Annotated in this window: 32 protein-coding genes and 2 pseudogenes; 7 read left to right on the top strand and 27 right to left on the bottom strand. The window is 38.5% G+C overall.

Annotation, left to right across the window (positions count from 1 at the left end; genetic code table 11):
• The first annotated feature begins 478 nt into the window (after window positions 1-478).
• The 4 genes from pyrF to ACFIME_RS07400 all read left to right on the top strand — a co-directional run bounded on the left by pyrF (window position 479) and on the right by ACFIME_RS07400 (window position 5,073).
• A complete protein-coding gene (gene pyrF, locus ACFIME_RS07415; protein WP_375634394.1) occupies window positions 479-1,324 on the top strand; it encodes an orotidine-5'-phosphate decarboxylase in 846 nt (281 codons plus the stop codon).
• A 351-nt stretch (window positions 1,325-1,675) separates the two neighbouring features.
• The gene (hisS, locus tag ACFIME_RS07410; RefSeq protein ID WP_375662366.1) at window positions 1,676-3,160 is read left to right on the top strand and encodes a histidine--tRNA ligase; all 1,485 of its coding nucleotides are present in this window, start codon (window positions 1,676-1,678) and stop codon (window positions 3,158-3,160) included.
• Between the two features lie 590 nt (window positions 3,161-3,750).
• The gene (locus tag ACFIME_RS07405) at window positions 3,751-4,284 is read left to right on the top strand and encodes a replication protein (RefSeq protein WP_375662367.1); all 534 of its coding nucleotides are present in this window, start codon (window positions 3,751-3,753) and stop codon (window positions 4,282-4,284) included.
• Between the two features lie 567 nt (window positions 4,285-4,851).
• Window positions 4,852-5,073 (top strand): hypothetical protein, encoded by a 222-nt coding sequence (locus ACFIME_RS07400; RefSeq protein ID WP_375662368.1) that lies wholly within the window; start codon window positions 4,852-4,854, stop codon window positions 5,071-5,073.
• A gap of 84 nt (window positions 5,074-5,157) precedes the next feature.
• Here the strand turns inward: ACFIME_RS07400 and ACFIME_RS07395 are convergent, their stop codons facing one another.
• Window positions 5,158-5,682, bottom strand: a complete 525-nt coding sequence (locus ACFIME_RS07395; RefSeq protein ID WP_375634401.1) for a peroxiredoxin — start codon at window positions 5,680-5,682, stop codon at window positions 5,158-5,160.
• 216 nt (window positions 5,683-5,898) lie between these two features.
• On the opposite strand from ACFIME_RS07395, the gene ACFIME_RS07390 reads away from it, so the two are divergent.
• A complete protein-coding gene (locus tag ACFIME_RS07390) occupies window positions 5,899-7,527 on the top strand; it encodes an alpha-D-glucose phosphate-specific phosphoglucomutase (protein WP_375655288.1) in 1,629 nt (542 codons plus the stop codon).
• 1,072 nt (window positions 7,528-8,599) lie between these two features.
• The gene (locus ACFIME_RS07385; protein ID WP_375618296.1) at window positions 8,600-8,935 is read left to right on the top strand and encodes a zinc ribbon domain-containing protein YjdM; all 336 of its coding nucleotides are present in this window, start codon (window positions 8,600-8,602) and stop codon (window positions 8,933-8,935) included.
• Window positions 8,936-10,339: 1,404 nt separating this feature from the next.
• Here ACFIME_RS07385 and ACFIME_RS07380 read toward each other — a convergent pair.
• From ACFIME_RS07380 to ACFIME_RS07255, 25 genes and pseudogenes are all read right to left on the bottom strand, one after another.
• Window positions 10,340-10,918 carry a NifU family protein gene (locus tag ACFIME_RS07380; RefSeq protein ID WP_375662369.1) on the bottom strand — a complete coding sequence of 193 codons (579 nt, stop codon included), beginning with the start codon at window positions 10,916-10,918 and terminating at the stop codon, window positions 10,340-10,342.
• A 59-nt stretch (window positions 10,919-10,977) separates the two neighbouring features.
• On the bottom strand, window positions 10,978-11,469 hold the full coding sequence (locus tag ACFIME_RS07375) for a universal stress protein (RefSeq protein ID WP_375662370.1): 492 nt from the start codon (window positions 11,467-11,469) through the stop codon (window positions 10,978-10,980).
• A gap of 62 nt (window positions 11,470-11,531) precedes the next feature.
• Window positions 11,532-12,602: a tryptophan--tRNA ligase gene (gene trpS, locus ACFIME_RS07370; protein WP_375662371.1), complete on the bottom strand. Its 1,071-nt coding sequence runs from the start codon at window positions 12,600-12,602 to the stop codon at window positions 11,532-11,534.
• 60 nt (window positions 12,603-12,662) lie between these two features.
• Window positions 12,663-14,234: a murein biosynthesis integral membrane protein MurJ gene (murJ, locus tag ACFIME_RS07365; RefSeq protein WP_273790944.1), complete on the bottom strand. Its 1,572-nt coding sequence runs from the start codon at window positions 14,232-14,234 to the stop codon at window positions 12,663-12,665.
• A 780-nt stretch (window positions 14,235-15,014) separates the two neighbouring features.
• Window positions 15,015-18,251 (bottom strand): BID domain-containing T4SS effector, encoded by a 3,237-nt coding sequence (locus tag ACFIME_RS07360; protein ID WP_375684738.1) that lies wholly within the window; start codon window positions 18,249-18,251, stop codon window positions 15,015-15,017.
• Window positions 18,252-18,570: 319 nt separating this feature from the next.
• On the bottom strand, window positions 18,571-20,535 hold the full coding sequence (locus ACFIME_RS07355) for a BID domain-containing T4SS effector (RefSeq protein WP_375684737.1): 1,965 nt from the start codon (window positions 20,533-20,535) through the stop codon (window positions 18,571-18,573).
• Between the two features lie 304 nt (window positions 20,536-20,839).
• Window positions 20,840-22,126, bottom strand: coding sequence for a BID domain-containing T4SS effector (locus ACFIME_RS07350; protein ID WP_375684736.1), 1,287 nt, complete (start codon window positions 22,124-22,126; stop codon window positions 20,840-20,842).
• 349 nt (window positions 22,127-22,475) lie between these two features.
• Entirely contained in the window at window positions 22,476-23,318 is an 843-nt protein-coding gene (locus ACFIME_RS07345; RefSeq protein WP_375684735.1) for a BID domain-containing T4SS effector, read from the bottom strand.
• Between the two features lie 340 nt (window positions 23,319-23,658).
• Complete coding sequence (locus tag ACFIME_RS07340; protein WP_375684734.1) at window positions 23,659-24,828, bottom strand: BID domain-containing T4SS effector; 1,170 nt, start codon at window positions 24,826-24,828, stop codon at window positions 23,659-23,661.
• A 310-nt stretch (window positions 24,829-25,138) separates the two neighbouring features.
• Entirely contained in the window at window positions 25,139-26,737 is a 1,599-nt protein-coding gene (locus ACFIME_RS07335; RefSeq protein ID WP_375684733.1) for a BID domain-containing T4SS effector, read from the bottom strand.
• Window positions 26,738-28,290: 1,553 nt separating this feature from the next.
• A pseudogene (locus ACFIME_RS07325) lies at window positions 28,291-28,482 on the bottom strand (type IV secretory system conjugative DNA transfer family protein); the annotation flags it as partial.
• A gap of 248 nt (window positions 28,483-28,730) precedes the next feature.
• Window positions 28,731-30,359: a BID domain-containing T4SS effector gene (locus ACFIME_RS07320; protein WP_375684732.1), complete on the bottom strand. Its 1,629-nt coding sequence runs from the start codon at window positions 30,357-30,359 to the stop codon at window positions 28,731-28,733.
• A 516-nt stretch (window positions 30,360-30,875) separates the two neighbouring features.
• Window positions 30,876-32,795 (bottom strand): Ti-type conjugative transfer system protein TraG, encoded by a 1,920-nt coding sequence (gene traG / locus ACFIME_RS07315; RefSeq protein ID WP_375684731.1) that lies wholly within the window; start codon window positions 32,793-32,795, stop codon window positions 30,876-30,878.
• Window positions 32,796-32,950: 155 nt separating this feature from the next.
• The gene (locus ACFIME_RS07310) at window positions 32,951-34,585 is read right to left on the bottom strand and encodes a BID domain-containing T4SS effector (protein WP_375662379.1); all 1,635 of its coding nucleotides are present in this window, start codon (window positions 34,583-34,585) and stop codon (window positions 32,951-32,953) included.
• Window positions 34,586-34,595: 10 nt separating this feature from the next.
• Window positions 34,596-34,811, bottom strand: coding sequence for an antitoxin VbhA family protein (locus ACFIME_RS07305; RefSeq protein WP_375610603.1), 216 nt, complete (start codon window positions 34,809-34,811; stop codon window positions 34,596-34,598).
• Between the two features lie 64 nt (window positions 34,812-34,875).
• Entirely contained in the window at window positions 34,876-35,946 is a 1,071-nt protein-coding gene (gene virB11 / locus ACFIME_RS07300) for a P-type DNA transfer ATPase VirB11 (RefSeq protein WP_375662381.1), read from the bottom strand.
• Window positions 35,943-37,103, bottom strand: coding sequence for a type IV secretion system protein VirB10 (gene virB10 / locus ACFIME_RS07295; protein ID WP_375662382.1), 1,161 nt, complete (start codon window positions 37,101-37,103; stop codon window positions 35,943-35,945). Before virB10 ends, virB11 begins: the two co-directional genes overlap by 4 nt.
• Entirely contained in the window at window positions 37,096-37,962 is an 867-nt protein-coding gene (gene virB9, locus ACFIME_RS07290; RefSeq protein WP_375662383.1) for a P-type conjugative transfer protein VirB9, read from the bottom strand. Before virB9 ends, virB10 begins: the two co-directional genes overlap by 8 nt.
• Window positions 37,959-38,663, bottom strand: a complete 705-nt coding sequence (locus ACFIME_RS07285; RefSeq protein ID WP_375610599.1) for a virB8 family protein — start codon at window positions 38,661-38,663, stop codon at window positions 37,959-37,961. The genes virB9 and ACFIME_RS07285 overlap by 4 nt, the downstream gene beginning before the upstream one ends.
• Window positions 38,617-38,919 carry a type IV secretion system protein VirB7 gene (locus ACFIME_RS07280; protein ID WP_375684730.1) on the bottom strand — a complete coding sequence of 101 codons (303 nt, stop codon included), beginning with the start codon at window positions 38,917-38,919 and terminating at the stop codon, window positions 38,617-38,619. The genes ACFIME_RS07285 and ACFIME_RS07280 overlap by 47 nt, the downstream gene beginning before the upstream one ends.
• A gap of 210 nt (window positions 38,920-39,129) precedes the next feature.
• A complete protein-coding gene (locus tag ACFIME_RS07275; protein ID WP_375610597.1) occupies window positions 39,130-40,116 on the bottom strand; it encodes a type IV secretion system protein in 987 nt (328 codons plus the stop codon).
• On the bottom strand, window positions 40,103-40,588 hold the full coding sequence (locus ACFIME_RS07270) for a type IV secretion system protein VirB5 (protein ID WP_375612193.1): 486 nt from the start codon (window positions 40,586-40,588) through the stop codon (window positions 40,103-40,105). The genes ACFIME_RS07275 and ACFIME_RS07270 overlap by 14 nt, the downstream gene beginning before the upstream one ends.
• Entirely contained in the window at window positions 40,585-42,939 is a 2,355-nt protein-coding gene (locus tag ACFIME_RS07265; RefSeq protein ID WP_375612194.1) for a VirB4 family type IV secretion/conjugal transfer ATPase, read from the bottom strand. Before ACFIME_RS07265 ends, ACFIME_RS07270 begins: the two co-directional genes overlap by 4 nt.
• Window positions 42,940-42,961: 22 nt before the next feature.
• Window positions 42,962-43,270: a type IV secretion system protein VirB3 gene (locus tag ACFIME_RS07260; protein WP_212112790.1), complete on the bottom strand. Its 309-nt coding sequence runs from the start codon at window positions 43,268-43,270 to the stop codon at window positions 42,962-42,964.
• Window positions 43,271-43,591, bottom strand: a complete 321-nt coding sequence (locus ACFIME_RS07255; RefSeq protein ID WP_375634396.1) for a TrbC/VirB2 family protein — start codon at window positions 43,589-43,591, stop codon at window positions 43,271-43,273.
• A gap of 398 nt (window positions 43,592-43,989) precedes the next feature.
• Between ACFIME_RS07255 and ACFIME_RS07250 the strand changes: the two genes are divergently transcribed.
• Window positions 43,990-44,715, top strand: coding sequence for a hypothetical protein (locus ACFIME_RS07250; protein WP_375634758.1), 726 nt, complete (start codon window positions 43,990-43,992; stop codon window positions 44,713-44,715).
• A gap of 1,634 nt (window positions 44,716-46,349) precedes the next feature.
• On the opposite strand, the pseudogene ACFIME_RS07245 reads toward ACFIME_RS07250, so the two are convergent.
• Window positions 46,350-46,954 (bottom strand): annotated as a pseudogene (locus ACFIME_RS07245) (tyrosine-type recombinase/integrase); the annotation flags it as partial.

The raw sequence follows: 46,954 nt of genomic DNA, 5'->3' as shown, positions 1-46,954 counted from the left end.
TTTATCTCCTTGAATATGCTGGAGATACAATGCCTTTTTGCTAATTATGTTCCAAAAGGGATAAAGAGCAGCTAAAAAGGAATAGGAAAGATCTAAAGTTAAGATCGAGATCATCATGGTGGGGCATTTTCTTTTGAAACTTTTGTTTAAAGCGCGCTCATAGAGAGTTTTTGTTGATCATAAAAAAGGGGGGTGAAAACGACAAGGCATGCCTATAGGGCTTTATGAGGTCATTATAATATAGATGCTGTTTTATTTATATTCTTTCATAAATTTGAATTTTTATCTCATGACAATGTTTTGGTTGATAAACATATGATAAGCGTTACGAATGGGAATATATTTATGTTTCATAAATAAAAGCACATTTTGTATAGAGAGCTCTTTCTTTGTGTTTTCGCTATTGTATTCTTTTGACAAATGCTTTTCTTTTTGATTGTATCAAAAAGTTTAAAGAGAGATCTTGTTAGGATATAAAATGTTTCGTTCAACTTTTTTTAAAAATCGTGAAATCTATGGACCTCTTTGTATTGGCTTTGATCCGAGCCATAAAGTTTTGCAATCGTGGAAACTAAGCTTTGATTATAAAGGTCTAAAAGATTTTTGTGATATTCTCTTAACAGCAGTTGTTGGTAAAGTGGGTATTATAAAGCCGCAAGTCGCATTTTTTGAATTATATGGTGTGGAAGGTCTTCAAGCTCTCAAAGAACTGATTGAAAATGCACACGAACAAGGCATATTGGTTCTGGCGGATGCAAAAAGGGGGGATATTGGCTCTACTGCTGAAGCCTATGGTAAGGCTTGGCTTGGTCCAAGTAGTGCGTTCAAGGTGGATGCCATGACAGTTAATCCTTTTTTGGGTTTTGATGCTCTTATTCCTCTGATAAAGGTTGCAGAAGAAACAGGAGCAGGGGTTTTTGTGGTTGTTCAGTCTTCTAATCCAGAGGGGAAACAAATACGAAATGCGCTTATTGGTGATCAGACACTCTCTCTTCATCTTGCACAGTGTATTTGTGATTATAATAGTCAGTCTTCGGTTATTTATCATAATATTGGCCCCATAGGTGCGGTTATAGGAGCGACATTAGGATCTGAATCAAAAGACACAATCGAGCAGTTAAAAAATAGTCTGTTTCTCGTTCCGGGTATTGGCGCTCAAGGTGGAACAATGACACAACTAGCAAATCAATTTCCACAAAGACTTTGGCAGAATGTTATTCCCTCTGTATCACGCTCTATTACAGATGCTGGACGAAATATTGTTGATTTAAAAAATGTTATCAATCATTTTGCAGAACAAGCGCAAAGCACACTGATGTCTTGAGGATTTTTGCATCTGTAATAAATCTGAAGAATTCTGAAAGGGAGGGCTTTTGAGGGGGATGCTTCCGATTTATCCAGAATCAACAGTCGCTTTGAGGTTTCTTTCAACAAGCACAGATGTCTTTTCATTGAATGTTAAGCGGGCATTTCATGTTGAGCGGGGGGCTATGTTCCTATTGAAAATGCAAATATTTTCAGTAGATTGCCTTAAGGGTAAAGGTTTGCATCTTTTAAAAGCAAAAGCTTATGTATATTGTTACCAGTTTCCAGTTGATAAAGTTATTGCAGCGTTTGTTTCTATAAGATAGACACACGTTATCGGTGAATATATATATTGTTGTTAGAGAAAAATATGTTATCAAAACAAGAAAAAACCAAAGCCCGTTTACCCCGGGGGTTTGTTGATCGTACAAGTGCACAGTTGTATGCAACTGAAACAATGATTGCGCAAATTCGTGAAGTTTATGAACTTTATGGTTTTGAAGCACTGGAAACTCCAATTTTTGAATATACAGATGTGCTGGGTAAGTTTTTACCGGATTCAGATCGTCCAAATGCGGGCGTTTTTTCGCTACAAGATGATGATGAGCAATGGATGTCTTTGCGCTATGATCTTACCGCGCCTCTTGCTCGTTATTTTGCCGAGAATTTTGAAGTTTTGCCAAAGCCTTATCGCAGTTATCGTCTTGGCTTTGTTTTTCGCAATGAAAAACCAGGTCCAGGGCGGTTTCGGCAATTTATGCAGTTTGATGCGGATATTGTTGGAACACCAACGGTAGCAGCTGATGCCGAAATTTGTATGATGGCAGCCGATAGTTTGGAAAAACTAGGGTTTCAACATCATGAATATGCCATTCGTCTGAACAACCGAAAAATTCTCGATTGTGTTTTAGAGAAAATTGGTTTGGGGGGAAATGAGCAGGCTGAAAAGCGCTTAACTGTCTTAAGAGCAATTGATAAGCTGGATAAATTTGGTTCTGAAGGGGTGCGTTTGCTTTTGGGAAAAGGGCGTTTGGATGAAAGTGGTGACTTTACAAAAGGGGCGGAGCTTAAGGAAAAAGAGATTGAGTGTATTCTTACCTTAACTGCTGCTGGAGCTGAAACAACAGAAGAAACGCTTGAGGCTCTTAAAGAAGTGGTTGGTGATCATGTTCAAGGGCGTGAGGGAATTCGTGAGCTTGAGGAAATGCAAGCAATTTTTGCCGCAAATGGCTTTCAGAATCGTATCAAGATTGATCCATCGGTGGTGCGTGGACTGGATTATTATACAGGTCCTGTCTTTGAGGCTACGTTGCTGTTTGATGTTTTCAATGATGATGGGCAGAAAGTTGTTTTTGGCTCCGTTGGTGGTGGTGGGCGCTATGATGGATTGGTGGCACGCTTTCGTGGTGAAAACATTCCAGCAACAGGTTTTTCAATCGGGGTCTCACGCTTGATCGCTGCTTTGCAAAATCTTGGAAAGTTGCCTATGAAGGAGACAACAGGGCCGGTTGTGGTGCTGATGATGGATAAAGAGCCAGAGGCGGTTGCTGGTTATCAAAAAATGGTGATGCAGTTGCGTGGTGCGGGAATTCGTGCTGAGCTCTATTTGGGGGCATCGGGGATAAAAGCGCAGATGAAATATGCAGATCGACGCCAAGCGCCTTGTGTGGTTATCCAAGGCTCACAAGAACGTGAGAGCGGAAAAATACAGATTAAAGATTTGATTGAAGGGGCGCGTTTGTCTCATGAAATTAAGGATAATCAAACATGGCGTGAAAGTCGACCAGCACAAGTGACGGTTTATGAAGATCAATTGGTCAAAACAGTACAGGATATTTTAGCCGCCCAAAAATGATAATGGTAAAAGTCTTTATCGAAGTGATTGTTCGAAATATTTTGGAAATTTGAAATTCAATTTTTAAAATTTGTGCTTTGCTCGTTTATACGTGTTGGTGCACGCGTTCAAAAGCGGGGTTTTGAAGTGCGTGCGGCATAAAAGAGAGATTTTTTAAGAGATAAATAAGCGCTATTTGCTATAAAACGTGCCCTTCTGAGGATGCGATGATAATGCGTTAAAATGAGCAAAAAAAATTGTAACGAACAAAAACTCTGAGAAAATTAAAGGGTTTCACGTAACGCTTCTGCAAAAGTTTATAAAAATATTGACAAGTTCATATTGGCTTCATCTTTGAATTCTCATCTATGAGTATCAAATCCTTTGATGTTCTCTTCTTGGACATTACAAAATCTAGCCTTATTGCAAAAGGAGGGAGAACTAGAGCGTTTTATCCTAAAAGACTTTTTAAGCTTCAAAAAACAATGGAATGACTTAAATCGAACAATTTTTTACAGGAGCATGTTTGGATGAATTGTAAGCTGCCATAATGGTAACTTACTAATAATATGCATTTTTCATAAAGTCAATTCTTTAACGGAGAAATGAAAATGGTCCAATATGATTTTACTCTGCTCTATGAACGAAATCCCTTTATTCTTGAAAGACCTGAGAATATTGGAAAATCATTTAAACTTCCTCCTTCAAATTTCGGATTTGAAGATCTTCCGCAAATTACCTTTTCAGGCGCCTCGTCGTGTCGGCGTATGATTTTTGGGTTATCATTTACTGGTATGAAAGCATTTTTTGTGATGTTGTGGCAGGTAGGGAAAATGTTAGATGAGGGGGATGATGTGGACTTATGGTTTGATCAGATAACATTGGATCATGATATTCTTGAAGAATTTTTGACTTGCGATCTTTCAATTCAAGAACCAGAATATCTTAATTTTGAAAGTTTTAAAGAAGGTATCAAAGAATTAGAAACAAATAAAATTGTAGCGAAGGGGACAAAAAAAGATTGTTATTTCATCAATCCAGATATTTTTGGTCTTCCTGAATGTGATGAAGATTTTGAGTTCGATGAAGAGGAAGAGATAGAAGCACACTTTACGGTAGAATACCCGAATAAACAACTTCTTTAACCGTTTTTCTCTTAGAGAAAAATAAAAGCTTAGAATAAATGGCTATGAGAACAGTAATGAGTCTGTTTATGGTATGTGAATTGGAATGTTTGCGGGATTTTTTTGATTGAATCTTCTTTATAAACGGTTCTTTATGCAGAGCAGTTTTTATACCATATTTGCTTCTTTTTATGAGACATAAGTTAATTTGAACTGTGCGCCTCTTCAAACAAATGTTTGATCTGTATTTTCCCTCTTGATGCTTTTGTGAACCTTGCAGTCTTGATGTTCACAGCTTTCGCCTTTGAAAGCATTTACGAGAAGCATTTTCACTCTTTTTAATCGTTTATTCATATGCCAATCCCACATGTTGTGGGCAAGAAAATGGTTTTGATGGTTGCAATATAAGAAGGGATAAAATGAGACACTCTTATGATATTCAGCTTTCACATTCAATAATGCAAAATTATAAATTATCTCTATAAATCAAACCATTTTCAACATAAAGGTTTTCTCAATATGAGGAGCTGAGCGTTGATTTTGCATAGTTTATCTATATGTTAATCCTTGATGTTTCCGAGAGAGTTTTTGCATGAATTTGCGCATTTGGCAATTGTATCCCCCTTTTTTGATAGCGTGCAACAGCTTTTAGCTCTTTATTTTTTAGCGCTACAACGGGATTTTTCATCGGCAATTTTCCAAGCTTTTGCAAAGCCGTTAAAACATGAAAGATTTATTGAAAAATTATTGTTGGAATATTTTCTCACTGAAGGCGCACAATCAACTTATCGTGTCTGCTTTCACGAATAGAGGTTGCAAAAAGTAAACGACACAAATTTCCTGAGGAGGGAGATTTGTGTCGTAAAATTTTGTTTAAATAGACGATTGGGGGAATTAGCTTTTCAAGGCTTTTAAAACATTTTGTGGTGAAGAAACTTCGTAAGGATCTGTTGCACAATTATCTGAAAAACCTGTTTCTTCGAACCATTGTTCAACTACACCATCATTAATAACAGCTGCATAGCGCCATGATCGCATGCCGAAACCAACATTGTCTTTTGCAACCAGCATACCCATTTTGCGCGTGAATTCACCAGAGCCATCGGGAATTAATTTCACATTTTTGATATTTTGTGCTTTTCCCCAAGCATTCATGACAAAAGCATCATTGACGGAAAGACAATAAATTTCATCAATACCCGCTTGTTTAAATTCATCATAGAGTTTTTCAAAATCAGGCAGCTGAAAGGTTGAGCAAGTAGGGGTAAAAGCTCCAGGAAGAGAAAAAAGAATAACACGCTTTCCTTTAAAGTAAGCATCGCTGTTAACTTCTTGCCACCGATAAGGATTGTCTCCATCCACTGATTCATCGCGTACGCGTGTGTGGAATGTTACATTGGGAACTGTTTTTTTCATCATCATGATGCTCCTGTATTCTTTTACGAAAATTTTGTTTTAAAACAGCCTTCGTATTTAAAAACATATGGCAAAAAGCGTTTTAAATAAAAGGGCTTCTTTAAAAATTCTTACTTCTGGTGAGTGTGCAAATATTTCACACTTCCGTCAAGTAGAATTAATGGTCGACTTTGGATACTCTTCACCTTAAAGTTAAAGGAAAGAATATGAAGGATTGATATGACCGTAAAGACAGTTTTAACCACGGCTTTTGAGGGGCAAAAACCGGGAACGTCTGGTTTGCGCAAAAAAGTGTCTGTTTTTCAACAACCCCATTATGTAGAAAACTTTATACAGTCTCTTTTTAATAACATTGGGCCTCTTGAAGGAAAAATGTTGATTCTTGGGGGGGATGGGCGCACTTTTAATCGTACTCTCCTTCAGATTGTGTTGAAGATGGCGGCGGCGCATGGTGTCTCTCTTATTAAAATGGGAAGGGGCGGTATTCTTTCTACACCTGCCGTTTCGCATCTTATTCGTAAAACTCATGCCCATGGTGGACTTATTCTTTCTGCAAGCCATAATCCTGGTGGTCCAGAAGGAGATTGTGGTATTAAATACAATGTTTCCAATGGTGGGCCCGCTCCTAATTCTTTATGTGATGCTATTTTTGCAACATCGCAACGTCTTTCTTTTTATAAAATTCTTGAAGCACCAGATATTGATTTAGATAGGCAAGGTACGATCTTTATGGGAGCCATGCGGATTGATATTATTGATCCTGTCGCTGATTATGTTGCTTTGATGCAGGAGCTTTTTGATTTCGACTGTATTGCCAAGGCCGTTGATCGAGGTCTTACTTTACGGTTTGATGCCATGCATGCGGTAACAGGGCCTTATGCTCATGAAATTTTTGAAAAATGTTTAGGATTTTCTGAAGGGACGGTGGTTAATGGTATTCCTTTGCCAGATTTTGGAGGCGGTCATCCAGATCCCAATTTGGTTTATGCCAAGGCTCTTTATGATTTATTGATGTCAGAGAAAGGACCAGATCTTGGCGCAGCCTCTGATGGTGATGGAGATCGTAACCTCATTATTGGTCGTCAACAATTTGTTTCGCCTTCGGATTCGTTGGCTATTATGGCTGAACATGCACACCTCATTAAAGGATATCGGAAAGGCGTGGTGGGGATAGCACGTTCTATGCCGACGGGGCGTGCTGCTGATCTGGTTGCGGAAAAAAAAGGACTAAACTTTTTTGAAACGCCAACGGGATGGAAGTTTTTTGGAACCCTTTTGGATGCGGGAAAAGTAACCTTTTGTGGTGAAGAAAGCTTTGGAACGGGCTCTCATCACATCCGCGAAAAAGATGGTTTATGGGCTGTATTATTTTGGTTAAATCTTTTAGCGGTAACAGAAAAAACTGTCGCACAAATTGTTCAACAGCATTGGCACACCTATGGGCGTTTTTACACGTTACGGCATGATTATGAAGAAGTCGAAGCAGACAAAGCTTTGGAAATTATAGAGCATTTGCGTGCGCACTTACCACATGCAGGAACTGAAATTGCTGGATTTTTCGTCAAAAAAGCAGATGATTTTACATATCATGATCCCGTTGATCAGAGCGTTAGTACGCAGCAAGGTATCCGTATTTTTTTCGAGAATGGCGCACGGTTGGTGGTTCGTTTGTCGGGAACAGGGACGCTAGGTGCTACTTTACGGCTTTATTTTGAACAATATGAAAGTGATCCGCGCAAACACAATTTTAATCCGCAAGACGTTCTTAAACCTTTGCAACAGGTGGCATTAAAACTGTTAAATATACAACAAGCATTGGGGAGAGATCACCCTGATATTATCACCTAAGATCATTGGAATGTTTTTTTGTAAAGGTATGATGATTGATCACATGGGTGTGATTTTAGGGGCGTGATTTTATGTGCATAAGGGAGATCTTCCATTTTCAAGCTCTCTTTGTTTTTTCCTCTCTTACATATCAATCGGATTCCTAAAACTGCCGGATTCTTAAAACTAAATGCTGTAGGAAATTATAATCGAGCATAATCGGAGCATTTATGTCCAATGGGTTTGCTCAATGGCTTGATAGAAATTTTTGTTTAATAGGGGAATGTTTCTCATACAAAACAAAATACGATCATTATTGCACATTTCATATGTTTGTTTTAAAGAAGCTTCTCTCTCAAGACACTAAAAACGCATCTTATGCGTGTTGCTTTGAAAGGGATAACCAGCCATCCATTGAGCAGCACCATTTTTACGCTTATGAGAGAGTAAGACGGCACCATTATTCACTTTGCCCGCTTTCAATGTTGGCTCTTATATTTGAGAGTGTTTAGTATTTTGGATAATCGTTTTACACGGCTTTTCCTACTTGTAACATGCAAAAGGCTTTGGTTGTTTCAATGTAAAAGGGGCTGAGAGAATCTCAGCTTATTTATCGGCTCTCATTCAATATACAAAACCATTAACTATGATTATAAATCAGTCTATTCTCTAATATTATGACTGTTATCTTTACTTAAATAAAAGGTTAATTGGGGACATCATTTTCTTGTTTCTCAATGCTGCAATAGTTTTTAGCTCTCTGAGAACGTTTTATTCAGAGATGTTCCTTTTCTAATTGTTTTGTTATCCATTCGTTAATTGCATTGGTGATGTATAAGAAAATGATTTTGATTAATTTATTAGAGAGAATGCAGTGCGTAAATTTTATGATATGCGGGGGGCTTATTTGAGTTGTATAATGATAATCATTTTTATAAACCCATGTATGGTATGTGATGAGGGCATTCATAAACACAGTTGGCAGATGAGAGTTGAAACAAAGGGAAATGTTTTTCTAAAATAATGGACAATAAGCACTTCTTGCTTTATGACCAGTCATAATGAATGATTTTTCTTTTAATAAGGGGAATTTATGACCCAATATCCCAAATGTCCTCGTTGTGATTGTCTTTATACTTATGAAGATGGTGAAAATTTTGTGTGTCCTGAATGCGCACATGAATGGCCACAAAAAAACGATGATACGGTTCTTGTCAATACTGTTTATGATGCCAATGGTCAGATTTTAACAAACGGAGATACCGTTATGGTGATAAAAGATCTGAAAGTAAAAGGCGCTTCATCTGTTTTAAAAGGGGGGACGAAGGTAAAGAATATTCGCTTGGTGGATGGGGATCATAATATCGATTGCAAAATTCCTGGGATTGGTCAGATGAGTTTAAAGTCGGAGTTTGTGAAAAAAGTTTAGGCATTTATTTTCTTGCAATTGTTTTTGCATTTCGTTGGTTTCCTATTTTTACATTCTTCTCTAATTGGGCATATTTTTCTCCAATGGGCTTCTTTTCTTGTTTCATAGATCACACCAATCAGATAGAAGCAATATGTTTTCCTTTATTGCAAAGCCATGTCTCGCAGAGAAATAGCGACACTTTCTTTTCTTTTAATATGTGGTTATGGGGGACTGGATGTTGACTCACAAGCAACAATAAAAGTATGCGCTTTATGAGAAGAACAACGCCGTAAAGTAGACAAACTTATTCCTGCTGAATTGAAAAAATATTCTTTCTTTTTTATCAGATAATTTCTCAAACAACCATAATAGATCTGGCTTCGATGTATTTATTTTTTATGGGTAGTTACACCTTTTTCGTTATATTTATGGAAATGAGATTGAAAATGATAGGGGGAATTCTTGATTTTAAGAATGGAAAAAGGACGCTATGATCTTGACAAGGTCGTACTGTCATTCATTTTCCAGCTCTTAGTTCTGCAACAGTCTCTTATAAAAGTGTGCATAAGCGCTATTAAAAATAGTTTTTGTTATTATCCAGTTTGTGCTGTGTAAGCGGACGATTTTGATTGGTGCAACATAAACAGAATTGAAATAAGAAGAATGTCAGAATTCTCATTCAAGTTGCAAAATGTGATCTTTGTCAACTTGCTGCTACAACATATTGATTTATAATAATAAATTAGCGTTATTCATATTGAATTAGAACCCCGAATAACGTGGGATTCTCTCATTTCAAATCTGTTCCATGTTGAATCAATTAAAATCACTTGCTTGCACACCACACGCGGGGCTGGCGTGTGGGTAAAGTGAGGAAAGAAAGGAGTAAAAATGGCTCTTATGAATCGTCTTAAGTGCCAAGGGCTGTCGCAACATTGGGGGCTCGCAGATATAATGATGGTGCCGGCTTGCTACAAGAAGTATTTTGCATGATTTTATCGTTTGGAGAGCTGAGAAAGATGAAGCAAATGGGCACTCTATCTTGCAATGTTTTCTTTTTTGGGTTTTCTTTTTTGTAACGGGGTGTATTTTCTTGGTTAAAATTGCATGACAAGATGATGAGATAAAATAAATTTAAAGTGCACGCTCATGCGTTGTACTTCTGTGTACGTATAAATTGGTTTATTGAAACAACTTATGCTCTTAAAAGGGCAGAAAGCTTTTTAAGGCATATGTGGAGGAGCAAGGTGAGTGAAGATATCATTATTTGACAGATTTTTTTAACAATACTCTATTTTTATGGCTGCATGGCTTACTTCTAAAATTTCAGGAATAAAATGACGTAAGATTTTTGCACTCCATGTTTGAGCGCTGTTGAAGAGGGGCAATCGGTGTGGTTATTTTACCTATTGAGGTCAATATTTATTGTGGCATGGCTTCAACGCCTAAAACTTCAGGGATAAAATGGCGTAAAAGATTTTCAATACCATGTTTGAGGGTTGCCGTTGAAGAGGGACATCCAGCACAGGCGCCGCGCATATTGAGATAAACAATACCATTTTCAAATCCACGAAAAGTAATATCTCCACCATCATTGGCAACTGCGGGGCGGATACGCGTTTCAAGGAGCTCTTTAATGGTTAAGACAATATCAGCATCTTTTTTGTCATAAAATTCTTCGTTAAGGGCATGGGTTTGTGCTTGTGTTGTGGCGTTGGTGGTGATCACTGGCTCATTGGATAGAAAATGTTCCATAATTGTGCCTAAAATGACGGGCTTAAGATGTTGCCATTCCCCTTCTTTTTTGCTTACGGTGATAAAATCATAACCTAAAAAGACACCATTGATATTGGGAATATTAAACAGTTTAGCCGCTAAAGGTGAGTTTTTAGCTGCTTCTTCACGGTCACGAAATTCTAATACGCCCTCAGAAAGAACCACGCGTCCTGGCAGGAATTTAAGTGTTGCAGGGTTTGGGGTGGTTTCAGTTTGAATAAACATAGATTCTCCTTTTATAATGAAGGCTTGGGAAGATCTTACATTGTATAATATTATATTTTTTAGGCAATAGATCTAATATCTTCATCGGCAAGATTGCTAGGAATAACAATGACAGGGATTGAAAAAGCTGTCCCTTTATTCCCGATTAATTGAACAAGGGGTCCTGGTCCTTCTGTATGTCCACTGGCTGCTAAAACAATGAGTGCAATCCTTTTATCTTCGTCGATCAGTTTGGAAATCTCATCAATTTTTTTTCCTTCACGCACCACTATTTCTGTTTCAAGCGCATGGGTGGTGCGGACTTCATTGGCAATGTCTCCTAATATTTTATGAGCACTTTGCTTTGATTCTGTACGCATAACGTTGTTAACACCCAGAAAATGTTGAAATTCTACACTATCAACGACACAAAGTAATACCAATGTTCTACTGGTATTTTGGGCATGCTGTGCGGCAAACGCAACGGCACGCCGACACTCTGGTGTTTCATCGATAATAACTAAGTTTTTTTTCTTTGGTTCTTTTTTCGGATTTTGGGGTTTGGAAATCATGCACTTTCTCTATTTTGTACAAACGATTTTTTTGCTCTCTACAGTTTTTAGTTTTATTATTTTTATGTATTGTGCAAAAATCCAATAATTTCACGAATTTTTTTCATATTTTCTTCTGCGAGCATACTAGCACGTTTAGCGCCATCATGCAAAACAGAGTCGATATAACCGCTTTCTTGATGAAGGCGACGTAATTCTTCTGTTATAGGGGCAAGCTTATGGACAACAAGGTCGGCTAGAGCTGTTTTAAAATGCGAAAATTGTTGACCAGAAAATTCTAAAAGAATCTTTTCTTTGCTAACTTTGGCAAAGGCGGCATAAATACCAAGCAGGTTATCTACTTCTGGTCGTTCTTTTAAAGCGGTTAGGGTATCGGGAAGAGGAGCCGAATCCGTTTTGGCTTTGCGTATTTTTTTTGCGATAAGATCAGCGTCATCGGTCAAATTAATGCGTGAAAAATCTGAAGGATCTGATTTTGACATTTTTTTTGTCCCATCGCGCAAAGACATAACGCGTGTGGCTGTTGTTCCGATAAGCGCCTCTGGGAGGGGAAAAAAGCCTTGTCTTTTTTCTTCATCTGTTTGCATAGAGATACCAAAATTTAATTCGGCAATACGCTGTGCATAGTCGTTGTTAAATTTTTGTGCAATATCGCGTGTGAGTTCAACATGCTGTTTTTGATCTTCGCCTACTGGAACATGCGTTGCACGATAAACTAAAATATCAGCAGCCATCAAAGTGGGATAGGCAAAAAGCCCGATGGATGCTTTTTCGCGATCTTTTCCCGCTTTATCTTTAAATTGTGTCATGCGTTGAAGCCAGCCGATACGGGCAACACAATTAAAAATCCAGGCAAGTTCAGCATGTTGAAAAACACGTGATTGGTTAAAAATAATGTGTTTTTGAGGATCAATACCGCAGGCTAAAAAGGCTGCTGTCACTGTTCTGGTGGATTCGCGTAAAGTAAGGGGATCTGGGTTGACTGTGAGCGCATGCATATCCACAACACAATAGAGGCAGTGATGAGAGTTTTGCAGTTCAACCCAACGCTGAATGGCTCCAAGATAATTGCCAAGATGTAAATGACCACTCGGTTGTACGCCGGAAAAGACAAGTGGTGTGAAGGTATCCATAGGAGTGCTCTTTCTTCAATTAAGGTTATTCATTTTATTGTTTTTGACAAAGTATAGATATTATGAGCGTTTTTTCAAATTTTTAAGCGTGTGAAAAAAGGAACGGGTGTTGAATAAAAAATAGGCACTAAAATAGATCAAAAATATGCCAATCATGATCCCAGCTAAGGTGATCGCGCGCAAGAAAAATGATGCTTGTGAGGATAAAGGAAAAGACAAAAAACCAAACACATTCAATCCGTAATAGAGGGCTAGTGCACTCAAAAGAGTTGCCATCATGAGACATAATATTCGCTTTATCAGTTGGAAGTCGTATTTCCAATAACCGCGTTTGATAAGGACACTCCACAGCAAAAGGGTGTTGGCCCATCCAGAGGTAATTTCAGCAATAACAATGCCTCGTGCAGATAGAATAGGAAATAATGTTAAGGCGAGACTGATATTGATGAAAACGCAAATACCTGTAAAAATCATCGGTGTTTTGGTATCTTCATGAGCAAAAAAATTAGGAATAAAGACTTTAATGAGAACAAAAGCTGGAAGTCCTAGTCCATAAAGTTCCAGTAATTGTGCAACATGGTGTGTTGATTGACTGGTAAATTGTCCTCGTTCAAAGAGCAAACTGACAATGGGAGTGGAGAGCAGCAAAAAAGCGATGGATGCTGGAAGTGTTAACAACAATGTTAATTCAATAGAGCGATTTTGTAAATGGTGGGTTTCTTTATGCTTTTTGCTCCGCAAAGCGCGTGTTAACTCTGGTAAAAGAACGGTTGCAACGGCAATGGCGATTACGCCTAAAGGCAATTGATAAAGACGATCAGCATACATCAAAGAAGAGACAGCACCCGATTGACTAGAAGCAATGTTGGTATTAATAAGCAAATTAATTTGCGTGATGCCACCTGTGATGGCTGCTGGGAATGCTAAAGTTAATAGCTTACGAACATTAGGACTTAAATGGGGCTGGCGGAAGGAAATTTTCATTCCACTTTGACGCAAAGCAAGGGCAATTAAGGTGAGCTGAAGAAGCCCTGCTGCCAATACACCCCAAGAGAGATTTAAGCCAATATGCCAAGCGTCAAGTTTATAGATCCAAGCATAGGCAAGCACACCAATCAGAATAATATTTAAAAAGAGTGGGGCAATGGCGGCAATAAAATAGCGTCGCAGCGCATTAAGCATGCCCCCCATCATGGCAGCAAGCGACATGCAGGTTAAATAGGGAAACATGATTGCAGTAAAGTGAATTGTAGCGTTAAATTTTGTTGCATCTTCGGTAAAACCTGGGGCAATAATGGTTCGTACCAAAAAAGGCATACTCAGTTCCATCGCAATCGTTAACAGTAAGAGCAGCGAAAAGAGAACGCCAAAGACTTCTTCTGCAAATTTGCATGCCGTTTCGTGACCTTCTTCAGTGATTTTTTTTGCAAAAAGAGGAATGAAAGCAGCGTTAAAGGCACCTTCAGCAAAAAAACGACGAAATGTGTTGGGAAAACGAAAAGCAGCGTTAAAGGCATCAGAAACAGGACCTGTCCCTAGGGCTGCGGCCATAAGCATTTCGCGTACGAAGCCAAAAATACGGCTCATGAGGGTTCCGGAAGCAACTGTTGCAATTTTTTTAATCAATGTCATAAAGATATATCAGCTTTGTTGTAAAGAGAAGCGATGACAGGAGAAATAAAGCGTTTTAAATCGTAAAAATCTGATCTCTATCCTAATCAAGGATACTTTTTGTAAGCGTTTTACGACGGTGTTTATCTTTCTGTCAACAATGGTGCTTGAAGACTTTTTTATGCTCCTTGTTTACTGTTGCATTAAAGTTTTTATTGTTGCCATAAAATAATTAAAATTTCTTTTTCAAACTGAAATATGCGAGTGATATCACAACAATTTGAAGGGATATGTAGGGATATATAATGATAATTTCTCTTTATGGTGTGATGTCGTGAATAGTGCAACCCAATACCGTTCTGTTTTATGTGAGGGGTGTGACCCTATTAAAAGAATGCAAATAAAATAAAAGCGTGGAGCAATGCGCAATTTTCATTATTAAAAAAAAACAGCGCTTTAGATGTTTTTAAAAGTCGTAAGGCTGAGCTAAAAGGTGATGGTAAAGCTGGTGATTGGTTTTCACTTTTACGGCTTTATGTTCTCCCAAAATTTGTCTGCCCTCCTGTTTTAGAGATTACATAAACAAGAGGATAGGAAGATATGATCTTTCAACAGCATTTTTGCTGTTCAGGTTTCTTTTCACAGTTGATGAGGATAAAATCTGAGGAAATAAGATAAAATTACTCTCTCATGGTTTCCATTCTCGTTGAGGTGCAATTGATTTGCCGATGAAGGCAGAGGGGGGGGTAAAGGCTATCATTTTTACCAGAGGGGGCAAAAAAGTTAAAGTTTATAAACCTTTTAGATATTCATTGCCATTGCTTTTATGTGCTCCGTTTTGTGAGGTTGAATATTTTCTTGTCTTTTGGGACTCTGATTGACGATTTCTATCATTTTTTGCACTTTAATTGCTTCTTTATCAAGGGTGTTGGAACATTTTTTTTCATTATTTTTCTTTATAGATTGATGCTGGATAGATTGATACTGGTTTGGTGCTAAGCGCTCATCGAATTTATGGTTATAAAAATACATGGGTTGTATATGCGGTTCTATCTCTTTTATCTGCTTGACTATTTCCATAATCTCTTTTGCTTTGATGGTTGATGTGCCAAGACTCTTCGCAAGTCTTTCAGGATTATTTTCTTTTATAACTTCATGCTCATTTGAAGATAAGCGCTCATTGATTTTTTTGATATAAGTCCTTATCTCTCCCCTTAATTCAGGAGAGTTTGATAAAGTTTCTTGCTGTTGTGCTTTTGACAAGGAAAGGAGATTTTTCATCCAAGCCTTAGGCATTTCTACCGACTGTTCACACCGCCTTTGTTTTACATGATGGGTATGGAGAATGTCTCTTTCTGTTTGTTTAGAAATATTGATATAACGATCAATGGCTCTACAGAGGGGCAAAATATTTTCTTCAGCATGGGCGCGCGCGTTGTTTTTGATGCCAAATACATTGCTACCAGAAAGCTTAGAAATCGATTGGGGAGAGGTGGTAATTTGATAGGTGAGTTGTTCTCCTTCAGTATGATTTTCATGGATCATCTCAATTCTTTCCCGCAAAATATGACGATTGCCATAAATGATTTGGCACAAAGTTTCTATTTCTTTTCTTCTTGCTTGAATGGATGCGTTGTTTTTTATCCTTGTGGCAATTTCATTGTTGGTAAGGGGGGCTATTGTTTGTGCGGGGATAAGCACTTCTTGCTGGTTTCGAATTTTTGGTGCTGTAAAGGAGAGGGCGTCACCGATTTTTAATGTCTGTATTTGCTCTGGGGTGAGATCTTTTTTATTTCCCAAGATGAAAATTCCGTTAGCATCAAGCATAAAGCCATTGGGTCCACTGCCTCTGTAAAAGCCTTTATAGGTATGACCTTCTTTTGCTGTTATAATAAGATAATGATGAATACTCTCAAGCCCGATATGTTTCATACTGTCCATGAATTCTTTTAAAATAAGTGTTTTTTCTGGATTTGAAATATCTTCAAGCAGATGTTTCATTTCTTCTTTATCGTTATGTTTTAGCGATGCAATACTGGCAAGATTCATACGTTTTTCTGTTACAAGAGAAAAGTCGAGTGTGTGGCCAGCAACTTGCCCAAGTTTTTCAAAAAACATTCGTTGCGTGCGTCCATTGCCTTCTCTGAAAGGATGTGTATAGTTGAGCTGTATCAACATTTCAGTGACATGTTCAACAAATGTTTCGCGGGTTAAGCCTTTTAAACTATTCGTTTCAGCAAGTATTTTATCTAAATTTTCTAGACTCTCCTGTATCTGTTTTGCTGAGGCAAAAGAAATCCCAGCTTTTTTCATCATTGGCATATAAGCAACGGTACCATCTTCAAATGTAAATGGTTTTTCGCGTGTTTGTCCGGCCCATTCAAAAGTATTTTTAAATAGGGTGTGATGAATATATTGGAGATATGTGGAGGTTAGTTTTTGTGGTGGCGCTTCTTGGCGCAGATGAATGATTGCTTTTGTTGTATCATGGGCACATTGCACTTTTAATTTTCCATAGTCTTTTATTCCATATTTATTCTTTAAGGTGATACTATTGGGGTAAAAGAAATTACGGTGTATTGTCTTATTTTCTTCGGTTTCAGGCGGTGAGGATAATTTCTCCTGTAAGGTGAGAGGGATGGTGTCCGTTTTTCTTGCACCAGTATCCCAGTATGCCATTGCTTTTTTTGGGGGCTGTTTTGTTCTTTCTTGATGATCAGAGCGTGTCTCCTTTGTCATTTTGACAGATATTGAATTATTTGTCGCTGTATTACTGCTCTGTAAAATGTTTTTTTGAAAATCTTTTTGCATTTGCCTCATAGCGGAAGCCGATTGAGCAATTGGTTGTGCCATTTGTTCTTTTTCTTGTTCTTGCAAACTTTGGGGTATAACTTCAACGCTGTCATGTAAAGCATGAGGGGCAATCCATGGTGAAAAATGGGCTTGTTCTTTTTTCTTTGTTTGAATGGATGCGTTGTCTTTGCTCTTTTCAGTTATTTCATCGTTTTTAAGAGTGGCTCTTTTTTCTTCTGGAAGCAATGTTTTTTGCTGGTTTTTTTCTGGGTTTTGAACTTTTGGTGCTGTAAAGGAGAGGGCATCACCGATTTTTAATGTCTGTATTTGCTCTGGGGTAAGATCTTTTTTATTTCCCAAGATGAAAATCCCGTTGGCATCAAGCATGAAGCCATTGGGTCCACTGCCTCTATAGGTACCATGATAGGTTTCTCCTTCTTTTGCAACGACAGCGAGATAATAATTTTTTTCATCCAATCCAAGCTCTCTCATAGAGTTGGTGAATTCTCGTAAGAGGAGCAATTTTTCTCGATTTGAGATATCTTCAAGCAGATGCTTCATAGGCTCTGGGTTGCCATGTTCCATGGCAGCGGCGCGGACAAAGTCTTTACGTTTTTTGCTCACAAGAGAAAAGTCTAGCTCATGTCCTGCTGCTTGAGAGAGTTTTTCAACAAACAGTCTCTTTGTGCGCCTATTGCCCTCTCTGAAAGGATGCAAGTGGTGCAAATCTATCATTATACCAGCTGCTTGTTCAACGAATTCTTCGCGCGTTAAGCCTTGTAAATTATTCTTTTCAGCAAGCGTTTTATCTAACTTTTCTAGTCCCTCCTGTATTTTTCTGCCAATCGCAAAAGGTTTTGTAAATTCTTTTCTTTTCAAAATGGGCATATAAGCAACAGTGCCATCTTCAAATGTAAAAGGCTCTTGGCGTGTTTGTCCGGCCCATTCAAATGCACGGGAAAAGAGGCGTTGATGAAGGTATTTTAGATAAGAGGCATTAAACTGCTCTGGTAGAGGTTCTTGGTGCAGTTTTATCATTTCTTTTTTTACATCATTAGAACAGCATTCTTTTAATATTTCTTTATCTTTGATGCGGTATTTATTTTTAAGCACTTTGCTATTGGGGTAGAAAAAATTTTGCGCTTCTTCATTGATTTGCTTTGAAATGGCTGCATTAATTACAGAGTGTTGTTCTTGCAATTCTTCCTGTGTAGAGGAGGCACAATGTTCTGTGTTTTCTTTCATGCATATTTCCTTTCAAATGGTAACATTATTTTTGAAATCTTCTTTGTTTACATTTTTTGCCTTATGTTATTTTCATAGCGTTTTCTTCAAAGAAGAATGCCTATTTGAATGATTGAAAAAATTGACCTTATTCGCATGGAACAAAGTTAAAGTTTGTAATTTTTATAAAGTATTATCGTGAAATTTTATCAATGAATTCTGTAAAATAATGGGGTGTCTTATTCAAAATTTTCTGTATTTCATACACCGTCTTTGGTGCAATCTTGGCAAGATAATTGCACCAAAGTTTTGGATGAAAAGCCAACAATTAGGAGATTTATCACGACAAAGCCATTGCTTTTGATGTTTCGGCTCTGCGCGGTCGAACATGCGGCTGGTCTTCCTGTCTAGAAGTTTCTGCAACTTCTTGATGCCGCTTTGCTGTTGAGCGTTCAGGCAGCTTTGGGGGCTGCGATAAGCTTTGCTGCTTTTGTAATTTTTTATCGAGATCGGTAGGTGGTTGATAACGTTTTTGTTGTTCTGCCTGATGGTTTTGCACAATGGTTTCTCTTAACTGTTTTACAGTTTCAGCATACTCCTTAATGACGGTACAAAGAGTAGGAAGATGTTCTTCAGCGGCTTTGCGTGCTCCATTTTTTACGCCAAGGACTTGCTTACCAGCAAGTGGAGCAACAGATGCAGAATCCTTTTCAATTTGAAATACAAGCTCTTCTCCCATCTCTGGAATTTTTTGCATATCTTCTATTCTATATTGCAAAATAAATGGATCCTTATAAACAATTTGGCACCAATATTGGATCTCTCTTTGACCATATTGAACCGATGGATCTTTTTGAACTCTGCGGGCAATTTCCTCATTTGAGAGAGGCTTTATTTTCTTTTCTGAATTGAGCGGATTTTGTAAATGTTGATTTGTTAGCTCTTCCTCTTGTGTTTGTCGCTGATGTTGTTGTTCCGTGTGAGAACCTTGTAAAATATTTTCACTTTTTGTATATTTTGAAGTATACACATAACCGTTAATGGCAGCACATAGGGTGGGAAGAGTTTCTTCAGCTTTTCTGCGCGCATGGTTTTTTATGCCAAGAACTTTTCTACCAGCAAGCTTAGAAATAGACTTAGGCTGTTCTGTAACATCCCATAAGAGCTGTTCTCCCATATCGGGGTTTTCTTTGATTGCTTCTATTCTTTCACTTAAAATAAGCCGGTCGCCATAAACCTTTTCGCACAAAAATCGTATTTCTTCTTGATATGCTACGAGCAATAGCTCTCTTTCCATTGTATTAATAGATGGTTTTTGTTCGTGAGACGATTTTGGTTGTTCAATTGCTGTGTGTGGAGAGGCAGGCTTTTGGACGACAGTATCGCTTTGTTTTCTGTTTTCCATACGGTGCGGTTTTCTTGAAGGCGGGACGGCATATGTTCCACTGTCTTGTGATGATGAACTGCTTTGCTGCCTGATTTTCATATGTGATAGTGTTTTGGGTCTAACACTTGGTTCGTGTGTTTCAGGATTTTGGATTTTTGTGCCGTTTTGCACTCTGTCTCTCATGCGTGGGGGTGTTTGCGGAGTAGGCGTTGCATAGAGATGTTCTCCCTCTTGAGCTGTTGTTTTGTTTTGTTGCTTATCTTTTGCGCGTGGAGGTCTTTGTGGAGCTGCTTTTGTGTGCGGAGAGGAGTGTTCTTGGATTTTTGAGTTGGGGATTTTTGTGCCGGTTTGTGCTTTTTCTCTCATGCGTGGAGGAAGGGGCGGAGCCACTTTTGTCTGTAGGGAGGGGGACTCTTTAACTGTTGGTTTATGTTGTTGCCCCTCTTTTGCACGCGGGGGTTTTTGTGGAGCTGCTTTTGTGTGTGTGGAGGAGCTTTCTTGGTTTTTTGAGTTGGAGATTGTTGTGCCGGTTTGTGTTTTTTCTCTCATGCGTGGAGGAGGGGGCGGAGCCACTTTTGTCTGTAGGGAGGGGGACTCTTGAACTGTCGGTTTATGTTGTTGCCTCTCTTTTGCACGCGGGGGTCTTTGTGGGGCTGCTTTTTTTTGTGGGGGAGGCGCCTCTTGGTTTTTGGCGTTAGGAGGCATTGTGCTGGTTTGCATTGGGCTTTTCATACGAGGGGGTGGTGGTGGAGCAACTTTTGGGTGGGGGGATAAATTTTCTGGGCGTTTTTCTACAGTTGCTTTTGGCAAACTTTGAGAAACTTGGGAAGGAGGGGTTCTGGTGGGGGATTGTTCAGCCGGTTGTTGAAATTTTTCCATCATTTCGGTGATAAAAGGGGAGGGATTTCTTTTTTTCATACATGTTCCTTTCAAACTCTTCCAATATTGTTTTTAAATACTATTTAAAAATGTACGTTGGTTTTTATTCTGTTTTATGCTTTTTCATTTGCTTTTATGAGAGAGGATATGAAACTGAATGCTCTCGCACGATTTGACTCTCATGGTTCAGATCATAATCATTCTCTAAAGATTATTTTCTCAGTGTTTGGGTTAAGGGACAGAAAAATAAATTTTGTTTCAATTTTTCTCTCTTTCTTGGCGCAAACACCTCTTTCCTGTGTTGCGCCAAGACGTTAGATTCAACGTGAAAACTTATGTCTGTTTAGCTGGCAAAAGCCATCGCTTTTGGGGCGGCAGTTTTGCGAGGACGAATATCTGTTTCTCTTTGTTGCGTAGAGGGTGTTGCTCCTTCATGCGTTACTATTGAAGGCTCGGGACGTTGAGCAGACTGTGAGACGCTTTGTTGTTGGTGCAAGTTTTGCGCTCTCTTAGAAGGTGCTTCATTGTGTTCTTGTTTTGTCTGCTGAGTTTTTGAAAGGCTCTCTCTTACTTGTGTTACAGCTGTTGCATAATTGTCAGCGGCGTCAATGAGGTGAGAAAGACCCGCTTCAGCATGTCTGCGTGCTTTATTTTTAAAGCCACAAAAGTTACGACCAGTGTATTTGTTAAAAGACTGAGGATTTCCGGCAAGTTGCTGTGCCAGCTGTTCTATTGTTTCAGGGTTTTGGAAAAGCTCTTCTGTTTGTGATTGCAAAATGTTTGTGTTGCCAAAAACAACTCCGCACCAATATTGGATTTGGGCATGGTGTCTTTTGACTTTTGAATGTTGTTGAATTTGGGTAGAAATTTCTGTCTCTGAAAGCGTTTCTTTTTCCCTTTGGGAACGATCTGGTTTTTTTAGAAGTTCAGCGACGGCTTCCTTCCCCATAAAGCGTTCATAGTTTTTGAGTTCTTGCTCTGGAGATTGTAAGAGGCTCTCTCTTGCCTGTTTTACGGCTTCTGTATAACAATCAACGGTGATACTGAGAGCGGAAAAACACTCTTCCGCTTGTTTACGCACTCGATTTTTAAAGCCCAACATGCTGGTGCCGGAAAGTTTAGCAAGACTTTCAGGATGGGCTGCCATGCGCCATGAGAGCTCTTCTCCTGCAGCGGGATTTCTTTGAATTTCCTGCATTTTTTCTTGCAAAATGTTTGGGTTACCATAGGCACTTGCGGATAAATGTTGGATTTCTTCTTGATAGGTTCTAATTAATGAATGGTGTGGAAGCAATAGAATGATTTCTTCCTCTGAGAGAACTCTTGTTGTCCTTTGGGTAACTTGTGAAGTAACTGTTGAGTGTGTCGTTTCAGGTTTTTGCTGCCTTTTGGTAGAGCCGCCTCTTGTTAACGAAGCTGTTGGATTTGTTGATGCATGTACAGTTTCTTCGCTTAAAAGAGATTGTCTTTCCTCATCTTCTTCCGGTATGGATGACAGTCTTTTGCTTTTTGAAGGTGTTTCTTTAGGAAGGGGGGCTGCGCCTGAGACCTCTGCCGCCGCTTGTTCATAGAGCCTTATAAGTTCTTGTATTGAAGAGGATGGAAAAGGATGAGGGTGTTTTTTTTTCATGCATGTTTCCTTTCAAAAATTGTTTTAGAAAACCTCTTTGGTGCATTCTTGCCTTTTATACTTGGATCGCTTTGAGACAAAAGAAATATCGAGCTGAATGAGCTTCCATCTGCGCTATTTGCAATCAGCTTAATGGACATTTGTGTCTTTTATATAGTTTTTTTGTGAAATATTATCAATAAGTTATCAATAGTTATCGTGAATTACAGGCGCCATTTTTAAGACTATTTTTTGTAACATTCTAAAACAATTCTTGGCGCAATCGCGATGAAACGATTTGCGCCAAGAAACTCACTGAAAAAAAGATTAAATGAAAAATAAAAACTATCTGTTTTTATGTTTATGCCCCTTACATGGCATAAGCCATTCTTCTTTCTCCGTGTCTTTGTCTTTGAGGGCTGTGCTCTGGACTATTTTGTTCTTGTCCTCTTGCGTGATGACGATGATGATGATGGTGTCTCTCAACTTGCTGAGAATTTTCTTGACGGCGTTTTTGCTCCGCTAGAGGGGTTTTCAATAGCTGTTCTTTTGCGTTTTCTACAGCTTTCGTATAACCATCAACGGCATCAACGAGCAATCTAAAACCATCTTCAGCTGCTCTTCGTGCTTGGCTTTTTATGCCAAGTGTTTGGTGGCCCGCAAGCTTATGTATAGACTCAGGATTTTCAGCAAGTTGATTTGAAAGGTCTTTTCCTTTACGGGGATCTGTAAGTATGTCTTGCAAGTGTTTCTGAAAAATATTGTCCTTTCCATAAACAGTTGCACCCCAATGTATGACCTCTTCTCCATATGCTTTAACATGTGGATCTTTTAAAAGTATGACAGTTATTTGCTCCGTTGTGAGGGAAGATGAAGATCTTCCTCTTTGTTGTGGAGAAACCGTTGTATAGTCGGTTTCAGATTCTTGCTGCCTTTGATTATGGTGTTTACCTCTTGAAGGAGAAATACTGCTAACTGATGCGTATGTAACCTCAGCTTCACGTTTTGGGGGAGCAACCGTTGCATAGTCGGTCTCAGATTCTTGTTGCCTTTGATTATGGTGTCTCCCTTTGGAAGGAGAAATACTGCTAACTGATGCGTATAGAACTTCTTCTTCTGGGGTTGGACCGCGCTGGTTTCCTCTGGTTGGTTTATTAACTGTTGCATAGAGGGCTTCTGGATTTGCAGAAGGATGTTGATGATGTTTTTTCATACATGTTTCCTTTCAATATTTTTAGAAAACCTCTTTGGTGCATTCCCCACTTTTAGTTTTGATAGCTTTTATATAAAGGAAGATATCCAACTGAATGACCGCCAAAGATTTCGCGCTATTCGGGAGTAGTGTAACGGACCTTTGTGTCTTTTATACAGTTTTTTTATGAAATTTTATCAATAAGTTATGATAAATTATAGGATTCTTTTTTAGAACTATTTTTTGTAATATTTTAAAACAACTCTTGGCGCAATCCCGATGAAACGATTTGCGCCAAGAAACTCACTGAAAAAAAATTACATGAAAAACAAAAACTATCTGTTTTTACGTTTATGTCCACTTACATGGCAAAAGCCATTCCTTTTTCTCCATGTCTTTGTCGTTGTGGGCTGTACTCTGGACTATTTTGTTCTTGTCCTCTTGCGTGATGATGATGATGGTGGTGGTGTCTGTGTTCTGCTTCTCTTTCTGGATTTTCTTGTTTTTGACCTCTTTCTCTTTCCTGTTCACGTGTAAACTGTTTATGGAGCTTTTGTGCCGTATGTATATGCCTCTCAAGAGCTGAGCAAAGGTGGGTAAACTCATCTTCAGCTTCTCTGCGGCTTGGAGATTTTACACCAAGTATTTTGTGACCTGCAAGCTTACCAGCGCTTTGAGGATTTTCTGCAAGGTCCCATAAGATTTGTTCTGCATTTTGAGGATCGTCAAGGATCTTCGCAAGTGGTCCATTCAAAGCATGTTCTTTTCCATAAACAACTTTGCATCGCTCTTGGATTTCTCTTACACCATATTGAAAGCTTGTGTTTTGTAAAAGCCTTGTTGTAACCACATCTTTTGGGGTTCTGGGAGGGGAGATTCTATTTCCGCCAACGCCTAGATAGATGGGATTTTCTAGTTGTTCAGACTCTTGCCCGCCTTCAGCCCCCATGCCAACCGTTGTATAGACAGATTCGAGTGATCTTTGGGGAGAGCGTCCACCATTTGCATCAAAATCAAGCTCTGCATAGAGATGTTCTGGTTCTTGGGGATGTCGTCCACCCTGTGCACCTCCACCAACTGTGTCGTAGGGTGTTTGCCAACCTTGCGCCGCCAGATCCGTTATTGAATAGGGGTTTACGAGTCTGTCGGTGCGTCGCCCATCACTCGGTCTCCCACCAAGTCTGTCATAGGAATTTCCTAGTGGCTTTTGGGGAGCATAGATCGTTTTTGGTGGTTGTTGAAGTGTATATTGTTGTGAGTTGCGCTGTTCTTTGGGTGGTTTGTTAACCTTTGCGTAGAGGTCTCCTACATTAGAAGCTCTTAGATTTTGTTGTTCAAGTGGCTTTTGGGGAGCAAAGACCGTTTCTGGTGGTTGTTGAAGTGTATATTGTTGTGGGGTGCGCTGTTCTTTGGGTGGTTTGTTAACCTTTGCGTAGAGGTCTCCTATATTAGAAGCTCCTAGATTTTGTTGTTCAAATTGTCGTCTTAGTTCCTCTACATTGGTAGAAGGAGTTGGGTGACTTTTTTTCATGGCTGTTTCCTTTCAATATTTTTAGAAAACCTCTTTGGCGCATTCCCCACTTTTTTGATATTTTTTAGGACAAAAGAAGAATATCAAACTGAATGGTCTCCAAAGACTTCACGCTATTCATATTGATATGTAATGGACATTTATGTCTTTTATACAGTTTTTTTATGAAATATTATCAATAAGTTATAGTAAATTATAGGATTCATTTTTAGGACTATCTTTTGTAACATTTTAAAACAATTGGTGGGTGTAATGGAGATAAAATGATTGGTATAAAGAGTTCTGTTGGAAGGCAAAAGTTCACGCGTTTTTAGCCGGTAAGAGCCAGCGATGAAGAGCGACTAACTTTCAAGCTGCGAGCTTGACATTGTGCTTCTTGGGTGTTCTTTACAGTATTCGCAATTTCTTTTGCTTTGCTTTCCGATGTCCCAAGGAGGCAAGCTAGTCTGGTATAATCTTTTTCTTGTATGGCTTTACGATCTTCTGAGGATAGACGATTGTGTAGTTGTCGTGAAAAGGTATGGAGTTCTTGTCGCAGTGAACGAGAATGCAATAAAGCTTCCCTTTGTTGTTCTTCTGGTAAGGCAAAAAGGTTTTGTAAATTTTTTCCAGTTTTTTCGACAGTGTGGTTCAGGCGATTTTGTTCTCTTTGGTGTTGCTCTAGAATTGCATCTTTTGTTTGTTGTGTTATTGCGCCATAATTTTTAAGGGCTTGGCTGAGTTGTGGAACAGCCTGTTCGGCTTGTCTGCGATTTGAACTTTTCATGCCAAGTATTTTACTCCCAGCAAATTTAGAAATTGATTGAGGGTTTTGTAGAGTTTCATCGGCAAACTGATTTCCTAAGTTTGGAGCTGCCGTTATGATATCCAATTTTGTCTTTAAGGCCTGGGTTTTACCATAAACAGTCTTTGATAAATTTTCGATTTCTTTTCGGCACGCTTCAACATAAGCGTCATTTGAAATCCTTGTGAATAACTCTTCATGGGTAAGAGGGGCTAAAGTTTCTTTTGGGATCAGTGTTTCTTTTAAGCTTTGAACGTTGGTTTTTTGAAAGCAGAAGCAGGCACCGTTTTGTAATGTTTTGACGAGTTCTGGGGTGAGATCATCTTTGTGTCCGACGACGAAAGCCCCTTCTATTTCCATGACAAAACCTTCTGCTGAAAAACCTCTAAAGATGCCTTCATAGGTTACATCTTCCTTTGCTGCAACAACAACACGATCGTTAATTTCATCCAGTCCAGCGTTTCTCATTTGGGAGATGAACTCTTTTAAAACAAGGGATTTTTGCGGATGGGTGATATCTTCAAAAAGATCTTTCATCGGTTGGGGATTGCCATGTTGCATAGCTTCAATACAAGCTGCTGTCATCCGTTCTTTTGTGATGAAAGAAAAGTCAATGGTATATCCTGCGGCTTGTCCAAGTTTTTCCATAAACATTCGATTTACGCGCCCATTGCCTTTTCTAAAAGGATGTGCGTGCTCGAGCGCCATAAAAACTTCAGCGGCACTTTCAGCAAATTCTTGGCGCAATAAACCTTTTAAATTGTTCTTTTCATTAAGTGTTTTTTCGAGTTGTTTTAGTTCTTTTTGAATCTGCGGTCCAATAGCAAAAGGAATTTCATAGGCTTTGGGACGCATCGCCGGCATATGGGCAGTGGTGCCATCTTCAAATGTAAAGGATGTATCACGGGTTTTTCCAGCCCATTCAAAAGTTTTGTAGAAGAGGCTCCAGTGGATTAGTTTTAGATAGGAAGCATCAAATTTTTGTGGGGGTGGTTCATGGCGAAAATTTACGGCTGCTTTAGTGACGTCATGGGTACTGCGTTGATACAGTTTTTTAGGGTCTTTGATGCCATATTTATTTTTGAGTGTTTTGGTTCCTTTATATAGATAATTTTGCTCTAACATGTAATCTCTCCTAAGTAGGTAGGGTGGTGGTTGATGAGCGTCTTAAACGCTGCATGTGAAAAATTCCCCTTCGCGTATTCTTTTGAGATTTTGGGTGTTATGAGAGGGAGTGCTTTTCCCTTCAGTGTATGGATGTTGTATCAATCGTTTTGTGATACTTTTGAAAAGCTTTTCTGATGTTTCCTTTGTTTATTATCTTGTACTGTAAAATGCTGGTATTTAGGGCGCTGATATGAAGCCCATGAGTGGTCAGAAAATGGATTTTCTATAAATTGACTCTGGGTAAAATCTTCATTTTTTGAGGTGTAAGGAAGAGGTCAAAAAGAAAAATGTTGCTTAAAATTGTTGTTTTTTCCTTTAACAAAGTTGTTTGCAAGAGCGCTTTGATGAGGGGCGTGGATATAGCGGGTGTAATCGCTCTTGGTTAGTGGATGGTGCTGGTACTTTTCATACACAGCTCTCAGATTGGTGAATCTATGGGCAAAAGCAGTCATCAAAAATTTTTCTCCATTATATTTTTTTATTGCTCCATATGAATATCTTGCCATACGAACATCTTTTTTGTGTATTTTTGCAACAAAATGTTTTTTACTTTGTGTTGTTGCTCTTATTGTATGCGCTGCTTTAAGATTTAAGACCCATAAGAGAATAAAAACTTTTCTTTGGTTGGGGAGAAAAGCCTTTTTCAGCGCTTTATCATTAAAATAGAACACTTTATGATATCGTAAAGGGGGAAAAGCTTGTATAAGAATGATTTATTCATTTTGGTGTATATCTTGGATGTTTTTTGGGGGGGGAGGGAGAAAATCGATGTTTGTCGTGTGGGGGGGTTGAGAGCTTCTTGTCTCAAAGGCAAATCTTTTGTTGATTATGTTCTTTAATGGAGGAACGCCTTTGACGTAAAACAGAATACCATTGGGGTGCTAATTCACGGGCTTGTTTTAAAGAGACATCTTTTAACACACCCATTTGGCGACGGTGCTCATAAATGGTACAACGTTAAAGCCTCCCATGAAGTGTATAAAATCTATTGAGCTTTCCCATTTTTACGCTTCATAAAGAAGCCAGTATCCTCACATACTTTGAGTGCCTAATGTTTCGGACAAGACCTTGGTCCTTAGAGACGGTTCATAAAAAGGTATGCCTTTCTTGTACAGTTTCACTCTACATGAGGCTCTCGCTTGTGACATGCAGGCGACAGAGTTTTGATTGATGCAACACGACATGGAACAGATTTAAGATGAGAGAATCTTACGCTATTTAGTCTCTTATTTAACAAAAAAATATAAATTATCATTTATAAATCAATTTATTATATAAATTATAGATGAAAAACTTTGTAGAAATGGGTTCCTTTTCCAAGTGGAGATATTAGTGTCGCTATTGGTTGGGTGTATGGGCGTTTTTATAAAGACTTTTTAAAGACCATGGGCGCTGATAAAGCTGATAAAACGATGCACAAAATATAAAACAGAAAATATAAAAAGAAAAATCACGGATTTTTTGAACCTGTTTTTCTTGTATGCGGGCGGTTATTTTTTGTCAATATCGCATCATGGAGGATAGTTTTTCTTTTGTGGGGTAAAGTGGTTTTTTGTAGCTGCGGCTAACATTTTTTTCCTTCTGAAATAGATGGCGCAACCACATTGCGAAGGGGAGCCTTGCATCAGAATAATTTGTTCATCTTGACGCATTTCTCGAATAACTTCGTGGGGTAAAATGAGTGCTCTTTTTAAAATATTCATATAACCACGAAAATCGACTCCATCTAAGACAAATAAAATAGGCTTTTGTAGCTTTCGTCAGTAGTAATCATGACGTTTAAAAGGAATTAACAATTATCCTGTCCAATTGCTTTGGATATGGTGTATATGCTATGTGCAAAATTGGTGGTAGGGCGCTTAAGTAGTCTGTTTTTTGCATGTATGATAAGAATATTAAAATATCTCTTCCACATAGGTGTTTAAATCAAAAAAACAAAGTTTCATATTTTTTAGTTGGCCATAGAAAGTGTATTTGAACGATTTTGTGTGCGTGTGTAGAATTGGCTATGAGCGTTCCTTGCTTTTTGAACAATGTCGGTAATTTCTCGTGCTTTCTGTTCTGATATACCAATACTTTGTGCAAGTGTTTCATAATCTTTGTTTGTGATCGCACTACATTCGTTTGATGAGAGACGATGTTCTAAACTGTTTATAAAAGTACGGAGCTCTTGGTGTAATTGAGGAGATTGAGACAAGATTTCTCTTTGTTTTTCCGGTGATAAAGCAAAAATATTTTGCAAGTTTTGACTGGGATTCTCTACCGCTTTTCCAAGGCGTTCTTGTCTAATTTTATGGTCTCGAGTGACTATATTATAGGTAGCTTCTACAGTATACACATAATTCTCAATTGCAAGAGAGAGCACATCAAGATAATTTCGAGCGTGTATACGTGCCGGATTTTGTAGACCGCATATACTAAAACCTGCAAGAGGAGAAACAGAGTGCGGTGCCTGTTTAATCTGATTAGCAAACTGTCTGCCTAATTCTGGATTTTTAATAATCTCTTCTATTTGTTCGTTTAATACGTTTGCGTCACCATAAACAGTTTTTGTGTAAGCTCGGACTTGCTTTTGAGCTTTGAGAACGTAACTATCTAGCGCAACTGTTTTGGCACATTCACTTTTTGTGAGAGGTGCTAATGTTTCTTTTGGAATAAGCGTGTTTTCAAGCTCTTTGCTGTTGGGGGCGGTAAAGGTAATGATATCACCAGGTTTTAGTGTTTTTAATCGTTCTGGTGTGAGATCATCTTTGCTACCAATGATGTAAGTTCCTTGCACATCGAGTATAAAACCTTCTGAATAACAACCTTTATAAGTTCCTATATAGGTTTCTCCTGCCTTTGTTGCTATAACAAGACGATCATCCACGTTGCGTCCCGTATTGTTTATATGGTCCATAAATTCTTTTAAAAGACGTATTTTGGGGGGATTGGAGATATCCTCAAAAAGATCTTTCAACAGTTGTGTATTGCTATATTGCATTGCTTCGCTACAGGCAGCCATCATACGTTTTTGTGTGACAAGCGAAAAGTCAAGCTGATGTCCTGCAGCTTTGGCAAGATTTTCAAAAAAGACTTGTTCTGTGTGCTCATTGCCATCTATGAATGGGTGGATTTTGTGAAGAGAATAAAATAGACTCGTTGCTTCCTTGACAAATTCTTCGCGTGTTAAGCCCTGCAAATTGTCTTTTTCGGCAAGCGTTTGATCTAATTTTTGTAAGAGTTCAGGGATTTCTTCACCGGTTGCAAAATTATTGCCCCATTCCATTCTTTTCATTTCTGGCATGGCGGCAATGCTATCGTCTGTAAATGCGAAGGGGATATGGCGCAGATGTCCAGCCCATACAAAGGTATTTTTAAACAATTGTTGGTGGATATGGCATAGATAAGTTGAATTAAAATATTCTGGCAGGGGTTCTGCACGCAGATTGATCATGGCTTTTTGCCTATCATGTGAGCATTTTTCCAGAAAGCGTTTTAAATCTGTTTCTCCATATCTATTTTTGAGAATTTGGGTACCAAGATAGATATAATTATGGGGTGAGGGAATTCCTTTTGTTTTTTCTTTTGCTTTTGGCATTGTTACATTCCTTATAATGTTACATTGTCCATGAGAGTGTGTTAAACTTTTTGTTTGAAAATCCCCCACGCATATTGTTTTGAGATGTTGAGACTTGGGTGAGGAAAAAATCCCTCAAATTCGTAGGTGTTTTTGAGTGTATCAATCTTTATCTTGGCACTTTTTTCTTTTACTGAGAGAGAATGGTTCATTTGGGTTGTTTTCATGCATATTGTCTTTTAATTTTTTTGTAGAAAAATTTCCCTATAAAAGCGGTGCCTTCAAAAGTTTCTTGATAGGATTCTCAAGGCATAGATATGATTGGTATTTATTATTTGGAGATGAGGAGAGTGCTTTATAAAGAAAATTGGCATTGGTAAGCACAGGCATAATACCATCATTTAAAGACTTTTCCCCATATTTTTCTTGTTGTATCAAGCGGGAATTCCTTCTTTATAGGCTTTTATGAGATAGAATCTCTGCTTTTATCCTTTGATGTTTTTGTTTTGATGCATGGCCTCCATTAGAGGGTGTTTTTTAGTTTTTCTGTGCTTTTGGGGCAAAACGGCTTTTTGCAGCTGCGGCTAACATTTCTTTTCTTCTAAAATAGATCGCTCGACCACAACGTAAAGGGGGTTGTCCTTGCATCAGAATAATTTGTTCATCTTGACGCATTTCTTGAATAACTTCGTGGGGTAAAATGAGAGCTCTTTGTTGGTAATTGATGTTGTAAGAGCTCTTTCCTAAAGATAAGCCTCTTGATTTGTTCGTTCCGGTTACTTCAACGGTCATTTGACCACAGCGTTCTGAAATGTCTTTGGCAGTTTGGAGATCTTTAATGGCAGCATAGCTGACAAAGGAACAACTTTCAAACCATGAACGTGCTCCTGCTTCTCCAAAGTGGTTGACCAACTGACCAGAGGATTGATAGAAGAGCATCAAGGATGTACCGTATTTACGTCCACGGTCGCGGGCTTCTTCTAAAATATTCATATAGCCTAAAAGATCAACTTCATCTAAGACAAATAAAACACGTTTTTTATAGTTACCGTCTGCTGTAACCATGGCATTGAGAAAGGCGCCAATAATCACACGTCCAATAGCTGGATAACTGTTTAAAATGCTTGCGGGGAGATTGAGAAAAACATCTGTATTGCCATTGGTAATATCTGAGGAAAAAAAATCATCTCCGCAGACAAGATCTGCATAATTGGATAAAGAAAGCCATTGGGTGTCTTTTGAGGCGGTGGTATAAACCCCTGAAAAGGTTTGCTCTGCCATTTCTGTAAAAATACCAACCATTTCACGAATAAAAGGAGAAGGTGTTGTTTCTTGAATCATGCGTAATTGATTAACAACAGCTGTTTCTGATTGAGAGAGAATACCACGCAATGTTTTTAAATTGCGCTCGCTGTCTTCATATTCATCAGAAAATACAACATGAGCAAGAAGAGCTGTTAATAGATTATGGGCTTGTGTTGAGAAATATTCCGCTGAAGAATTGTCTGATTTTTTATCTGTAAGAAGCAACTTTGAAAAGCTTACAATATTCGCTTCGCGTTGTGTGCGTGGTACGCTGTCGTCTAAAAGCCAATCGATGACATTAAAGTTTTTTGTTAACAATGAGTTAGGATCGAGAACAATGACATTTCTATTTCCCATTTTTTGACGCGCAAATTTGACCATTGGGGCAACTTCTGTTGAAGGATCAAGACAAATAATAGACCCTGGATAGGTTAAACACGTAGGAACTACTGTACTTGTTGTTTTATAGCCACCAGAACCAGCAAAAAAGATCATATGAGTTGAACCAAAATCAAGATTAAAGGTTAGCAAAGGGGCTGTTCCACCCTTTCCCCATGTTGTTTTATTGCCAGGTGCAAAGGGAATGTTGCACACATTATCTTGATCGACACGGTATCTTTCACCCACAACAATTTGCCCATTGGCAGGAAAGATTTTTGCTGCCTCTCTTAAATTCATCCAAGCGGCCTCACCAAAAATACCTTTTTTTGCGCGCTTGACCTTACTTTTAGGGGGAAGGGTTGTTACGAATTGCATGATGGAAAAAAAAACACCAATGATGATGCCAAAAACAACCATGGGGTCCATGAATTGAAGAGCATAGCCCCATGTTATTCCTTGTTGGCCAACATAGGGACTTAAGCGTTTTATTTCACCACCAATATAGTAAAGAGCGGTTGTTCCAAAAAAGACAACGGAGACAAAAGTGATCATTTTACGCAGGTGTAGTTTTTGCGAGAGACTATACAACAATGAAACAGCAGCCGTTAGTGCTAAGACTAATAAAGGCTCAGAACGAAGTGTCCAATAAATTTGATCGCTTTTTAGTCCATTTGTTATAAACAATAAAAAATGAGGGACAAGGAATATCGTTAAAGCACCTAAAGCGATCGGTGTTAAAATGAGTACCATTTGTGTTTTGGTATATTTCATTGTATTTTACTTTCAATTCTGTCAGAATGTGTTGCGAAATGCTCTTTTCCAGGTGTGTGATATGAACTCTCATCTCTTTTTGCAAAGGTGCAGATAACGCCAAACAGTTTTCGCTTATGAGCCTTTCTCATTAAGGAGGAAGGTTTTGTCTATTCTTAGCAGGCCATAGCGAATGCTTTGGAACGGTGCATTGTGCATACTTGTGCTTGCTGGTGTACTTCTTTGGTTTGCTTAATAATTTGTGTAATTTGTTTGGCTTTATTTTCTGATACACCAATGCTTTGAGCCAATGTTTCATAATCATTATTTTGAACTGCTTTATGTTCATTTGGTGAGAGACGGGTGTTGATCTTTTTTACAAAGTTGCTGAGCTCTTTTTGACATAAAGGATTTTTTGCTAAAGCTTCTTGCTGTAATTCTTTTGGCAAGGCGAAGAGGTCTTGCAAGCTTTGACTTGGCATTTCTACCATTTTTGCAAGGCGACTTTGTTCTGTTGCATGTTCTTGCGTAATTTCCTTTTCAGCATATTTTACAGCATGCGCAAAATTTACAACGGCAGTACAGAGCATCTCAAGATGATTTTTAGCGTTTGCACGTGTCTGATTTTGTAGTCCACATAAACTGAAACCGGCAAGATGAGAAATAGAGTGCGGTGCTCTTTCAATCTGGTTGGCGAGCTGTTGGCCTAAGCTTGGATTTTTGATGATTTCTACCATCTGTTTGTTTAATGTTTTTGTACTACCATAAACAATTTTTGACAATTGCTGGACCTGTTTTAGGCTTGCGTGGACACAAGAATCTTCTGCAACCATTTGGGCCGTTTCATTTTCTGTCAAAGGGGCTAATCTCTCTTCTGGAATGAGAATGCTTTCAAGCTTTTTTGTTTTGGGAACGGTAAAGGTAAATCTATCACCAGGTTTTAATGTTTTGAGTTGTTCTGGTGTGAGCTGTTCTTTATTGCCGATGATGTAAGCGCCTTTCACATTGAAAGCAAAGCTATCATAACCAGCACCCCTATAGGTGCCTGTGTAGGTTTCACCTTCTTTTGCAACCATAACAGGACGATCATTAACATTGCGCCCAAGTTCTTTCATGTTGCTTATGAATTCCTTTAAAAGAAGTATTTTATTGGGATTAGAGATATCTTCAAACAGATGCTGCATTGGTTCTAGATCACCATTTTCTGCTACAGCAACACTGGCGAGCATCATGCGTTCTTTTGTAACAAGTGAAAAGTCAAGCTGATGCCCTGCTGCTTGAGCAAGCTTTTCAAAAAAGACCCGTTGTGTACGTCCATTGCCTTCTCTAAAAGGATGAAGTTGGTTAAGGGCGTTAAATAAGCTTATTGCTTCAGCGTTAAATTTCTCGCGCGTTAAGCCTTGCAAATTATCTTTTTCGGCAAGCGTTTGATCTAATTTTTGTAAACCGTCTTGGATTTCATCGCCGAATGCAAAAGGATTTTCCCATCCTGTTCTTTTCATTTCGGGCATGGCGGCTATGGTGCCATCTTCAAATGTAAAGGGGAGATGGCGCAGATATCCAGCCCATTCAAAGGTATTTTTAAATAAGTGGTGATGAATAGAGCATAGATAGGAGCTATCAAACTTTTCTGGTAAGGGAGCTTCACGCAGATTAACCATTGCTTCTGCTGTATCATGTGAGCATTTCTCCAGAAAGGATTTTAAGTCTTTTATTCCATATTTATTTTTGAGTGTTGTGGTGTTTGGGTAGACATAATGATGGGGAGAAACTGTCTGTATATTTTTTGTCTTTGCTTTTGCTTTTGGCATTGTAGCTTCCTTATAATTTTACGTTGTCCATAAGAGTGTTAAATTCCTCGAGTGAAATATTCCCCTTTGCGTATTCTTCTAAAATTTTGAGTGTTGTAGGATGAAGCGCTATTCCCTCTATCGCATGGGTGCTGATGGCTGCTTCAACGGCTTCACGGCGTTTTTTTAATTCTTCTTCTGTCATCGATAAAAGATTTTCTCTATTTTCTGTTTCGTTGGTTTTCATGCATTTTTTCTCTTATTTGCAATCGTTACTTTAAAAGAGCCTTTGCAGCCGGTGTGATTTTCTTTTACTCACCTCCAAAGATGTTTCGTTGTTTGAAGGGATCGTAATAAATTTCTGTGACCTTAAATTTTCCTTCAATCCGTTTGCATTGGATGATGATATCAATCATTGAAATCAACAGTCCTCGAATATCATCACGCTCTAAATCACCACCGCCTTCACTTTCTTTGACCAAAAGGGTCATCTGCTCAAAGGCTGCAAGTGCTGTTGATGCGTGAACCGTCGTAATGGAACCTGGATGGCCTGAATTGACATTGCGGATATAATAAAAGGCTGTACCATCTCGAAGTTCTTGCAAAAGAATACGATCAGGACGCATCCGTAAAGATGATTCAAGTAACTCTTTGGGGCCAACGGAGGCTAAGCCTTGTCCATCTTTTGAATAGAACATTGAGACATGGTTAGGGTGTGGGATCACCAATTCTTGCGTGTCTTCAATGGTGATAATACGCTCTTCTTGAGGAATTTTGGCGATTAATGCTTTTGATAATGTTGTTTTACCCGAACCGGTTTTTCCCGCAATTAAAATATTTTTCTGGCATTCTACAGCTTGATTTAAAAAAGAGACAAAGTCTTTATTACAGTAGGCATTGGCTAATTTATGCTCGATGATTTTGAGTTCGTTAAAACGAGAATGATAGTCATTCAAAGGTGTGAAAGAGACCTGTTCACAGAGCGAGAAGAGGCCTTTCTTGGCGAGCTCTTCGAGAGAAAAACTCTGCGATGACGGTTTGCGAATTGTCATACTAATCGTGTCTTTTTCGACAGCGGGTGGAATGACAATTTGAATACGCTCATTGCCTGGTAGCGTTGCAGATAATATTGGGTTTTTGTCCGATATGTTTTGCTTGGAATAGGATGCTACAACTTTCGCAATCCCCATAAGCTCATTAAAAGAGAGCCCCGGTGCTTCTATTGTTTTCCATCCATCAAATCCTTCAGTCATGACTTGATAGGGACGATTGATAACAATTTCAAAGAGTCTCTCATCTTTCAAAAAAGCACTGATGGGTTCAAGTTTTGTGAGAACAATCGCAACGGTTTCATCGCTCATGGTATGTAAGTTTGAGTTCATTCTAAAGTTACCGCCGAATTTTTGTAAAAGTTTCTTGAAACAGCTCGATTGATAATCTGTTTTTTGTTTTCGATGACTTTCAATTTATAAACGCTGGAAAAATCTAAATCGCGGGCAACAAAGATATTCACCATTTCCCCTTGGTTTTTGGATAATGTTGGAGGAATATTGGCGTAATTTTCTACGAGAATGTTTGCGATGTTTTGTCCTGAAGAGATTGTTTCAGTTTCTTCTTTTTCCTGTTTTTTTGATAAACGTTTATTGGCATAATGTGTTGCATCTTTTATTAGTGAGACAAGAAGCGCAGACCCAATCCTCTCAAGCCAATGGTTATCAATATCTCCATCCATACCAGAACGCCCTAAAGCATCCGTTGCCGGTGAAGCTAAGGATATAATGATACCATTGGGGGTTTTTGCTCTATTCCATAGTACAAAGAGACGTGTTTGGCCTTTTTTCAATCCGGCGCGATATTCACCAACAATTTGGGTGCCTTTATCAAGAAGCACAACACGACCATTGTCTGATAAGATATCTCTGGAGATGATACAACTGGCAAAACCTTGTTGATCACTGTTGATGGCTGTTTCTAAAATACAAGGAATAGAAGTTCCCATCGCGATGATGTAGTTTCGATTGCCAAGGGTTGAAGCACGAATACCTTCAAGCACTGTGGGTTTGAGAAGATGATTAAAACGTTGTGTCGTTTCATCAGGTTTACTTTCAAGTTGGTGAGGCAAAGCACCATTATTTGTTTGTGAATCTATTTTGCCTTGTTGTGTACTTGCATAAGCTAATACAGGAGCACGTTGTGCTGCCTCCAGCAGTGAGTCATCAGAATTTAATTGATTGATGTTTGGTGTTGGTAGCTCGACTTTTGGTAATAGAGCGTTATTTCGTTGAGGCTGTTCAAAGGGGGGAGGGGTAGGCTTTGCAGGACGAAAAAGCTCTGTTTGTTTTATAACTTTTCCTTCTTTTGAAGATTCAATTGGTTGCTTTTTGTCTGTAACAAGTGTTGAATAGGCTAAATAAAGACAGACACTGAAAAGAATAATAAGAGCAATAGCTTTCCCCACATTGTTCTGTTGACTTTTCCCTTGAGCATTTTTTATTGTATCGCGATCATTAATGCTTTTTTCATCCACGGTGTTATTCATGGCTGCTTCCTAGGTTCACTTTACGTTGTACAGATGGTGATGTCGTACCTGTTTCAGGATTAATTCCTTTTGGTACGAACCTTTTGTTAAAGATGCACAATACTTCATTCCCACGTCGTAGCGTGAATTGTGCAGCTGTTGCATGAACAATAACCTTGTTGCCTTTAATCGATTTGGGAATAAGCGCTTCTTGCCCATCAGGCGATACAATGTAAATGGCAGGGATTTCAATGTTGCCTAAAAAGGTAAAGGTTGTTGTTTTCCCATTATCATAGACAGAAGCAGGTTCAATAAGAGATGAGCCTTGAGCTTCATAAGCCCAATTGCGTGGTCCAAAATCTTCATGGATATTTAAAATATCATTGACAAAGTTTTCTTCACGTTGTTTTTCTTTTTCTGCTTCGGCTAATTTCTTACGTAAGGCTTCATCTTCTGGATAACGAAACTTTACTAGGAAATACGTCTCATTGCCGGCTGAAACATCGCCTTCACGGACTTGTAGCTCGAATTGATAAGAGCGTTGTGTTCCATCTTGGCGGCTTGTGACAATTTGTAAATTTGTCACAGGCTGGACTTCACGTGGTTTGAGAAAAACAAAGTGTCCAGCCGGTGCAACTTGCCAAGCAACCGAATTTCCAATTCCTACATAGGTTACTTCTTCATCAACGGCAAATTCTAGTTGAACCGAAGAGCGAATGGAGCCAATGATTTGTACGACGTTGTAGGGGTCATAATTGACAAATCTGATGCGGTTATCTTTACGTGCACTGACAGGCGCTGTTTCTGCAAGTGAGAGAACTGTGTGAAAGCTGAGAGTGATCGTAAAAATTAAAGAGATTGTTTGTAAAAGTCTGATCATTTTATCACCTCTGGATCAGATCTATATTCCGATACTTGAAAACCAAGAGGGTTGATAAGACGATCAGACGTTGAAATGTGTGCGTTCACGTAGGAAAAATTTAAGATTGAAATCCAATGGGAAATATTTTCTTTTTCATTCAAGTCTCTGATCGTTTTATAGTAACGAACTTGGATAAGATCTTTACTTATAAAAGAGATTGATTTGATTGTGATCGTAGCAATCATGTTATGATAAATATTTTGCGGACTTTCTGGATTATTGCCCGCGTACCATTTTGCAAAACGGTTTTGTTCTTTTGGAGAAGATAAAAGAGAGACTAAGCGAAAATTGTTTTCTGCTTCTGATGCTTGAAAACCTTCACGAGCGCGAACATATTGGCTGGCAAAATAACGCGTTATCGCTTCATCATAGTCGTTAGGGGATTCTTTTAGGGCGCTTACAGTATCAATAATGCCTGTTGAGTTATCAACGCGGATAACAAAAGGCTCTACCGTTTTCAAAGGCGTCAAAGCTGCGACAGCTAAAGCCAGCGCAATTGTCATCAATCCAAAAAGCACTGTTAAAGCCATGGAGATTTTCATCCGCACGCGCATGCTATGCATGCGATCAATGTCAAATGAGCGCGCTTCTTTTATATATTCTTCAAGGGCATCACTTTTCACGCATAACCTCCACAGTTTTATCAGATCGTGCTTCATGAATAACCGGCTTTAATAAAGCTGAATTGGCTGTTACTTTTTCACTTTCCAAAGTATTGAGAATGATGGGAGTGGTAACAGGCTTTACGCTCTTTTCTGGGTAGACAATGTTTTTATTGTCCCAATTCCACTTATCTTTATTTAAAGCACGTGTATGTTTGCCATTACAGCGTGGTGGTTTTTTAGGGACACTCAAAGAGGCACAACCAGTAAGAGCGATTGTTAGGACCATAACAAAAGTTATTTTTCGTTTCATTTTTTGAACTCACAAATATCTTGGAATACAATGCATGAGAGCCTTTGTTCTGAACATTTTTACAAGTTTATGTGATGCAAGATTTTGATTGGTTTTGTTGTTAGACCCAAGATGTTAGATCTTATTTGGAACAGGATCATGGCGTGTGCGCCAAAGGGCGCACACAAGGCAAAAACAAAAATGCTTATTCTTTTAAAGAGGTGATTTATCTTAAAATCGACCACGACCGCCTCCAGATTTACCTGCTTTTGCTGCTGCCCCTGCCGCACTTCTAACAGCGTTACCGGCAGCTCCTGAGATTTGTGAAGTGGCACTTTTTACTGCATTGCCACTCGCTCTTGCACCATTGGAAAGCATTGTAAAAATCTGTCCTCCTGAAGAGACACCAGCGTTAAAGTATGGTCCGCCAGAGGCCAGCGCTGTTGCAATACCAGGAAGCGCACGGAAGATAATAACTCCTATGATCGAAATGACGATGACAGGGGGAAAAAGAACGTAAATTGATTCATATGAAACTTTGAGAACCTGTAGGATAACTTGACATATAATGGTTCCAAGCATGATTACGAGAACTTGTAAAATGGTAAAATTGATCAAAGTTGTAATCCATGCATCGGAGTATTTTCGCGTTGCATTGAACAAATACAAACTAATAAATAGAGGACCAAGACCTATAATCATGACGAGTGCAACTTGTGCAAACATTTGCACAATAAAACCACCTATACAAAAAAGAATAACCGCGAGAAGCATGATAGAACCAAGAAGACCTACAATGATCTTTTCAAAAAACCAAGCATTGTATAAGACTTCTTGATAACGCGAACTTGCCTTTAACAAAATATAATCAAAAACATTGGAGCTTGCAGGATTACTGTTAAGCGCATTCCCAATAGCATTGGATAAATCATTGAAGAAAATATCCTTGACATAAGTATTAAATGTATCCGCATTCGTTGCCATTGTTGTAACAACAACGATTTTAACAACATTATTGAGAAGACTATGCATGGAAAGCGCAACGCGACCTGTCATAACATTATAGCCATAAAGAAAGATAAAAATGATTGCGGCGAGATTTAAGGGCGCTGAAATAGCAGAAGACAGCCCACTCACCGTCGTGTCCATCACATTATCAAGGGGTTTTAAAATATACCCAGAAACGCTTTCAAAGGGAGAAAAACTAAAGTCTGACATTTGTACTTGTACTTTCAAGTTTTTCTTTTAATTCTTTTTCTTTTTCTTTTAATTGTGCCTCAAGATATTTATGCTTTTTTTGTTCCTTTTCTTCACGTAATTCATCTTTTGTCTTCGTATCTCTTGCTTGAATCATATCAAGAGACTGAAGTTTTAAAGAAGCTACTTGAAGATCGGCTTGAAGAAGAGAAAGCTTTACTTGAAGATCTTGTCGAAGGGCTTGCAATTCTTCTGGTTTTGTGTCTGGTTTTGATTTAATATTTTCAAGTTGTTGACTTATGTCTTTGATTTTTTTTGCAGTTTCAGTTGCGCTTTTATAAATGTTTTCAGCTGTTTCTGATTTTGCAGCATCTAATTTTTGTGTGTTCTCGAGTGCTTGTTTATAATATTCATCCACATCAGATGTTGTTTGCGCTATTGCATGAGAAATAAAAGAAAAAGATAACAGTGTAACTAAGCCATATTTTTTCATTGATTTTTTCTCCTTTGATAAAATATGGGCAGCCATTTGTCAGGGGCAGCTCCATATTCGTTGATAATTTCATTCATGAGTTCAATGTTTTTTGTTGTGCCGCTTAAAACGGCGATCTCATCATTCATTCCACGTAAGTTAAGTTCTGCAACGACGGAACTTTGTCCTTGTTTGATGAGAAAACGACGGGACTCTCTGCTTAACTCTGACTGTATCAGTTCAAATTCACGCTCAGTAAGTTTGAAAGCTTCGACATAATCATTGTAATTTGCTTTTTGATTTGGAAAAAATATTTGGGTGGGGCATTGCTCAATGATTGTGTGCGCGATTGTTGAGTTCAAAGCATCTTTAGGGCTTTGTGTTGCAAAGAGCATCATGCCATTTTGTTTACGAATTGTTTTTAGCCGATCTTGCGCAAAAGCTTTAAATGAATCATCTTCTAAAGCTTTCCAGAATTCATCAACGACGATAATGATGCGCCGCCCATCAATCAGATCAAGAATGCGGTGAAAGAGATACATCATTAAGGGGCGCCGAATTTCTTCATTATCTAAGAAATCGGTCATGTCATAGCCAATGAACTGCGCATTTAAATTGAGATCATCTTGGTCATTATCAAAAACCCATCCTAAATCATTGCCTCTAATCCAGCGTTGCAGCCGTATGGCAATTCCTTCTTTGGATGTGTTGTCAAAAAACAGTTGAAGGGCACCAAGAGAGCGCTGGGTTGGGGGTAAGTTTTCCAAGGAATCAATGGCTTTGGCGATATCTTGTCGCTCTTCTTCTGTTACGATTTGCCCTTCAGCGGTCACCAGCTTTAAGATCCAATTACGAAGAAAGATTTTATTTTTTTCGGTGTATTCCATGCCCTTTAAGGGAGCAATACCCGTGGGCTGCCCATTTTTTAAAGGTTTGTATTTCCCTCCTCCAGCCCGTACAAAAATCTCTGCTCCTTGATCTTTATCAAAAAAAACCATTGTTGGATTGTGTTTTTGTAATTGTGCAAGAAGAAAATTAACAATCACTGTTTTACCAGATCCTGATGGACCACAAACAAATGTGTTTCCAAGATCGCCATAATGAAAATTAAAATAGTAAGGTGAACCAGCCTGTGTTTTTAGCAATGCGACAGCAGCTCCCCAAACATTATCGTTCAGTTTGCCAACAGGGAAAGAATGGAAGGGCGATAAAGCGGCAAAATTTCTGCTGGTAATGGCGCCTGAACGCGCACGATAGCTAAAGTTTCCAGGAAGCTGTGCCCACCATGCTGCTTCCAATCCTAAATCTTCTCTGGCAATCACGGCTCCTCCATTGGTTAAATGGGAACGTGCTTTTGATAAGTTTTCAGACAATATTTTAGGATGATCAGCAAAAACAGCTAAAGAAATGTGGTGTTCTCCCAAAACAAAACGGTTTGATTCTAAATCATCTAGCGCTTCATCCAGTGCATCGATTTGTGAGCTAGCACGGTCAGCTGCATTGATCATTTGATTTTGTTTGCGGCTCATAATCGCACTGGCGGCTGCCTTACTTTTAAAGACAAAGGATTGTGTTAAGATGAATTCAAATGGCACCGTAAGCAGACCATCAGTCATACCTGGGCGTGTTTTAGAAGGATACTCTTTCCATCCAAACATGCCCACAAAGCGTTCATTGCTTTCATGGCGAATTTCGATAATTTCTTTCCCAAAAATAACACGATCCGAGTAAATTGTTGAAGCAATAGTTCCAAATGTGAGAGGAATACGCTCACGTCTTCCCCCTACTAGCTGGTGGAGAAATTCACTTTGTTCGGCAAATAAAAGTCCTTCATGTTCATAGATTGATAGTAGACGGACTTCATACTCTTCCAAACCTTGCATAAGATCTTGACTTAACTCTTCGAGTTTACGAATAGCTTCCTCATCGGGCTCAGATTGTGTTTTCTTGGCTTTGCTCAAGCGCTGAAAAAATGAAACCAGCTTTTCTGTTTTATCCGCGGCCGGATTCCAAAGCAGTGAAATAAATAGATCATTTCTATACAGTTCTTGCGAAACCATTTTCTTTTTATATTTTTCATCTAATGTTGTTGCAAAAGATGAAAGAAAATGACCCTCTGGGTATATCGTTTCACGGCGGCGGATGATGTGAGAATATAAAGCAAGCCGCTCATCTGCGATATTTTTTAAAAGGGTGTTTAATTGGTTGTGTAAAGAATTTAATTGATCAATATCCGCAGTGTCGAAATTTATACCTTCAACAGCCATCACAACCATTAAACAGCGTGAATTTAAAGCAACGACATGTTGGTTGATGTAGCGTATATAGGGAATATATTCTTCAGGCAAAGTTTCCCGTTTCATTATTGACATCTGTTTCACCAGTTTCGTTCCTTCAGCTTAGTTCCTTATAAGTGCGGATAAGGCGTAAAGGGGAGGTTGAACCTCCTCCCCATCTGTTGAGGTTTTTTTGTTTTCCTCGGGTATTGAGCCATGCAAATAATACGCGAAATTGGTTGTGATCGTACTTTGTCACTTCTCGCAAAATAAAGTGCATCCCAATCCCAAGACCAAACATGGTAAAATCACTGGTTAAAATGAAAAGAATGGATGTTGCCATGACATTAAGCGCCATCGCTTCCATTGTAACACCAGCAAACATGGCCGGGCGCGTACAGGCAAGGAAAAGAGTATCTTCGTTCATTTATGTTGTGCCCGCTAATTTAGTGACGAGAGCAGGGGCACCAAAAACAATAGCAATCCCCAGAACACAGTAAGCTGCTTTGCGTAAATCAATAAAGCCGTACATCCAGCCAATCCCCACAGCAGCAACACATATAATTGCAATGAGCCTTGCCGTTGGACCCGTCATCATTGTGACAATGTTGCCTAAAACACCATCAAGATTTCCCAGACCACCTCCACCAGTAGTAGAAGCAGCATAAGAAAGATCAGATACAAAAACTGCCGTAAAAAGCAGCATGGTCACGATAAAAATGATGTTTTGGAATCTATTATCTGTCATTTTACCTCTCTTTAACAAATAATATTTGTTCATATGTCGACATTCCATTGCCTCTAACAAACTAAAGAGTGCTGTCATTTGATGACAGTTTAATTCTTCTCGTTTGTTTGCTTTAAAAGCCTTGATCGTGGATCTGTTCACTCTCAAGCTCTTCTTCGTAAAGAGACAGAAGTCTTTTCAAATTGAGATTGTGTTACATGAAAATGGCAATTTTAAGTTGTGTATATTGGTAAAAATAACAATATTAAAATAATGAAAGAAAGAATATCATTCTTTACAAAATGTAGTTAATCTGCAACACTTATATTTGGATTTTTTCTTTAAAAACAAGGGGATTGCTGATCAATAATCTGACATGATAGGAAAAAAACGAATTTTTTGAGCGAGCGTGTTAAGAGATGCTATTTAAATTGATTGTTATTATTTACATTATGGGGGCGACAGTGTGGGGATTAAGCCAATATAAAGATAAAATGGATTTCAGCATTCTTAAAACATTTGAGACGCAAGATATCCAAGATATTGTCGATCTCTATCGAGAAGAAAAAAAGTTGGGTAGATCTATCACCAAACAGCAATTAGAAAAAAATGAACCAGCTCTCGATTTGCAGAAGAGTGTTTCATTAAATGATGTTGCAAATAATGCTGTTGTTTTTCATGGTAAGGCTTCTGTTACAAGTGGGGTTACATTTAAATTACTGACGCCTGCTGCACAATCTTGGCGCTCACATATCTCCCGTGATATTCATCTTTATGGTGTGGACACATGTGCACCCCGTCAAAAAGCAAGATTAAATGATCAAGAATGGCCCTGTGGTGCGGTTACAACGGCTTGGCTTGTCACCAAAACACTTGGGCAGGATTTATCCTGTAAACAGGCTTTGATGCACAATGGTGTTTATTATGCGCAATGTTTTGTTCAAGGGGTTGATTTAGCTGAGGCAGGTCTTACAGAAGGTATGTTGGTACTCTCAAAAGAGGGGAAAAATCCTATTCCAGCCCAGTATCATCATGCGGAAGAAAAAGCACGTGGCAACAAGATTGGTCTTTGGTCGAGTGATTTCACTGAACCTTTAAAATGGCGGCGAGATAATGGATCCTATAATCCCTTTGCTAGTCCATGATTGGTTTTAATGAACATATTTACTTAAATTTTTATAGAGAAAACTTTATCAATAAAATTGTACCAAATCGTAGAGCAAATTTGAATAAACGGTGAGATTATTTTCGTTTATGAAGTAAATGGATGGTACTTCCCTTTTCAAGGGAGGGTTGCTTTCAAAATCGCTTCTCTATTTTTACTTATGTGTTTTATAAAAGCGGGAAAATGTCATTGTTGGTGGCAAAGCATTTTTGAGTATTTGTGTTTGAAGGAGAAAGTGAGGCGATAAAAAACGCTCAAGAAACGGATTTCTAGAGCGGTGTTGATAAAAGTAAAAAATGAACAGCCCCAAAAATGGTGTAACGTTTAATATAATGGATAGAATCTTTCACAATGCCTTAAAAGAATTCATAGCAAAAGTTTTTTCATCAGAATTTTGTCTTCAGGATTGGATCACGTTTTTTACTTCTTTAAAAGTGATCAATCTGTTGCCTTCCTTGAAAAGCTTTCATAATTATCTGCTTTTAAATTCAGACTTCCAAATGATGGATGGATTTCAAATAGACTCTACACGAAGAAATCTTCGTAAAAATGATTTGCATTGCTGATTGTTTTCTATATATCACAAAACGTTTCTATTTAGGCCTTCGATGGGGAACAATAATCAACATATAAATAGGTAAAAAGAGCTCATACTTTTTTGTTATGGCTTTGTGGTTTAATGATCGTGAGACTTAAGTCTTATAATGCTCATAGGCTTTCTATAGGGCTAGGGGCGATGCCTATTGCAATGTAACTATTTGAAATCAGTTGAACAAAAGCATTAATGCGCCTTCTGATTTCATCATTTGTATTCAGTTTGGGCTCTTTCCCTTCTTATTGTATTTTATGACAAACTCATACGATGGCTATTGTGAGCTCTTCTTGCGTTACTTTACTCAGAGTGTTCACTTTGAAAGCAAGCAAGTGGATAGTGAGGTTGTATTCTCATACAGTGTGAAAATTCAACCCTCATTTGGGGGGATAATATTAACAGATAAGGTATTTAAAGAGGGATAAAATGAAAAAAAATTATTTTATTATGCATGGCTCTATTATTCGTCTTGGGGTGTGAAAAAAAACTATAGCGTAGAAGATTGAAAAAAAGATGCAAAATTAAGAGAAGAATGGGGAACGAAGTGTTTTCTTTCAGGACAATTTGTTAAGGAATCTAAAAATTGTCAAAATGTCTTACAAGCAGATACTGAAATGTTTTTCTCGCCAAAGCTTGATGCTCTAGACCGTGGTCATGTATTTTAATAAATATATATTACTCAACAGTAAAGTGTGATATAAAAATTCTAAAATAAAGAAGTTACGGCTCAACGAATGCTCGCTTCTTCAATTGTTATAGCGGAATTTTTTATCATTTTTCATCTTTTAGATGAGCTCCCCAAATCATATTCGCAATCCTATTGTTTGTTTCAACTTTATCAGATTGAGGATTATAATCATGAGAGAATTGGATAGCATTGTCTTATAGAAATATCTCTCAAGGTATCCAAGCCTATTTTGCGACGCTGTTCGTAAAGGGTATATAAAAAGCAAGTAAAATAAAATAGTTATGTCTAATATGGGGGAATAGGTGAATCTTGATTCTATTGAGTTTTTTTGCCTCTATCCCTCATCTTTTTGAAGCTTTTTTATCGCCTCTATAGCTAACCTTTTACGGTCTGCGCTCTTTGTGTAAAGAGATGCCATAGCATCATTTGTCCAGCCAAAGAGTGCTTTCAATTGTGATACTGTTGCACCAGAGTTAGCTGCGCGTGTTGCTGCTAATTTTCTTAATCCATGCGCCGATTTTTTAATTCCAGCANACTGTTGCACCAGAGTTAGCTGCGCGTGTTGCTGCTAATTTTCTTAATCCATGCGCCGATTTTTTAATTCCAGCAGCATTACAAGCGTCTCTAAATGTATCGCCAAAGCTTTCTTTGGAGAGTTTTTGATTAGTTTTACTACAGATGAATGTTTCTACTCCAATAGGACCAGCTTCAAGCGTTTTGGCTAATTCCGGTAAAATAGGTAGAAAGACATCTGTTTGGAATTTACTTTTCTCTGTCTTGAGATGAATAATATTGTCTTTGACATCTTTCCAGCCAATTCGTACCGCATCACCACGACGCAAGCCCGTATATAAAAGAACATCAATCCAGACACGTTCATGGGTACCATGGGACCATCTTTGATAATATTTCTCAACATCTTCTTCTGTCCAAACAGGA

The sequence above is a fragment of the Bartonella sp. AP1QHHD genome (genome assembly GCF_042196265.1).
In the GTDB taxonomy this organism is placed as follows: domain Bacteria; phylum Pseudomonadota; class Alphaproteobacteria; order Rhizobiales; family Rhizobiaceae; genus Bartonella.
The sequence above is the reverse complement of the archived record's forward strand: the minus strand, read 5'-3'. Positions and strand labels throughout refer to the sequence as shown.

Bases quoted from the DNA above. Each gene is read 5' to 3' on its own strand.
- ACFIME_RS07320 (WP_375684732.1), bottom strand. From the start codon at position 30,359: ATGCCAAAAGCAAAAGAAAAAACAAAAGGAATTCCCTCACCCCATAAT.
- ACFIME_RS07355 (WP_375684737.1), bottom strand. From the start codon at position 20,535: ATGAAAAAAAGAAATCCCTCCCCTTTTATCACCGAAATGATGGAAAAA.
- virB11 (WP_375662381.1), bottom strand. From the start codon at position 35,946: ATGAACTCAAACTTACATACCATGAGCGATGAAACCGTTGCGATTGTT.
- ACFIME_RS07380 (WP_375662369.1), bottom strand. From the start codon at position 10,918: ATGTTTATTCAAACTGAAACCACCCCAAACCCTGCAACACTTAAATTC.
- virB9 (WP_375662383.1), bottom strand. From the start codon at position 37,962: ATGATCAGACTTTTACAAACAATCTCTTTAATTTTTACGATCACTCTC.
- ACFIME_RS07335 (WP_375684733.1), bottom strand. From the start codon at position 26,737: ATGTTAGAGCAAAATTATCTATATAAAGGAACCAAAACACTCAAAAAT.
- ACFIME_RS07260 (WP_212112790.1), bottom strand. From the start codon at position 43,270: ATGAACGAAGATACTCTTTTCCTTGCCTGTACGCGCCCGGCCATGTTT.
- virB10 (WP_375662382.1), bottom strand. From the start codon at position 37,103: ATGAATAACACCGTGGATGAAAAAAGCATTAATGATCGCGATACAATA.
- ACFIME_RS07250 (WP_375634758.1), top strand. From the start codon at position 43,990: ATGCTATTTAAATTGATTGTTATTATTTACATTATGGGGGCGACAGTG.
- ACFIME_RS07255 (WP_375634396.1), bottom strand. From the start codon at position 43,591: ATGACAGATAATAGATTCCAAAACATCATTTTTATCGTGACCATGCTG.
- ACFIME_RS07285 (WP_375610599.1), bottom strand. From the start codon at position 38,663: ATGAAGCACGATCTGATAAAACTGTGGAGGTTATGCGTGAAAAGTGAT.
- ACFIME_RS07395 (WP_375634401.1), bottom strand. From the start codon at position 5,682: ATGATGAAAAAAACAGTTCCCAATGTAACATTCCACACACGCGTACGC.
- ACFIME_RS07385 (WP_375618296.1), top strand. From the start codon at position 8,600: ATGACCCAATATCCCAAATGTCCTCGTTGTGATTGTCTTTATACTTAT.
- ACFIME_RS07345 (WP_375684735.1), bottom strand. From the start codon at position 23,318: ATGAAAAAACATCATCAACATCCTTCTGCAAATCCAGAAGCCCTCTAT.
- ACFIME_RS07390 (WP_375655288.1), top strand. From the start codon at position 5,899: ATGACCGTAAAGACAGTTTTAACCACGGCTTTTGAGGGGCAAAAACCG.
- ACFIME_RS07265 (WP_375612194.1), bottom strand. From the start codon at position 42,939: ATGTCAATAATGAAACGGGAAACTTTGCCTGAAGAATATATTCCCTAT.
- ACFIME_RS07360 (WP_375684738.1), bottom strand. From the start codon at position 18,251: ATGAAAGAAAACACAGAACATTGTGCCTCCTCTACACAGGAAGAATTG.
- ACFIME_RS07305 (WP_375610603.1), bottom strand. From the start codon at position 34,811: ATGAAAACCAACGAAACAGAAAATAGAGAAAATCTTTTATCGATGACA.
- ACFIME_RS07340 (WP_375684734.1), bottom strand. From the start codon at position 24,828: ATGAAAAAAAGTCACCCAACTCCTTCTACCAATGTAGAGGAACTAAGA.
- ACFIME_RS07405 (WP_375662367.1), top strand. From the start codon at position 3,751: ATGGTCCAATATGATTTTACTCTGCTCTATGAACGAAATCCCTTTATT.
- ACFIME_RS07275 (WP_375610597.1), bottom strand. From the start codon at position 40,116: ATGTCAGACTTTAGTTTTTCTCCCTTTGAAAGCGTTTCTGGGTATATT.
- ACFIME_RS07350 (WP_375684736.1), bottom strand. From the start codon at position 22,126: ATGAAAAAAAAACACCCTCATCCTTTTCCATCCTCTTCAATACAAGAA.
- ACFIME_RS07375 (WP_375662370.1), bottom strand. From the start codon at position 11,469: ATGATTTCCAAACCCCAAAATCCGAAAAAAGAACCAAAGAAAAAAAAC.
- traG (WP_375684731.1), bottom strand. From the start codon at position 32,795: ATGAAATATACCAAAACACAAATGGTACTCATTTTAACACCGATCGCT.
- hisS (WP_375662366.1), top strand. From the start codon at position 1,676: ATGTTATCAAAACAAGAAAAAACCAAAGCCCGTTTACCCCGGGGGTTT.
- ACFIME_RS07270 (WP_375612193.1), bottom strand. From the start codon at position 40,588: ATGAAAAAATATGGCTTAGTTACACTGTTATCTTTTTCTTTTATTTCT.
- ACFIME_RS07310 (WP_375662379.1), bottom strand. From the start codon at position 34,585: ATGCCAAAAGCAAAAGCAAAGACAAAAAATATACAGACAGTTTCTCCC.
- ACFIME_RS07280 (WP_375684730.1), bottom strand. From the start codon at position 38,919: ATGAAACGAAAAATAACTTTTGTTATGGTCCTAACAATCGCTCTTACT.
- pyrF (WP_375634394.1), top strand. From the start codon at position 479: ATGTTTCGTTCAACTTTTTTTAAAAATCGTGAAATCTATGGACCTCTT.
- trpS (WP_375662371.1), bottom strand. From the start codon at position 12,602: ATGGATACCTTCACACCACTTGTCTTTTCCGGCGTACAACCGAGTGGT.
- murJ (WP_273790944.1), bottom strand. From the start codon at position 14,234: ATGACATTGATTAAAAAAATTGCAACAGTTGCTTCCGGAACCCTCATG.